This window comes from Subdoligranulum sp. APC924/74 (assembly GCF_003324125.1).
Classification (GTDB): domain Bacteria; phylum Bacillota; class Clostridia; order Oscillospirales; family Ruminococcaceae; genus Gemmiger; species Gemmiger qucibialis.
This window is the reverse complement of sequence record NZ_PSQF01000014.1, coordinates 1-46526: the sequence shown is the minus strand read 5'-3', so window position 1 is coordinate 46526 and position 46526 is coordinate 1. Positions and strand designations below refer to the sequence as shown.

Below are 46526 nucleotides of genomic sequence, written 5' to 3'. Positions count from 1 at the left end.
CCCTGCTTCGGTTCGCTGTTTCCGCCACTGGCGGCGCTCACCTTTGCAGCATCCAGTATTATCTGCGCTTTTGGCTTGACATCTGCCGCACCTCGCTCGCCGTATCGGCACTTAGAATTATGCGGTATTGCCTTAGTTCCCCTGTCTTGCAGTTTTTTCAAAATCCCCCAAACTTTTTTGTCAAAATCTATTGACAACTGCTGTTTTGGTTGCTATAATACAATACGTTGTCAGGCGACAGCAGCACATCTGGGGGTTTAGCTCAGCTGGGAGAGCGCTTGCATGGCATGCAAGAGGTCACCGGTTCGATCCCGGTAATCTCCACCAAAAAGCACCGTATCTGGTTCAGGTACGGTGCTTTTCTTTTTGTCGCTTATGGGGGTAATGATGACCATTATGGCCTATGGGAAAGGTTATTTGCCGTATGGTGGGTAGAATGTTGGGTGCAGCCCGTTTGCAGAACGATGCAAACATCGTTCCCTACAAATTGGTTGCAATGTTCATAGCAGATTTCAAAGTTTCTCCGCGGCGGGATGAGGGCAGATATTGATAAATATAAAATAACTCCCCCGGCAGCGTTCCACGCGGTAATGCGGGACTGCTTGTCGAGGGAGTTTTCTTGCTTATCGCTTATTGATTTATCAGGTTTCTTCTTCCGGTTCCGGCTGTTCTGCCGGGGCGGGGGCTACCATGCGCAGGAACTCGGCTTCGTCAATCACGGGGATGCCGAGCGTTTGGGCTTTGGTCAGCTTGGAGCCTGCCGCGGCACCGGCCAGAACATAGGCTGTTTTTTTGGAAACAGAGCCGCTGGCCTTGCCGCCGTTCTGCACGATCATGGCCTCGGCTTCCTGGCGGGAAAGGGTGGGCAGTGTGCCGGTCACAACGATCGTCATTCCGGCAAGGGCCGTTCCCTTCTTTTCGCCGTGCCACTGCATATTTACACCCGCATCGGCCAGGCGGTGCAGCAAATCCGCAGTACCGGCTTTGGCAAAGAACTCCACCACGCTCTGCGCCATCACGCCGCCGAAGCCATCAATGCTGCTGATGTCCTCCGCTGCGGCGTTTCTCAGGGCGTCCATACTGCCAAAATGCTCAGCCAGCAGGGCGGCGGCTTTATCGCCAATATTGCGGATACCAAGACCGAACACCAGTTTATCCAGGTTGTTCTGCTTAGAGGAAGCAATGGCTTTGAGCAGGTTCTCAGCGCTCTTGGCTTTGAATTTATCCAGCGTCAGCAGCTGATCTTTGGTCAGGTCGTACAGGTCTGCTACTGAGTGCACCAGCTGGCGGTCAATCAGCTGCTGGGCGATTGCTTCGCCCAGGCCATCAATGGCCATGGCAGTGCGGGAGGCAAAATGGATGAGGTTGCGCAGGCTCTGGGCCGGGCATTCCGGGTTGACGCACCGCAGGGCGGCTTCATCCTGCAGGTGTACCACCGGTGCCCCGCAGGACGGGCAGACCCGCGGCATATGGTACGGCACTGAGTTTTCGCCGTGGCGTGCCACACCGATGACTTCCGGGATGATATCCCCCGCTTTGCGCACCTGGATGGTATCGCCAATACGGACGTCCATCGCTTCGATGATATCCTCATTGTGCAGGTTGGCGCGGGAAACGCTGGTACCCGCCAGAAAAATGGGGTCAAACACCGCGGTGGGAGTCAGCACGCCGGTGCGGCCAACAGTGACTTCGATATCACGGACAGTGCTTTCCTTGACTTCCGGCGGATACTTGAAGGCAATAGCCCAGCGCGGAAACTTGTTGGTGCTGCCAAGGGCCTGACGCGCAGTAAGATCGTTGACCTTGATAACAGCGCCGTCCATATCAAAATCAAGGGTGCCGCGGGCTTCGCCAATGCGCTGGATCTCAGCAATGGCATCCTCAATGTTGGTATATACGTTATAGCGCGGGGATACCGGGAAGCCGAGAGACTTGATATAATCCAGCGTTTCGCTGTGGGTGGTAAAGGTTTTGCCCTCCACCTGCTGCAGGTTGAACACAAAGATAGAAAGCCCGCGGGCTGCCGTGATCTTGGCATCTTTCTGCCGCAGAGAGCCAGCCGCCGCGTTGCGGGGGTTCTTGAACGGAGTTTTATCCTCCAGCTCCTGCTGCTCCTTCAGGGCAAAAAACGCTTCATGCGGCATATAGACTTCGCCGCGCACTTCCAGAAATTCGGGGGCATTGGGGATTTCTTTGGGGATAGACTTGATGGTGGCAAGGTTTTCGGTCACGTCCTCCCCCACCAGGCCATCGCCGCGGGTGGAGCCGCGGGTCAGGCGGCCGTTGCGGTATTCCAGGCTGACAGAAAGGCCGTCGATTTTGATTTCTACCACATATTCCGGCGTAACGCCTGCTTCCCGCACGCGCTGGTCAAACTCGCGCAGTTCATCCAGCGAGAAAGCATCCTGCAGGCTTTCCATTTTAACAGCGTGGGCCACCTTGCTGAACTTGCCGCTGGGGGTGCCGCCCACATGCTGGGTAGGGCTGTCCGGCGTGACAAGCTGCGGGAATTGGGCTTCGATGGTTTTCAGCTCGCGGGTCAGCTGGTCATACTCGTAATCTTCCAGTTCCGGGGCGTCCTGGTCATAATACAGACGGTTATTCTTTTCAATCACAGCGCGCAGTTCTGCTGCACGTTTGCGGGCCTGCTCCAGTTCCATGGTAGTATTTCCTCCGTTTGCGCGGTTATTCGGCTTGCTCTTCCGAGTTTGGTTTACTTTTTCAATGCACTTTAGTATGCCCGGCTGCGGGCAGATATAGAAAAGGCCGCCCTGCCTGTGGGCGGCTTGGACGCGATATAAAACAAAAAGCGCCCGGCAAAATTGCCAAGCGCTTTTGTTCTGGTGGAGATTACCGGGATCGAACCGGTGACCTCTTGCATGCCATGCAAGCGCTCTCCCAGCTGAGCTAAACCCCCAGATGCTTTGCCGTGGTTGGCTTTTCAACCGGCGACAGGTGTTATTATAACAGGGTGTTGGGTATTTGTCAACTAATTTTTTGAAAGTTTTGGGAGTTTGGCTCACTTTTTTGCTTTGCCGGGCATAGCATGGGCTGCGCGGAAAATAAAGCGGCGGGAGGTGATGCCCCATGCGCAAGTGCCGCAGTGCCGGGCACCGCAGCCGCCATGCCGCGCTTTGGCGGCGGCTGGCATTGGCAGCGGCAGTTTTCTGCCTTTGCTGGCACCTGGCCGACTGCATTGAAGATGCCATGTGGCCCGCCATGCGGGAAGTTGCCCAGCATGAATGCCGCAGCCTTGTGGTGCAGTGCCTGAACACAGCGGTCTATGGCGAGCTTTCCGCCAACCCGCAGCGGTATGCCGGGCTGTACACGCTGAACGGTGGCTGCCTGCTGGGGGACAGCGAACGGATCAACACCGCGCGGGCAGCCCTGGTGCAAACCGCCCAGCAGGCATTGAATACCATGCCGAAAAATGACATCAGCATTTCCTTAGGCAGCTTATCCGGCAGCATTTTCCTGTTGGAAATGGGGCCGGGCTGGGCGGTGCACCTGAACCCGGACGGGTATGTGGAGGGGCGCATGGAAGAAACCATGGAGCCCGCCGCCATCAACCGCACCCGATTTACGGCGGACCTTGTGCTGGAAACCACAGTGAATATTATCCTGAACGGCCGCGCCGCGCTGACCCAGGTGGAAGTACGGGTGCCGTTGGCCAGCTTTTTGTTGGATGGCGATGTGCCCGCTTATTATGGCAGTTGAATGATAAAAGCCGCAGCCCGCGGCAGGCTCCCCCCCTGCTGCGGGCTGCGGTTATACGGTTTTAATGATGGTTGTGGCCACGAATGATGCGGTATTCCGGTTCCAGCTTATCCGTCAGGAACAGCTGGCTGTGGTAAAGCCCGGCATAGCCGGAAAGCGCATAGGTAATGCCGCATACGATGGCAAAGTACCAAAGTCCCTGCGCACCGAACAGCTCGATTGCCAGCACCAGTGATGCCACCACGCAGTTGCTGGCACCGCAGAACACGCCAGCCAACCCAAGGGCTGCGCCAAAGCCCGCCGGGATGCCCAGCAGCGGCGCGGCCACACAGCCAAAGGTTGCCCCCACAAAAAAGCTGGGCACGACCTCACCCCCCTTAAAGCCAGAGCTGAGGGTAAGGGCGGTGAGCAGGATCTTGACGATCCAGTCCCACGGCAGGGCCTGGCCCTGTTCCACCGCAGCGGCGATGATGTTCACGCCCGCGCCGTTATAGCGCATGCTGCCATGCAGCAGGGTGAACACCACCACCACACAGCCGCCCAAAAAGGCCCGCACCCACGGGTTGGGCAGCAGCTTGGGCAGGCCGTGCGCAGCGCTGTGCAGCACAAAGCAGAACAGGTGCACCACCACCGCGCAGGCCAGCGCCAGCAGCACGACCCGCACGACCATGGCAGGTTCAAACGCCGGGGCTTCCACCGCAAAGCGCGTAGGGGTAACGCCGATAAGCTGAGCAACGCCATAGGCAATGATTGCCGCCGTAAAGCACGGGATATACGCCGCATAGAACACAACGCCCACGTTGACAATCGTCATGGCAAAAAAGGTTGCGGCAAGCGGGGTGCTGAACAAAGCGGAAAAGAACGCCGCCATACCGCACTGCACGGCCATGCGGCGCTCGTGCTCATTCAGGTGCAGCACGCCGCCGGCCCACCAGCCGATGGTGCCACCCATCTGCAAAGCAGCGCCCTCGCGCCCGGCACTGCCGCCGCCCAAGTGGGTGAGCACCGTGCTGATAAACATGACCGGCAGCAGCCAGAACCGGATGGGCTTGCCATCCTTGACGCAGTCGATCATATCATCGGTCGAAACGCCCTCCAGCTTTGCCGCTTTATAAAATGCCACGATGACAAGGCCGATGACCGGCAGTAAAAACAGGATGGCGGTGTGTTCGGTCCGCAGTTCGGTTACATGCTCCACAGCCAGATCAAACGCCGCACCAATGATACCGCAGGGCACGCCGGTAATCATGGCCAGTGCCAGCCATTTCAACAGCTCTTTTGCGCAGAACCATACGCGGCCCGCGCAGGATACGATCCTTTCCCTAATGTTTTCCATCCGATAGGTTTCCCCCTTCTACTTTGCAATAATTCCGTTACTTCATCGCCTCCAGCTGCGCCTGCAATGCGTCGCGGGTATACAGCGTATTGAGTACCTGAATGATCTCTTTTTTGCTCAGCCGCGGCGGCAGGCCCAGAATGCGCAGGAACGTGCGCCGCCGCTCGCTGGCGTTGGCGCTGCCGCTTAAGCCCCACTCATACAAATCGGTATAGGTAATGGGGTCCGTGTTCTGCTGCTGAGCCTGCAGGGGGGCCGCGGCCAGGGCGGTATGCAGCCCCTGCAGAATCAGGGCATCGTCCACACCTTCCACGCCAAGCAGGCCCTCCTTGCCGGGTTCCGGTTTGCGGGGTTCCTTACCGGGCACGGCGGGGATATAGGCCTGCAGCACGTTTTGCGGCCCCACAAGGCCGGTGATGTAGTGGCGTATCTTAAAGCCTGCGGCGTCGGAGTCCGTCAGCAAAATCATGCCCTGGGCGGCGGCAATGCGTTTGAAGAGCGCCTGCATGGTTTTATCCTTAAAGATAGCAAAACCGTCTGTTGTCAGGATGGTGGCATCCACAAGGTTGGCCAGGCGGGCGGCATCGTATTTGCCTTCCACCACAAGGGCCTGGGTCAGGTTCAATTTATTCTGGTTCATGCACGGCTCCTTGCCAGCGAAAGTTCGCAGATGGCTTTTTGCATCAGCAGCGGGGCATCCAGGCGGCTGCCTTTCAAATCCAGGTCCAGCTTTTGCAGGATGCGCAGGCTTTCTTCGATCTGGCTGCGCTGAAAGCGGGCGGCAGTCTGATCCGCGTTACCAAGGCGGTAGTTCCATTTGCCGGTATACTTAAAATCCTTGGCCAGGTCCGCCAGCGGGCGGCGGCTCTTTTTAGCCAAAAAAGCCCGGTAAATATCCAGATAGTTGCCGATCAGCGCGCCGGTAATAAGGATCGGCTCGTTTTGCAGTTCCAGCAGGGTTTGCAGTTTGGCCAGAGCCTGGCGGGTGTTGCCCGCCGCCACCAGCTTGACCATATCAAAGGTATCAGCGTCCAGCGTGACGGTGCCAAGCTGCTGAATCATTTGGGTAGTGATGGTGGTATAGCCACTGAGCGCTGCCAGCTTGGCGATCTCATTTTGCAGCAAAAACTGGTCGTCGCCGCAGCGGTCCAGCAGGGCGGCTTCGGCACCGGGAGCAAAGGTGGTGTGATACTCCCCTGCCCAAGTGCGGGCCATCTCCTGCAAGGCGGCGCGGCCGGGTTTAGTGATCTGTACACAGTAGCCCAGTTTTTCGCATGCGGCGATGAGCTTTTGCTCCCGCTTGCCAGGCTTGATTTTGCCGTATTTTTCTTCCAGCAGGCTGGTCAGCACAAAGACGGCGTTCTCGGTATCGGAAAGGGTATCGCAGAGCTCCTGCAAATCTTTATCCGAATAGGCAGACGGACGAATGAGCGGCAGCATAACCAGCCGGCGGCCGCCAAAGAACGAGATGGTGCCCGCCGCCAGCACAATATCCTCCACACTGGGGGTGGGGCCGTCCAGCGTGGTGGTATCGGGGGCTTCTTCGCTCAAAAACTTTTCGGCTTTGGCGGCGGCGCTGCGCACCAGAGCTTCATCACTGGCATAAAAGTAAAACACCGGGCAGCCGGACTTGAGACGTTTTTTCAGTTCGGTTTCACTGTACAGCAAGGGGCTGCACCTCCTCATACACAACACTTTTGCCGGGGCGCACCACGGCAGTCGGGGTTTCGGCATCGTAATAAACAGGGGTATCCCCCGCTTTGGACAGCCATTTGGGTGTTTGCTGGTTGCACAAAATTGCCTTTGCCTGAATGGCTTCCGGGCAGCTGCCACCCGCGCAGTACAGATCCACTGCCACCGGCTCGGCCAGGATCAGCTTGCCCGCACTGGCCGCGGCGTGCCAGCCGCCGACATCCAGTACCGCAAGGGCTGCGGCGTTGGTGTGCAGCAAATCAACTTCCACGGTATCCAGCAGCTGCAGATGGGTCAGGCCCTGCGGCAGGTCGGCAATGGTCAGCAGCTGCGCGGCCTGCAGGGGCATTTCGCCGGGTTCGGTGCGCAGGTCGATCACTGCGGCAAGTTCCGGCGCGCCGTTCTGGGTCAGGTACTGCTGCACCGCACGGCCATTGGCGGCGCTACCGCGGTAGAGCACCACGGCGCGGTTATTCTGCACCGCCACCACGCAGCCATTGCCCGCGGTGCCCACCATGGCCAGGCGTACCACATCGCGCTGCATGGTGCCGCCCAACATAACGGCTGCCACTGCGCACACAAAGCCAACGGGCACAAAGCGGCGCAGCTGCCGGGTGCGCCAGAAAAGCGCCGCCAGCACAGCAAAAACAGCCAGCACCCACAAAGTATACCGCACCGGCAGGGCAATGTGGGCCGCCGGCAGAGCCGCGCACCAGGCGGCCAGGGTGGTCATCAGGCGCAGCACAATGCCAAGCAGCAGGCTTGCCCCGTGGAACAGCGGGTCCAGCACCGGCACAAAGGAAAGCACCAGCGCCAGAATCCCCAGCCGCAGCGCCGGGCCAAGCAGCCACACCACCAACAGGTTGGCGGGCACTGCGGCATCACTGGCTGCCATGCCGTGCAGCAGCAAGACCGGTAAGGTTGCCAAAGTAGCCAGTACCGCAGTCTGCACGGCATCCACCGCGCGGAGCACGATGGCAAGGGGCAGCGGCAGGGCGGTTTGCCGCCTTTGGTTATGGCGGGCCGCATAGCGCACCTGCACAAACTGTGTTTGCCGTTTGGCCAGCGCCGAAGCTGCCAGCACGCCCAATACCCCGCAGACGGAAAGCTGGAAGCCGATATCACACGGGGCAAAAGGCTGCTGCACCCCAATGATGATGGCGGCCAACGCCAGCGCGGTAAGGGAATCCGACGGCTGGAGCAAAAGGCCGCCCACCAGCATGATGAGGAACATAACGCCCGCACGGAACACCGAGAACGGCAGCCCTGTCAGCCCCATATAGAGCAGCAGAACCGTGATTTGCAGCAGGACCCGCGGAACCGAGAACCGGCTGCGCCGCCCCTGCCCCATGGCAAACAGGCCGCACAGCAGCGCCACATGCAGGCCGGAAACCGCCAGCAGGTGGGCAATGCCCGCCGTGCGGAAGGTATCACGCCATTCGTCCGTCAGTTCGCTTTTCTCGCCCAGCAGCATGGCAGCTTCCACCCCGGCAAGATTTTGTGGCAAGTAGGTGGTTAACCGTTTGGCAACCGCCTGCCGCAGGTGGTACAGCCGGTACGGCAGCGCATCCGAGGTTCCCTGCCAGATATAATCCGCCTGATAGGATGCCCCAAGCCAAGTACCCTTGGCATAGCGGGACATGCGGTAAGAGTCCGCCCGCAGGGGCTGCAGTTGAAACTGCCCGGTAATGATATCCCCTGCTTCGGAATACGGCAGGTCTGTGCAGTATACTTTAAGCGAGGTTTTGCGGTCATCCAGCCGGGTGATAAGCAGCGTTGCCCGCACATTGCCCGGCTGCCAGGAGGTTTCGGCGTCCGGCTGCACAATGGCGGTACAGGCATAGGTTTGCCCTGCCAGGCTTTGGGCCGGTTTTACCACGGCCAGCTGGTAAGCAGCGCTCCACACCAGGCCAGCCAGCAGCCCTGCCACGGCGGGCAGCGCAAAGCGGGCCGCCCGGCGCTGGGTAAAGGCAGCAAAGAGGAACAGCGATATAAAAAGTGCCGCCGTCAGCAGCGAGGCCAACGGCGGCAGGTACGCCGCGGCCAGCTCTGCCAATGCGAAGGCAAGACCAAAGCCAGCCAGCTTACGAGTCATGAGTTTTTAGTGGGCAAACAGGGGCAGCGGCTCAAGGAAGATGATATCCTTGCGCTCAGCTGCATCGCCTTCCGCCAGAACAGCTGCCTGGGCCACAATGGTGCCGGAGCTGCGGGCTGCCAGTGCATCCAGCGCATGCAGGCTGCCGCCGGTGGAAATTACGTCATCCACAACCAGGATGCGCTTGCCGTTCATATAGTCAAGGTCTTTTTTATCAATGACCAGGGTCTGCTTGCCGGCGGTGGTGATGGACTGATCCTCCACGATGACCGGATCCGCCATGTACCCCTTGACACCCTTGCGGGCGGGGATCCACTGCTTGCCGCTCTGGCGGGACATTTCGTATGCCAGGGGGATGCCCTTGGCCTCGGCAGTCAGGATGACATCAAAATCCGGGCACTTTTCCAGCAGGGCCTTGGCGCAGGCAATGGTCAGCTCAACATCGCTGAACATGATAAATGCGGCAATGTCCAGGTGGTCATTGATTTTGCAGATGGGCAATTCACGGGTCAGGCCTGCCACATGCAAGGTATAGGTTTTTGCCATAGTAAACAACCTCTTTTCACATTTCGGTGCAAAGGAGCCTGCATCAGCCCGGAGGCCATGCAAGGCTGCGCTTTGCCAGCACATGGAAGTGCAGGTGCTTCACGCTTTGGCCGCCATCGGCGCCAACGTTGGTCACAACGCGGTAGCCGCTTTCGTCCACGCCAAGCTGCTTGCACAGGTTGGCGATGGTGGCGTAAATGTGGCCCAGCAGCGCAGCGTCCGCTTCGGTAAGCTTTGCCGCAGATTCAATATGCTGCTTGGGGATCACCAGAAAATGCACCGGTGCCTGCGGGTCAATATCATAAAATGCCAGCAGAGTGTCATCCTCATACAGCTTATTGGACGGGATCTGGCCCGCTGCGATTTTGCAAAACAGGCAGTCATCCATCGGTTTTGCCCCCTTTCCCAGGGTGCGGGGCGGTTGGCCCGGCACCCCAAAATTGTACAGTTGTATTATAGCACGCTCAGTTTGCTTTTTCCAGATTTTCTTTCACAATGCCTTCCACAGCGTTCAGTGCATCGTCGATCTTGGAAGTATCGCGGATACCGGCCATGGCGAAGTCCGGCTTGCCGCCGCCGTTGCCGCCTGCAATGGCAGCGATCTGCTTAACCAGGGCACCAGCCTTCAGACCGCGGGCCAGGGCGTTTTTGCCAACGCCGACAGCCAGGGTGGTCTTGCTGCCATCGGTGCCGATCAAAGCGCCGACTGCGTTGGGCTCTTTATCACGCAGTTTATCCATCATGCTGCGCAGGGTATCAGGGGTGGTGCCGTTCAGATAAACGGTAACAATGCGCACGCCGTCAACCTCGACAGCATTCTGGAACAGGCCGTCGATCTGGCTGGATGCCAGCTTTGCCTTGGCGATCTCCAGCTGCTTGTTGGCCTCTTTCAGCTCAGCGGTCACAGCCTGGGCACGGGCGGCAACATCCTTCATGTTGTTGGCCTTCAGGGCAACAGCGGTGTTGGCCAGTTCAGCGGTACGGTCGTCCAGCAGGTTCAACACGCCGTAACCGGTGGTGGCCTCAATGCGGCGGATACCGGCGGCAACGCTGGCTTCGGACAGGATCTTGAAGCAGCCGATCTGGGCAGTGTTCTTGACATGGGTGCCACCGCAGAACTCAACGCTCCAGCCGCCTGCATCCACAACGCGGACAACCTTGCCGTACTTTTCGCCAAACAGAGCCATAGCGCCCATCTTTTTGGCTTCCTCAATGGGCAGGTTCTGGATGGTAACAGGCAGAGCGGCAAAGATTTTTTCGTTCACGCGCTTTTCCACTTCCACCAGTTCTTCGGGGGTAACGGCGTTGAAATGGGTAAAGTCAAAGCGGGTGATCTTGTCGTCCTGGTAGCTGCCGGCCTGGTGGACATGCTCGCCCAGCACTTCGCGCAGGGCTTTCTGCATCAGGTGGGTGGCGGTGTGGTTGCGGCAGATGGAAGCGCGGCGCTGTTCATCCACAGCAGCGGTTACGGTATCGCCTACGCGGATGGTGCCGTCCAGCAGGGTGCAGGTGTGAACATAGAAGCCTTTGGGGGTCTTTTTGACCTGGTTAACTTTCAGGTTTGCAGTGCCGCTGGTCAGGTAGCCGTGGTCAGCAACCTGGCCGCCCATCTCGGCATAGAACGGGGTACGGTCCAGAACGACCAGCACATTCTCGCGCTCTTCATAGTCGGTGGAAACCGCATCGTTCAGTTCTTCGCCGTCAGACAGGGCCAGAACCTTGGCGGTTTCTTTCAGCACATCATAGCCGTCAAACGCGGTCGGCTCAGCGTTCAGTTCACCGAACAGGTCCTCGCTCCAGCCGGAGATATCCTTGGCCAGGCGCTCGGCACGGGCGCGCTCACGCTGGCGGGTCATCTCGACATGGAAAGCAGCTTCGTCAATGCCAAGGCCGGCTTCGGCAGCGATCTCCTTGGTCAGATCAAGCGGGAAGCCGAAGGTATCGTTCAGCTTGAAAACATCCAAGCCGGACAGGATCTTCTTGTTGGTCTCGTGCAGGTGCTGGATCATGCCGTTCAGGATGTTCATGCCGGAGTCAATGGTCTTATAGAAGCGCTCCTCCTCGGTGCCAATAACTTTCTTGATATAGGATTCATGCTCGCGCAGTTCGGGGTAACCAACCTCGCTGGAGACGATAACGGTATCCACCAGATCAGTCAGGAACGGATGGTCGATGCCCAGCATACGGCCATGGCGGGCAGCGCGGCGCAGCAAGCGGCGCATAACATAGCCGCGGCCTTCGTTGGAGGGCAGGATGCCGTCAGAAGCCATGAACACGGTAGCGCGGATATGGTCGGTGATGACGCGGATGGAGATATCGTCCTTCTCGTTTGCACCGTACTGTTTGCCGGAGATGCGCTCCACATGGTGCAGAACAGCGGCAACGGTATCGACCTCGAACAGGTTATCCACATCCTGCATGACAACGGCCAGACGCTCCAGGCCCATGCCGGTATCAATGTTCGGTTTGGGCAGCAGCGCATAGGTGCCCTTGCCATCGGAATCATACTGGCTGAACACCAGGTTCCAGATTTCCATGAAGCGGTCGCAGTCACAGCCAACGCCGCAGGTCGGCTTGCCGCAGCCATACTTCAGGCCGCGGTCAAAGTAGATCTCACTGCAGGGGCCGCACGGACCGGAGCCATGCTCCCAGAAGTTATCCTCTTTGCCCAGGCGGACCATGTGGTCTTCGGGGATGCCGACAGACTTGGTCCAGATATCATAGGCCTCGTCATCGTCCTGATAGACAGAGATATACAGGCGGTCAGCGGGGATTTCCAGCTCTTTGGTCAGGAACTCCCAAGCCCAGGGAATGACCTCTTTCTTGAAATAATCCTGGAAGCTGAAGTTGCCCAGCATTTCAAAGAAGCAGCCATGGCGTGCGGTAATGCCGACGCGCTCAATATCCGGGGTACGGATGCACTTCTGGCAGGTGGTAACACGGTGGCGGGGCGGTTCTTCCTGGCCAAGGAACCACTTTTTCATAGGTGCCATACCGCTGTTGATAAGCAGCAGGCTGGGGTCGTCTTTGGGCACCAGCGGGAAGCTGCCAAGGCGCAGATGGCCTTTGCCTTCAAAATAGTGCAGGTATTTTTCGCGTAATTCGTTAAGTCCTGTCCACTGCATGATCCTGATTCTCCATTTCGTATGCTGAAATAATTGGGATACTGTTTTGCCCCGGGTTTTACCACAGCCGCAAAAAAAGGAAAAGAAAAACGGCCTTTGCCCCGCCAGACAGCTACAATGCCGTCCAGCACAGGGGCGAAAGCCGTATAACTTCCGTGGTACCACCCAGATTGCAGGCTGTACAGCCTGCCGCTTTGGTGCGCCTTAACGCGACGCATACGTCCGATTTTTTCGGAAGCTCCGGGGCGGCACTGCCCTGCCCGCACCGGGTGCCTTGCAGCTTAGCGGCACCCTCTCTGAATGGCTGCGGATAATGGGGCATTGACCCTTTCAACGCTATTTTTCCTTTTACCCTATGATTATATGCCAGCGTTCGGTGCTTGTCAACCGTTTTCTGCCGGTTTTTCTGTTATAGCTGCATCCAGAACGGCAAGGGCATCCGCTACCTGGGCAAACAGGGCGGCGCTGCTGGTTTGGGGCTTTTGCTGGGAATCCTGCAAAACGGTGATGGTATAGCGCGGAGCATCCGCCGGGTAAAAACCGGCAAACCAGTAATGCAGCAGCTCTCTGCCGTCTGCATCAAACTGGCCGGTCTGAGCCGTGCCGGTTTTACCGGCGGCGGTACCGGTATGGGGCTGGGCATCGCCGCCAATGCCGCTGCGGACAACGGTTGCCAGCATACTTTGCAGCACCCGTGCAACCGCCGGGCTGCAGGCCGCTGCGGGCTGCGGCTGCTGCGGAACTTGCGTCCCGCCGGTGATGCTGCTGACAATACAGGGGCTGTGATATACCCCGCCGGAGGCTATGGCATTGAACATGGCCGTTACCTGCAATGGGGTAACGGTCAGCCCGCCCTGCCCGAACGAAAGGCTTGCCAAACTGCCCGCATTTTGCAGGTCTGCCGCGCTGGGCAGTTCCCCCGCCGCGCTCTTCAGCCCCGGCGCCAGCAGGGCCGGGGTGCCAAGGCCAAAGCTCTGCGCGGCATTCAGAATTGCCTGCCCGCCCAGCAGTTGGCCCAGCGCAATAAAGTAACAGTTACAGCTTTGTTCCAGCGCGCCGCGCAGGTTGACGGTGCCGTGCGCCCGCCCCAGCGCACAGCGGAAGGTTTCCCCCGCCGTCTGGATGCTGCCGGTGCAGTCATAGGTGAACCAGTCCAGCCCCTGGGCATAGGCTGCCGCAGCCAGCACCACCTTGAACACAGAACCCGCGCTGAAAGCGGACAGACTGCGGTTAATGAGGGAGGTATCATCGGCGCGGATGCTGGCGGCGATATCATCGGGGTCAAATTCCGGCATACTGGTGCTGGCCAAAATTTGCCCGCTGCCCACCTGCATGACGATGATGCAGCCTTTGCTCATATTTTGGGCGGCAATCGCTTCGCAGGCACGCTGGATGTTAGCATCCAGCGTGAGGGTAATGGCTGTGTTGGTACCGCGGGCGGTGGTTTGCACCTGCGGCGTGGTGCCCGCCAACAGATCCCCACGGGCAGTGGTGGTGCAAAGCACGGCCTGAGCATCCCCCGCCGCAGCCAAAAGATCATCATAGGCCTTTTCCAGCCCGGTCATACCGTGGCCGTCCCCATCCAGGTAGCCGATCAGGTGACGGGCGATGGGGGTTGGCAGATAGCGCCGGGCATCCGCCACCATGAACACGCCGTTTGCGGACAGATCATCTTCCACTTCAATCAAAAACGGGGTGATGCTGTTGCGGCGGGCATACAGCTGGGCCTGCTGGGCAAACGGCACAAAGGGAAACAGTGTGGCATAGCTGGAATCCCCCGGTATGCAGAGCGCGTACCACCGCGGAGTAACGCCGGTTAGGGGGCGGCCTATCCTATCATAAAAATTGCCGCGCCGGATGGGGAGCACGGTTTCGCTGACGGTCTGTGCCGCCGCGCTGGCGGCATAGCTTTGGTCCGCCGCGATCCAGAACACACGGCAGAGCACCAGCATCCCTGCACAGAGCATGGCGGTGCAGAGGACAGCAAGGCGGCGGATGCTCATGGGCGTGGTTTCTCCTTTCCTAAGGCAATACCGCATAATTCTAAGTGCCGATACGGCGAGCGAGATGCGGCAGATGCTAAGCCAAAAGCGCAGATAATACTGGATGCTGCAAAGGTGAGCGCCGCCAGTGGCGGAAACAGCGAACCGAAGCAGGGGCAGCGGTCGCAGAGTGCGAGGGGCTTTTGCCCCCGAAGCACGATGCGGGTACCGCAACCCGACATTATCGAGCATTTTGGCAACGCAGATGCCGTGCCGCAGCCGCCGAAGCGGTGCTTAAGCCGCTAGGCGGGAATTGTGCGGTGTTACCCTAATATGCTGCACCAAGTGCATGGTATCAGCCACTTGTTGAAGTATCGCCCGCTGCCGCTGGTTTTATGCTTTCTTTTCTGTCTTTTCGGGTGCAGCAAAGCATTGCAAAAGATTTTGCAGTGGAATTATTGACAAACGATAATTCATGTGGTACGCTGATGATAGTAAAATTATTGTTTTATTATAATTTTACTTTTGATTTTTGGTTTGCAGAATGATAAATTAAATCAAGGGCAATACCGCATAATTCTAAGTGCCGATACGGCGAGCGAGGTGCGGCAGATGCCAAGCCAAAAGCGCAGATAATACTGGATGCTGCAAAGGTGAGCGCCGCCAGTGGCGGAAACAGCGAACCAAAGCAGGGGCAGCGGTCGCAGAGTGCGAGGGGCCTTTGCCCCCGAAGCACGATGCGGGTACTGCAACCCGACATTATCGAGCATTTTGGCAACGCAGATGCCGTGCCGCAGCTGCCGGAACGGTGCTTAAGCCGCAAGGCGGGAATTGTGCGGTGTTGCCTTAGCAAAATCAGAAAGGATGTGGAAGCGATGAAGCGTTTCCGTGTATTTTATGGCGGGCTGGCGGGGCTTGCCGCGGCCTGTGCGCTGGGGGCATGGTTCGCACCGGTCGAGGCCGGGTGGCTGGCGTTCCCCTGGGTCAGCATCGGGGCCGGGCTGCGGGTGCTTTCGTTAAGCGGCAGTGTGGGCAATGTGGCGGCCTGCGGGCTGTATGCCCTGCTCTGCCTGCTGCCTGCCGGGATTGCGCTGCGGGATATCCGGCACCACTGGCCGCTGGTTGGGTTCAGCGCGGTGCTGGGGCCTGCGCTCTATTTCCTCATCAATCCGGGGCTGCTGGCCCAGCGGATGGGCGGCCTGCCGCAAGAAGTTGTCGTGGCCATGCTGGGGCAGCTGATTTGGGCCGTTGCGCTGGCCTGTGCCGTCTGGCTGCTGTTGGGGGCGCTGCATCGGCGCAGCCTGAACACCAGCAGCCTGCTGCACGGGATGCAGATAGGGCTTTGCCTGCTGGACGGCGCGTTTGTTGTTTCCGTGTTTGGCGTGGGGTTGCTGGATCTGCGCGGGCAGATTGCCGCCGTGCGGCAGGCAAACACCATGCTGGACAATACAGCTTTCGGCACGCTGAACCCCACCGCTTTATTTCTGGTCTGCGGCTGGCTGGTGCAAAGCCTGCCTGCCCTGCTGAACCTTGGCATTGTACATGGGCTGCTGCAGCTGGTTAAGCTCGCCCAGGCGGATCGTTTTGCCCCCGGCATGGCACAGGCCGCCGCGCACTGCGGCACACTGGCCGGCGGAGCTGCGGCGGTGGATGTTACAGTACAAGCAGTGTTTTTGGCAGTACAGCTTTGCGCCGCCGGGCAGCTGCACCAGCTGAACAGCGGGCTGCACATTGCCCTGCTGCCCATTCTGTTTGCGGTAGCGGCGCTGCTGTTCAGCCGCTGGCTGGCCGAAGGCTGCGCCCTGCGGGAAGAAAACGAGGGGTTCATCTGATGGCGATCAAAGTGTATCTGGATGAACAGCTGCGGGCACGCGGCATAACGGCCAAAGAACTTTGCGCCAGGGTGGGCATTACCGAAGCAAATCTTTCCATCCTGCGCAGCGGAAAAGCCAAAGGTGTGCGGTTCCACACCATCAACCGCATCTGTTACTATCTGCAATGTGATGTTGGCGATATTTTGAAATTTGACGGCGAACTGGACGAAGGTGATTGTGATGAAACGTAATATGTTATTCGGTGCGGGTGCCGCTGCCCTGGCCTGCCTGTTGGGCGGCTGCCGGCTGGCGGTACCGCAGGGCGCGGCAGGGCAGGATACTTTGATCGGCGGGTACGCCACATGGGAGAGCATCCCCTATTTTTCCGAGCATTTTCTTTCCGGTGATTGTTCCCCTGCCCATCTGTACGCGGACTGGAGCAGCGCCGACCGGCCGGAGGGTGCGCAGTGGCGGAATATTTTCCCCAATGTGACCGGTTATGCGCTGTGCCAGAACACGGCGGAGGAGGACGGCGATACTGTTTATCTTGGCAGTGGGGCCGACCCGTATTTCAGCGGCCTTGCCTACAACAGCGCATACAACGGCAGTGAAACCACCGAGAGCATGACCGGCACGCTGTATGCCGATATCGGCCAGATTCGTGGAGATATTACCGGCTTTACATTCAGCCCGGTATACCAGACAGCGGACGGGCAGATCTACCTGGCGGAGGGCCAGCGCGTAACCTGCAGCACGCAAAATCTGGAAGGTTCCAGCCTGTCCCTCTCGGTCAGCGCGGCACAGACCGAAAGCAGCAGCTGGGACGGCACCAGCAAAACCGAGCAGAGTTTTACCGCCAAACTTTCCTTTTTGTATGCTGCCCAAGCGGTGCGGGTGCTGCAGATGGATGCGGATTATGGGGTATTGGGACAGGCCGACTACCCCGCCGCTGCGGTGCCGGAAGAGCTGAAATTTTTGCCGGGCGCTGAATTTATCCTGCTGGAAAGCCGCAGCACGGATACCGCCGGAGCTGAGCACACGGCGCGGCAGATCATTGGGCGCGATGAGCTGGAAGATTACGGGGCGGACGGGCAGATGAAATATGTGACCCTCTACCTGCGCGGAGACGGCCCGCTGGCCGAAGTACACGCCATTGCCCTGAAAGGTTAAGGTGTATCTGAAGCCAAAGAAGCGGTGCTTGTAGAAATAGACTAAATTTTCAGATAAACCCTAAAACAGACCACAAACAACACCACCCGCCGGGCGTGTGGGAAAGCAGCGCAATGCTGCTTTCCCTGCCCCGGCAGGTGGTGTTGTTATTTTTATTGTTGTGTTTTGGCCGCTTTGTGCCGCAGCCAGGCAGTAACCAGAAAAGTGATGGCAATGCAGGGCAAAAAACCGAGCGCATCCACGCCGACATCCTGAATCATTCCGGCGCGGCCCGGGATAAAGAGCTGGTGGAATTCATCAGTGCCCGCATAGGCGGTACAGGTCACAGCGCTGATCAGTGCTTCTTGCACAAGCTGTTTGGCCCCGCCCGCTTTGCCTGCGCTGCCAAACAGATGGACGGTGACGGCGGTGCTGACACCGAGAGTACAGTAAATATAAACATGTGCCCACTTGCGAATGTTGGCATTGTCGTTCTGGCTGCTGAACCACTTGGGGGTCAGGCGGTGAGCCGCGGTGGATTCCACTTTTTCCGTTATCTGCTGGCTGAGGGCAGAGGAGCTCTCCCCCGGCTGGGCGGAAAACAGAAAGATTGCCGCCATGATGGCCAATGTAATGCACAGCATCACCGCGCGCACAAGTTTCAGTTTATTGTTCTGCTCCGGCATTCCCGTACCTCCGCGTTCCATCGTGCCATCATGTACAATACACATGGCATACTTGAAAAGCATACCAGTTTTGCGGTGCAGAATCAAGCGAAAAAAAGACACATCCGCATGGATTGTACGATGTTATATTTATTTTATCTTTCACTTTATTATTTCTGCCCTTATTGGCTGCAAAACCGCAAAAAGGGCCGCAGCCTTTACGGGCTGCGGCCCTACATATTACTTTATGCGGTGCGGCTATTAAATCAGTACATGCCGCCCATGTCACCGCCGGCGGGGGCTGCCGGTGCCGGGGGCTCCGGCAGGTCAGCGACCAGGCTTTCGGTGGTCAGAACCATAGCGGCAACGCTGGAAGCATTCTCCAGAGCGGAGCGGGTGACCTTGGTCGGGTCAACAATGCCGGCTTCGATCATATCGTCAACATATTCTTCCTTCTGGGCGTCATAGCCGTAGTTGGGCTTGCCGGCCTGCAGAATGTTGTTGATGATAACGCTGCCTTCCAGGCCAGCGTTTGCGGCGATCTGGCGCAGAGGAGCTTCCAGAGCCTTGCGGACGATCTTAGCGCCAGTGCGCTCATCGCCTTCCAGCTCGCTGACCAGCTTATCAACAGCGGGGATAGCGTTGATGGTAGCGGTGCCGCCGCCAGCAACGATACCCTCTTCAACAGCAGCCTTGGTTGCGTTCAGGGCGTCCTCGATGCGGAGCTTCTTATCCTTCATCTCAACTTCGGTAGCAGCGCCGACCTTGATGACAGCTACGCCGCCAGCCAGCTTGGCCAGGCGTTCCTGCAGCTTTTCACGGTCAAAGTCAGAGGTAGCGGAAGCGATCTGGGAACGAATCTGGGCAACGCGGTCAGCAATGGCCTGCTTATCGCCAGCGCCACCGACGATGGTGGTGTTCTCCTTGCCAACCTTGACCTGGCGGGCGCTGCCCAGCAGCTGGATGGTAGCGTCCTTGAGCTCATAGCCCAGGTCGCTGCTGATGACGGTGCCGCCGGTCAGGATGGCGATATCCTGCAGCATTTCCTTGCGGCGGTCGCCAAAGCCGGGAGCCTTGACAGCAACCACATTCAGGCCGCCGCGCAGACGGTTGATGATGAGGTTGGACAGTGCGTCGCCCTCAACATCCTCAGCGATGATGAGCAGCTTGCGGCCGGACTGGATCACGGACTCCAGCAGAGGAACGATATCCTGGAACACGCTGATCTTTTTATCGGTGATCAGCACGCTGCAGTCCTCGTAAACGGTTTCCATCTTCTCGGTATCGGTGACCATGTACGGGGTAACGTAGCCACGGTCAAACTGCATGCCTTCCACTACCTCGGTGTAGGTTTCAGCAGTGGTCTTGTTCTCCTCAATGGTGATCACGCCGTCAGCAGTAACCTTTTCCATAGCGTCAGCGATCAGCTGGCCGATCTGTGCATCACCGGCAGAAACGGTGCCGACACGGGCGATATCCTTGCTGCCGTTGACTTTCTGGCTGTGTGCCTTGACGGCCTCAACAGCGGTGTTGACAGCCTTCTGGATGCCGCGCTTGATGTCCATCGGGTTTGCACCGGCGGTAACGTTCTTCATGCCCTCGGTAACAAGAGCCTGTGCCAGAACGGTAGCGGTGGTGGTGCCGTCGCCGGCAGCATCATTGGTCTTGGTGGCAACTTCACGCACGAGCTGTGCACCCATGTTCTCGAAAGCGTCTTTCAGCTCAATTTCCTTTGCGATGGTAACGCCATCGTTGGTGATGACCGGGCTGCCGAACTTCTTGCCCAGAACAACGTTGCGGCCTTTGGGGCCCAGGGTAATCTTAACGGTATCAGCCAGCTGGTCAATGCCGGCGCAAAGAGCCTTGCGGGCGTCTTCGCCCTGCTTAATCTGTTTTGCCATAAATCAGCATCTCCTTTTATCAGTAAGAACAGTTAAAGTTTACTCAACGATTGCCAGGATATCGCTCTGGCGGACAATGGTGCATTCCTCGCCGTCAACCTTGACTTCGGTGCCGGAGTACTTGCTGGTGAGGACCTTATCGCCAACCTTGACGATCATCTCAACGTCTTTGCCATCGACATTGCCGCCGGGGCCGACTGCGATAACTTCAGCAACCTGCGGCTTTTCCTTGGCGGAACCGGTCAGGATCAGGCCGCCCTTGGAGGTTTCTTCTTCTTCAACGAGTTTGATCACAACGCGATCAGCAAGAGGTTTGATTTTCATGATGAAATATCCTCCTATAATTAAAGTTTCTTTGAAACATTTTGTTTAGCACTCTTTTCTCCTGAGTGCTAAATCTATTATAGCGTTCCTTTGCCAAAAATCAACCCCTTGAAGTATAAAATTTTTGTGAACAGTGTTTTTTGCCGTTTATTCGTTGTAATTTATTAGCGCTCCGGGCTGTTTTCTATCTGTTTTTTGGTCTTGGCTGGCAGACTGCCCGGCTGGATGGCACACTGGCACTGCAAATAAAGGCGTGCTTTGGTGGGGATCAGCCTTCACCGGGGTGGTGCCAGTGCAGGGTAAGCTCCGCCCGCAGCGCCCCCTGCGTGCTGCCATAACGGTTTTGCAGCCAGAAACACAGGTCGAGCGGGTCGGCATCCGGGCCGTTTATTCCGTACAGCGCCGTTATCAAACCGTCAAATTCCCGGTTGGCGGCTGCGGCAAATGCCACCTGCAGTTCGGCATCCGGGCGGGCGGCGGGAGTCAGGTCTTTCAGTTCCACATCCCGCAGGGTCAGGTTTACCCGCACGCTGCCGGGGGCCAGCACCTGCACATCGGCGGCGGCTTTGGCGGCAAGGTGCAGGTCATCCGGCAACGTGCAGTCCAACCGATGGGCCTGGCCGCACAGAATAGCCGCCAGCTGGGCAGCCAACGGGCTTTGCGTCTGGCGGGCTGTATTGGCAGCGGTATCATAAAACAGCATGGCGTATTCCCCGCCCGCACTGACGGGCACAGCGGCGGTTTTGGCGTTATCAAACAGGGTTTGCAGGCCGCAGTGCAGCTGCTGCTTTTCTTCCAGCGCTTTCAAGTTTTCGTACAGGGTCGGCGTTTGGTCCTGGATGGGCATCTGCACGGCAGGATCCAGCACAAACACGGCGATTTCCGGCGCGGGGCGGGCGGTGCTTTGCAACAGCTGAGCGATTTCTTCTGCCAGCGGCCAGCTGCACCCGGCAGGCAGAACGGCAAGGTCCATCAGGCCGTAAAACGGCTGGCCGTTCATGGTTTGGGCGGCGGCATTCCAGGCGGCAGCACAGGTAGCGCCGCTGCCGGTAAAGGTTTTGCAGGCGGCGGAATCCTCGCTTTGCTGGTCACTGGTCAAAAGCGTGACCGTGTAGCCGGCATCCTGCGCGGTAAAAAACACCGCCCGCACAATTTCCCTGTGGGAAAGCAGCTGCCCGCCGCAGCCCGCCAACAGGCAGCCCAGCAGCACCGCCGCCATCAGGCGGGATGTTTTATGCATGATACCAACCATTGGCAGCCTCCTGTTACCATCACAACCGCAGCGAAGCCCCAGCAGACGGCACTGCGCCAATAAAATGCCTGTTCCAGCGGCACGGTGCGCAGCACAGCACACAACAGAGCCATGCCGCCAAAGTACAGCGGGTAACGGTCCAGCCCGGCGGCAGCGCTGCCCGCCCCGGCGCGGCCACCCCACAGTTCCACCATGGCATACAGGTACAGTGCCAGCCGCACCGTGACTGCCATGCACCACAGCAAAATTTGCAGCCATTCCAACCGGTTAAAAATTGAAAGCGCCCCGCACTGTGCAGCCCCCTGCACCGGGGTTTGGCGGGTGGGCATGGCCGCGCCAAAAAACAGCTCCAGCAGCAGGTGGACCGCGGCATCAAAGCCCAGTGCTGACGCGGCAAATGTTACTGCCTTGCGGCAGCGCTGGCCGGGCTGCGGAGGCCAAAGGGCAAACAGCAGATATTCCGGCGGGAGCGCCAGCTGAGAAACAAACGCCGCCTGCCAGTCCTGCCCTGTCAGCGGTGCCGCATGCAGGTTGGGTACACGCAGGCGCGGCGCGACCGAGAGTACCATGATTGCCATACACGCGGCACCGAACACCAACAAGGCGTTGGCCGTCTGGCGCAGGGCGGGCTCCCGCCGGAGGTAGATGACCGGTGCCAGCACGACAAAACAGGTGCCCGCCAGCCCCAGTGTACCGGGGTACACGCTGCCAAACAGGGCGTGCAGGCGCAGAATTTCCAATGCTGAACTGATTGCCAGCAAAACACAGAGAACTTTTTGCAGCAGGGCGTTTCCCTGCCAGCTGGTCGACACTAACAGAAGCACAGCGGCCAGCACCGCCGCGCTGGCGGGCAGAGCCAGCAGCCCTGCCCGCGCCCAATAACCGGTGTGCAGCCGCAGCAGCGTATCGGCCAGAATGCTGAGGAGCAGCACGGGGTAAAAATCCACATTACTCTTTTGCATGGCGCGGCAGCACCTCCCCTTTTTGTGCCAGGCGGGACCAGATGGCCCGCACAAAACCATCCCGCAAGGCTGCCTTGCCCGGCGGCATGAGCGGGTAAAGATAATCATAACCGAACGGGTCGCTGCCGCAGGCCATGGCCAGAATCAGCAACGCCCCACAGGCCAGCCCCGGCACACCGAACAGTCCCGCCAGCAGTATGACCGCAAAGCGGAACAGAATCGACTGTTCATACAGCGCCGGGACTGCCAGGGTGGCGATGGTGGCCGCCGCGGCCATGGTGAGCACCGGCACGCTGATGATGCCCGCCGAGACAGCGGTTTCGCCAATGATGAGCGCCCCCACAAGGCTGACGGTGTGGCTGATGGATTTGGGGGCGCGCAGCCCGGCTTCACGCACAATTTCCAGCAGCAGGGTCACGGCCAGCATTTCCGGCATGGGCGGTAGCGGCGTGGAGGCTTCGCCCTGGGCCAGTTTGGCCAGCAGGTGCACGGGGATCAGCTCCGGCGCAAAGCTGACCGCCATGACATACAGCCCCGGTCCAAACACCGCCAGCAAGAACGCCAGATATTTGAGCAGGCGGATGAGACCGGCAAACACTGCGCCGGAAGAATAATCGTCCAGGCATTCAAAATGCTCGGCAAAAAAGCTGGGCACCACCATGGCAAGCGGGCTGCCGGATACAAGGATAACGATTTTGCCCTCACAGATGCGGGCGCAGGCGGTGGCCGGGCGCTCGGTATAGGCTGCCGCGGGGAAAAGGTTGAGCTTGTCCTGCTTGAGGAACGAGGCAAAATAGGTGCTGTCCAGCAGGACGGGGATTTGTACCCCGGCCAGCCGCTGTTTGAGGGTTTGCACCACATCCGCCGGGGCCAGGGCGGTATCATAACAAATGGCATACTCGGTTTTGGCACGGGTGTTGGCGGTGCAGATCTCCGCCGTAAAGCTGCCGGTGCGGAACTGACGGCGCAGCTGGGAAATGTTATTGCGCAGGTGCTCGGTAAAGGCATCCTGCGGGCCGCGCATGTTGCCTTCCCCGCTGGGGTTGGTCACGCTGCGGCCCGGCATATCCTGGGTGGAAAACGCCAGCGCCTGGCCGCTGCCCTCCACCAGCAGCACGGCCATGCCGCCGGCGAGGGCTTCCACCAGCTGGGTACGGGTGGTGATGGGGGTTTGCTCTGTGGGTAGGCAGCTTTGCTCTGCCAGGTACTGCACCAGCTGCGGCCCGGCCTTGCAGCCCGGCACGCCTTGACCCAGTGCGTGCAGCACCATGATGCAGAGTTTTTCCGGCGAGGAAAGCCCCGCAAACATGGCGATGCAGCAGCGGCAGCCGCAAATCGTAAAGCTTTTGGTATAGAAATCCGATGAGCCGCCAAACATAGTTTGCAGAAACGCCTGATTTTCAGCAAGGGCCTGCCCCAGCGGCTGGTTATCCGCAGTTGTCATGTAATCACCTTCCCTTGCTGTTCAGTGTGACCCAAAAACGGCAGGGATAAACGCAGGAGGTGCTTTTATGCTTGCATCGGTTTTGCATACCGTAATTATTTATGCTGTGGTTATTTTTGCCATGCGGCTGATGGGCAAGCGGCAGCTGGGGGAATTGCAGCCATCCGAGCTGGTAACAACGTTCATGATTTCCAATGTTGCCTCCATCTGCATTGATGAGCCGGATCTGCCGCTGCTTTCCAGCCTGGTGCCGATTTTATTGATTGCGGCGCTGGAAATATTGAACTCAACCGCCGCCTATTACCTGCCCGGCTATGCGGCGCTGCTGTTTGGGAGACCGGTGACGGTAATCCAGGATGGGCAGATCCGGCAGGATGCACTGCGGCATCTGCGCATGACGCCGGGCGATCTGATGGAAGCGCTGCGCGGCAAGGATATTTTTGACCCGCGGCAGGTAGTATGGGGTGTGGTGGAGCCCAACGGGAGCATCAGCGCCGCGCAAAAAGTGGCGGACGACAGCCCGCTGCTGCCGCTGTTGGTAGACCAGGAAGTTTACCCCGAAAATCTGGCCCAGCTGGGGCGCAATGAAGCCTGGCTGGATACCGACCTTGCCAGGCGCGGGATGCGGCGGGCAGAGGTACTGGCTTACCTTGGCAATAAGGAAAGCTGCGTTGTGATACAAAAAAAGACCGCCCAGAACGGGCGGTCTGAAAAACCGGAAAGTACAGGTGGTTTTTGAATGAAGCGCAACTGGTATGCCATCGCCATTCTGGTCCTGCTGGCGGCGGTGCTGCTTGGCTGCAAACAGTATGTAAGCGCCACTGCGGGCAGCCTGCGCGCCCAGGTGCAAAGCGCTTATGCGCAGACACTGACGCAGCAGTACCCGCAGGCGCAGCAGGCTTTCCGGCAGGCCGCGCACAGTGCAAGGCAGGCCAGCAAAAAGCTGGGGCTGCTGGTGCGCCGCAACGCGCTGGATCGCATGAACGAAACCATGGCGGTTTTGCCGCAGTATGCCAACCCGGAAAACCAGGCCGACCTTGCGGTGGAAGCTGCACGGGTGCTGGCGCAGATCGACCAGCTGGAGCAGTGCTTTACGGGCACATTTTAGCCCTGCATGCCGCCGTTTTTGGCGCGGGAATCCAGCATGTCTTTCAGCTCATCCATAAAGGTGTTGACATCGCTGAACTGGCGGTAGACGGAAGCAAAGCGCACATAGGCAACGTCGTCCATCTTTTTCAGCTGCTCCATGGCAAGGTCCCCAATATAGACGGAGGTCACTTCCCTGTCGTAAGAGTTCAGCAGCACCTGTTCAATGCGGCTGACGGCGGCATCCAGCTGCTCATAGCTGACAGGGCGCTTTTCGCAGGCGCGCAGCATGCCGTTGAGCAGTTTCTGGCGGTCGAACACTTCACGCGAACGGTCTTTTTTGATGACCATCAGGGGCACAGTTTCCACGATCTCATAGGTGGTAAAGCGTTTTTTGCAGGAAAGGCACTCGCGGCGGCGGCGGATCTTTTCGCCGTCCTCCGTGGGGCGCGAATCAATTACCTTGGATTCATCGGCACCGCAGTACGGGCAACGCATAGCAAAGTTCCTCCTGGTTTACGCTTTCTTGGGGGCGGGGGCAGCCTTGCGGGTCTTGTAGCTGACCCACAGCTGGGTTGCAATACACATGGTGCTGTAAACACCGCTGACCATGCCAAACAGCAGCGGCACCGCAAAGGTGAAGATGCTGTCCAGCTTGAAGATGATGGACACCACGCAGACGATTGCCAGTGCAATGCAGGTGGTGATACTGGTCATCATGGAACGGCCAAAGCTCTGGTTGATGGACAGGTTGACCAGCTCCGGCAGGGACATCTTTTTGCCGTAAAGGCCGCTGTTCTCGCGGATACGGTCATAGATAACAACGGTATCGTTGATGGAGTAGCCCAGAATGGTAAGCATAGCTGCAATAAAGTTGCCGTTGAGGGGAATGCGCAGCAGAACAAAGACGCCGTACACAACAAACATATCGTGCAGCAAAGCAACGATTGCCATGGCACCGGCGGACCAGCCGCCAATGCGGCGGAAACGCACGGCAACGTACAGCAAAATCAGCACGCAGGCAGCCACAACAGCCACAACGCTCTTGGCCAGGAACTCGTTGCCGATGGTGGGGTTGACGTTGCTGACTTCCTGCTGGACAAACTGGTTGTCCGGGTAGGTGGTGTTCAGGGTTTCGATCATGCTGTCCAGCTGCTCGGTGGAAAGGGTCTCGCTGCCGGGCAGGTTGATGGTCAGGGTCTGTGCACCGGAAACATCCGTGCCGGTCTGTACGGTCAGGTTGCTCTGGCCCAGCTCGGCGGCTACCGTCTGCTTGACATTGTTCAGGTCAACATCGCCCTGGTAGCCAACGGTAACCATAGCGCCACCCTTGAACTCGATATCCATGGTAACGCCGAAGACAAAGCTGAACACCAGCACCACGGCAACCAGAACGCCGGAGAAGGTGTAGAACTTCTTGCGGTTGCCGACAAAGTTGATGTTGGGGCACTTGTAAGTCTTTTTGCCATCCTTGGAACCGCCATACAGAACGGGGTTGCGGAACGCCTTGCAGCGGGATGCACCACGGATCATAATGCGGGTTGCAAACACGCCAAAGACAAAGTTGAGCAGAACACTGGTGAGCAGCGTGAAGCCGAAAGAGTAGATGCTGCCAGCCGTGGAAGGACCAAACATGAAGAAGATGGGGTTGAACACCTTGCCCCAGAAGCCATCGGTGGGGCCAAAAGCACCCATCAGCAGGGCTGCAACGATGACGATGGTCACGTTGCCGTCAATGATGGGGGTCAGGCCCATCTTGAAGCCGCTGGCGATAGCGCCATCCAGCGTTTTGCCGTTGCCAAGCTCTTCTTTGATGCGCTCAGCGGTGATAACGTTGGCGTCAACGCCCATACCGATACCAAGGATGATACCGGCGATACCGGGCAGGGTCAGCGTGGAGCCATTGAACACGGTGAAGTAACCGGAAACAAATGCCAGCGTGGCGACAACCTGGCCAAACAGAGAGATGACCGCAATGGTACCGGGCAGACGGTAACGCACGATCATGAGCAGAGCCACAAAGGCAAAAGCAATGATGCCGGCCAGCACCATCACATCCAGGCTCTTAGCGCCCAGGGTGGGGCTGATGGTGGAGAAGCTTTCGGCCGAGAGGGCAAAAGGCAGAGAACCGGAGTTAATCTGGTTTGCCAGCGCGGTGACCTGGTCCTGGGTGAAAGAACCTTCGATCACAGCGTTGCCGTCCGTGATGGCAGTCTTGACGGTAGCGGTGGAGATGTTCTCGCCGTCCAGCCAGATGGAGATGGTGCCGTTGGACTGGGCTGCCAGCTCGGTGGTGGCCTCAGCAAACTTTTTGGCACCGTCAGCGCTGAACTGCAGCTGAACAACATAACCGTTCTCCTGGTTGTAGCCTGCGGTTGCGGACGTCACATCGTCACCGCTCAGGATCTCTTCGCCGTCGGCAGTAGAGCCCTTGCGGAACACCATCTCGGCGGTGGTGCCGATCTCGTCAATGGCGGTCTGGGGATTAAAGTCGGTTTCGCCGGTTTTCCAGGGGAAACGGACGATGATGCGGTCCTTGTTATAGTCCACATAATCCTCATAATCGGTAATGCCAAGGCCGACCAGACGGTCTTCGATGACGGTTTTGGCCGCGGTCATCTGGTCATCGGTGGCTTCCACACCGTCAGCCGGCATGAACGTCACGTCCACGCCGCCACGGATGTCGATACCGAAGCGGATATCCTCCGCGCCCTTGATGTAGACGTTCTTGGTATCGCCGTATGTGTAGCTCACGCCGAACAGGGCGGTAAATGAGAACACGACGATCAGCAGCGCCGTGACAATCAGATGCCACGACTTCCCTCTCTTATTCATATGTACCTCCAAACATTGCCCGCGCACCGGCACGGGCGGGGTTTTATTACCGGCGTATGCGCGTTGCCGCACACCGCCATGCAGGGAAGCAGCCGCCTGCCGGAAAGCAGGCGGCTTTTTCCCTTTTTACAGGCGCACCCGGCCGGGAAAACCGGGCGTACCTGTTTTAACTATGCAGGATGGCTGCTTATTTTATTCTGCCAGCAGCTTTTCGACCACAGCCAAGCGCACGCAGACGGTGAGCAGCATGGATGCGGTTTCTACCTCAGACAGGCTGGGGTAAGTGGGGGCAATGCGCAGGTGGGAATCCTGCGGGTCAATGCCATAAGGGAACGCTGCGCCGGCGCCGGTCAGGGTCAGGCCGCAGTCCTTGCAGAGCTGGGCTACACGCTTGGCACAGCCGGGCATGACATACAGACTGATGAAGTATCCGCCTTTGGGATTGGTCCAGTGGGCGATATTGCCGCAGGGGGTCAGCTCATGGGCAAAGGTGGTTTTGACTGCGTCAAAGCAGGGCACCAGGCGGCGGCGATGCTTGGCCATATGCTGCAGCACGCCGTCCTTGTTCTTCAGGAAGCGGACATGGCGCAGCTGGTTCATCTTGTCATAGCTGATGATCATGACAGAGAAGCGCCTGCAGATATAAGCCAAAGATTTTTCACTGCATGCCAGGGCAGAAACACCAGCGCCGGGGAAGGTGATCTTGCTGGTAGAGGTGAACATGAAAACGCGGTCCTCGGTGCCATACTGCTTGCTTTCATTCAGCAGCACCGGGGTCTCGATGATTTCATCGGTCAAGTGGTGAACAATGTAAGCTTCGTCCCAGAAAATCTTGAAATCCGGGGCAGCGGTCTTCATGGATGCAAAGCGGCGGATGGTTTCATCGCTGTAGACATAGCCATCGGGGTTGGAGTACTGCGGTACGCACCAGATGCCCTTGATGGTGTCGTCTTCGGCAACCAGCTTTTCCACCATATCCATATCGGGGCCGTCCGGCGTCATGGGGATCGTGATCAGCTCAAAGCCAAACTCCTCGGTGATTTTGAAATGGCGGTCATAGCCGGGGGCCGGGCAGAGGAACTTGCGGTGCTCCACCTGGGACCACGGGCAGGGGGATTCCGGGAAGCCAAAGGTATGACCTATGCTGATAAGGTTGTACATCAGCTGCAGGCTGGAGTTGCCGCCCACAAAAACCTCGCTGGACTTAACGCCCATCACATCGGCAAACAGGGCGCGGGCTTCTTCCAAACCTTCCAAGTTGCCATAATTGCGGGCATCATAGCCATTCTCGGTGGTATAGTCACTCATTTTCAGCAGATCCATGGCCAGGTCCATCTGATGAGGGCCTGGTTTACCGCGGGCCATGTTGAGCTTAAGGCCCTTGGCCTTGAACTCGGCATAGGATTGTTCCAGCGCAGCCTTTTCTGCACGGAGCTGGTCTTTGGACATTTCAAAATAATTTGCCATAATCATTTCCCCCTAGATCGTGGGCTGCCATGGTGCTACACGCGCACAGGGCAGGTCCAAGTACGTTTCCCTCTTGTGTCCGCTTGTATGCACAGAGCATACAGTTTTCAGACATACATATTAGTATAAACGAAACGGCCACAATATACAAGCAGTTTTGAAATTTTTCCCACAAAAAGCAGGCGGTTTTTGGCCCAAAAGCAGGTAAAGAAGAATGGATAACCAGCCATAGATTTCTATATTGACCTTTCAGCGTGGACATGTTACACTTTTGTTGTACTAAGGTGTACGCATATTTATTCATGAGCTCAACTTTTGTCCGGCCGGGCAGCACAACTGGAGTATGGTTATGGAACAGCATGTCACCTTCCGGCGCGTGGCCGGTATGCTGGTGGGCATTGTGATCATCAGCCTTGGTGTTGCCCTTTTCAAGTTTGCCCATCTGGGCAACGACCCTTTCAACGCGCTCAACATCCGCTCTGCGGAGCTTGCCGGGCTGACCCTTGGCGTACAGAACCTGATTTATAACGCGGTATTTTTCACGATGCAGATGATTTGGGGCCGCAGATATGTCGGCTTTGGCACCGTTGCAAATGCCGTTTGCTGTGGGTTTATCATCACGTTTTTCTATGATTTCCTCACTGCGCATTTTGCACAGGCCGCTACCCTGCCCTCACAGCTGCCGTGGGTGGCTGCGGCTGTGGTGTGCACCTCACTTGGCATTTCGCTGCACCAGACCTCCGATTTGGGGGTTGCCCCGTATGATTACCTGGCGCTGGGCCTGCGGGACCACACGCCACTCCCCTATTTCTGCTGCCGCCTTTTTACGGATACGCTGTGCGCATTGCTGGCTTTTTTGCTGGGCGGGCTGCTGGGGCTGGGCACCCTGATCTGTGCGTTCTGCCTGGGACCGCTGATCCAGTTTTTCAACACCCATGTTTCCGAAAACGTGTTGCAATATGTTCCAACCGGGCGGCAGGCATAATATTTACCAGCGGCGCAATCATAATTTTGCAGCGGTGGCAGCTTTGGCTTGCCGCTGCTTTTGGTTGTTTAATGGCATTTTATCTAAATTTGGTGTAAGATATAAGGCAATACCGCATAATTCTAAGTGCCGATACGGCGAGCGAGGTGCGGCAGCTGCTAAGCCAAAAGCGCAGATAATACTGGATGTCTTATCGAGCATTTTGGCAACGCAGATGCCGTGCCGCAGCCGCCGGAGCGGTGCTTAAGCCGCAAGGCGGGAATTGTGCGGTGTTGCCATAAGAAAACATAGATTTAGGAGCGTAACAAAACAAGATGGCACAACAAAACAAGAGCAATTCCCTGACCGAAGGCAGTGTAGCGCGCGGCATGCTGCTGTTTGCGATCCCTATTTTTATCAGCAATTTGTTCCAGCAGCTGTACAACGCGGCAGACTCGCTGATTGTGGGCAACTTTTTGGGCGGCGAGGCGCTGGCGGCAGTTGGTTCTTCCGGCAGCCTGATTTTCCTCTTGACCGGCTTTGTGAACGGCGTAGCGCTGGGTGCCGGTGTGCTGATTGCCCGCTACTTTGGCGCAAAGGACTGGGAGAGCCTGGAAAAAGCCATCCACACCACGGTGGCGCTGGGCCTGGCCGCCGGGGCGGTGCTGACGGTTGTGGGCGTGATTTTGACCCCACAGATCCTGCACTGGATGGGCACGCCGGAGGATGTTATCGGCAACTCGGTCGCCTACTTCCGCACCTACTTTTTGGGTTCCATTGCAGTGGTCATGTACAATGTGGGTGCCAGCATTCTGCAATCGGTCGGCAACAGCCGCAGCCCTATGAAGTACCTGATTGCAGCATCGCTCATTAACATTGTGCTGGACCTACTGTTTATCGGCGTACTGGGGTACGGCGTGGCTGCGGCCGCATTTGCCACGATTATCTCCCAGTCAGTCAGTGCCATTCTGGCATTCTCCAAGCTGATGCGCAGCAAGGAAGCCTGGGCTGTGAGCTGGCGCAAGGTTCGGTTTGACGGCCCCATGCTGCATGGCGTTATTTTGCAGGGCCTGCCCTCCGGCATCCAGAACTCGGTCATCTCGCTGGCAAATGTTATTGTGCAGGCAAACATCAACTCGTTTGGCGCACTGGCCATGGCCGGGTGCGGCTCTTACAGCAAGGTGGAAGGTTTTGCTTTCCTGCCGGTCACCTGCTTTTCGATGGCACTGGCCACTTTTGTCAGCCAGAATGTGGGTGCGGGCAAGCCTGACCGCGTGCACAAGGGTATGCGTTTTGGCGTGATTTGTTCGATTACGCTGGCCGAGTGCGTCGGCGTTGCGGTTTGCCTGCTGGCGCCTTGGCTGATTGGTGCGTTCAGCAGCGAGGCCGATGTGGTCGCCTTTGGCGTGCGGCAGGCACACACCATTGCGCTGTTTTACTTTTTGCTTGCGTTCAGCCACTGCTGCGCCGGCATCCTGCGCGGATTGGGCCGCCCCATTGTGCCCATGGCCGTTATGCTGGCGGTCTGGTGCGCATTGCGCATTACTTACATTACGGTAACGCTGCACTTTATCCATGATATCGGGGTCATCTTCTGGGCATACCCTCTGACCTGGAGCATCTCTTCTCTGATGTTCCTGCATTACCTGCGGCATTGCACGATTCCCCGTGTCGGCGGCGGCGCACCGCACGATATGAAAGATGTGTGATGTGGGCGGATACAAAAAACATATCACATATAAAATAGCGGGTACACTGCCACATGAAGTGAGCTGCTTTGCCGTTCGCCGCAAATAAACCATTCGCTTTTTTACACTCTGGGCGGCAGGGCTTTGCGGATTGACAATTTCCCCGTTTTGCGCTACAATACCATACAGTTAGCCGCCGTGGCGGAACTGGCAGACGCAAGGGACTTAAAATCCCTCGGTGGAAACATCGTACCGGTTCGATCCCGGTCGGCGGCACTGGCTGAGCCTTACCGGATTTTCCGGTAAGGCTCTTCTTTTTTTGTGGGGTTCCCCTTTGCATAACCGCTGCAGCCACGGCCAACACTGATTGGAAAGCGGTGGGCGGGGCCGGCTCGTATTTGTTATGCCTAACTGTCATTTCTGTGGTCACCGAACGCCAAAAATCGCCCGATTCGTCCATTTTTGGTGCAAAATTGCAGGGTTTGTACCAGTTTTTGCGGTTTGCCCTTGACGCAAAGAAATTGTTGGAATATAATAAGCACCGTTAATCCTAGAGTTTTTATAGGATATGAAAATAACAAAGGTGCCCGGCACACCACCGCCTGCCTGCTTTGCGCTGCAAACGGATGGCTGCACCGGACGCCGAACCAAGCTGCGGGTTTGCCTGCGGCTTTTTGAAATACAAACGCTCACCTTATTATAAAGCGAGCAGGAGGCAGTTTTTATGGCAGAGCAAGTTTTGAACGTAACCGGTCTGGCCGCACGCGTGGAAGACAAACAGCTGTTGCACGGCGTGGATCTTACCATCAACAAGGGCGAAACCCATGTGCTGATGGGCCCCAACGGCGCAGGCAAATCCACCCTGGGCTATGTTTTGATGGGTGCCCCCAAATATACCGTGACCGGCGGCCAGATCCTGTTCAAGGGCGAGGATATCACCCATGAATCCACCGATAAGCGCGCCAAGGCCGGCATGTTCCTTTCTTTCCAGGAGCCGCTGGAAGTTCCCGGCTTGACGCTGGAAGGCTTTATCCGCAGCGCATTGCAGCAGAAGGTCGGCCATGTGCGTTACTATGACTTTAAGAAAGAGCTGGCCCGCTGCATGGACATTTTGCAGATGGATGCTTCTTACGCAGAGCGCAGCCTGAACGTTGGTTTTTCCGGCGGCGAAAAGAAAAAGGCCGAGATTTTGCAGCTGATGATGCTCAAGCCCTCCCTCGCCATTCTGGACGAGACGGACTCCGGCCTGGACGTTGACGCCGTGCGCCTGGTTTCCAAAGGCGTGGAAGAATACCAGAAAGACCACAACGGCGCTTTGCTGATCATCACCCACAGCACCCGCATTCTGGATGCGCTGTCTGTTGATTACACCCACGTGCTGGTCAACGGCAAGATTGCTGCAAACGGCGATGGCAGCCTGGTGGAAGAGATCAATGTGAACGGCTACGAGCGCTTTGAAAAGATGGCGGAGGCCTGAGAAATATATGGCAGAAGTAAACGAAGCAAAACGCGAAAAATCGCAGGTTGAGGACATTAACCGCAGCCTGTATGATTTCCGCTATGAGGAAAAAGACGCCTACAAGGTAGACGCTGGCCTGACCCCCGCCATTGTAGAGCAGATTTCCCGTGAGAAGAACGACCCCGACTGGATGTTGGAGCTGCGCTTGAAATCGCTGGAGATCTATAATAAGACCGGTATCCCGGAGTGGGGCCCGCCGATTGATGAGCTGAACATGGATGATATCATCACCTATGTGCGCCCCAACACCAAAATGAGCGCCAAGTGGAGCGAAGTTCCCACCGACATCAAGGATACCTTTGAAAAACTGGGTATCCCCCAGGCCGAGCGCGACAGCCTGGCCGGTGTCGGCGCACAGTATGACTCCGAGCTGGTATATCATAACGTGAAAAAAGAGGTTGCGGAGCAGGGTGTTATTTACACCGACCTGGAAAGCGCCATGCACGGCCCTTATGCCGAGATGATCCGCACCCATTTCATGCACCTGGTTCCCCCCACGGATCACAAGTTTGCCGCCCTGCACGGCGCGGTATGGTCTGGCGGTTCTTTTGTGTATGTTCCGCCGCATGTGCATGTGGAGATTCCCCTGCAGTCCTATTTCCGCCTGAACGCCCCCGGCGCTGGCCAGTTTGAGCACACGCTGATTATTGTGGACGAGGGTGCTTCGCTGCATTTCATCGAGGGCTGCTCTGCCCCCAAGTACAATGTGGCCAACCTGCACGCCGGCTGCGTGGAGCTGTTTGTGGGCAAGAACGCCAAGCTGCGGTATTCCACCATTGAGAACTGGTCCAAGAACATGTACAACCTGAACACCAAGCGCGCCATTGTGGAAGAGGGCGGCGTGATGGAATGGGTTTCCGGTTCTTTTGGCTCCCACACCTCTTACCTGTACCCCATGACCATCCTGAAGGGCAAGGGCTCCCGCATGGAGTTCACCGGCATAACCTTCGCCGGTCATGGCCAGAACCTGGATACCGGCGCCAAGGTTGTTCATACCGGCGCGGATACTTCCAGCTATATCAACACCAAGTCCATCTCCAAGGACGGCGGCATCAGCACCTTCCGCAGCGCGGTGGTCATTAACAAGAATGCCAAGAACAGCAAGGCTGCGGTTTCCTGCCAGTCTTTGATGCTGGATACCATCTCCCGTTCGGACACGATTCCCGCAATGGACGTGCGCACCCCCGATGCTGACGTGGGCCACGAAGCCCGCATTGGCCGCATCAGTGATGACGCCGTGTTCTACCTGATGAGCCGCGGCATCCCCGAAGAGGAAGCCCGCGCCATGATCGTGAGCGGCTTTGCGGATAATGTTTCCAAGGAACTGCCGCTGGAATACGCAATGGAAATGAACAACCTGATCCGCCTTGAGATGAAGGGCAGCATTGGGTGAGCAAAGGAGTTGGGAGTATGGCAAATGAAACAATGACCGTCAACCGGCTTCCCGCTCTGACGTGGAACTGGCTGAAAATGAATGCAGCCCGGCTGGAAGCAAACGCCCCCGCCGTGGGTGCCGCCCCCAGCTTTGTGCAGACCGCACAGCTGGCCCGCAGCAGCGCTGCACAGGACTGGGCCATGGAGACCGGCATGGGCACTGACGTTGACCGTTTTCTGGCCAACAGCCCAGCAGAGTACCTGACCCTGGGCGAAAACGAAGTGATGGATGCCCCCGCGGTTATCACCTATACCTACCAGCCCGGCACCCCCGCCGGGGACCGGCTGTACCTGGAAGCCAAGGCTGGCAGCACCATGCAGGTGGCTGTGATCCTGCGCAATGAGATCGCTGGCGAGGGCTTGGCCGCTTTGCAGATCAAGATCAAGGCCGAGGCTGGCGCTGTGGTCAATCTTTCGATGGTGCAGGTACTGGATAATGGCTTTACCTGCCTGAGTGACATCGGCACCACCTGCGCAGACGGCGCAAGCTTTGAGCTGACCAAACTGGAACTGGGTTCCGGCAAGCTGTATGCCGGTGCTGCCGCCGATCTGATCGGCAAAGGCAGCAACTTTACCGCCAGGATCGGCTACCTGGGCCAGGGCGAACAGCGCCTGGACATGAACTATGTAGCCCGCCACCGCGGCAAAAAGACCACCTGCGAGATGGATTCCACCGGCGTACTGGCCGGTAAGGCATTCAAGCTGTTCCGCGGCAGCATTGACCTGCTGCCCGGCGGTTCCGGCGCCAAGGGCCAGGAGCAGGAGAACGTTCTGCTGCTGGGCGACGGCGTGGTCAACCAGACCATTCCGCTGATTTTGTGCGGCGAGGAGGATGTGGAAGGCAACCACGGCGCAACCATCGGCCGCCTGGACGAAAAGATGCTGTTCTACCTCGCCAGCCGCGGCATTCCTGAAGAGGCTGCCCGCAGCCTGCTGGCCCGCGCCCGCATTGAGGCCGTAGTTGACCTGCTGCCGGAGGCACTGGCGGAAGAAGCACACAAATTCATGGAGGCGCACACCGATGAGCTTTGATTTTGTGGATTATAAAAAGGACTTTCCCCTGCTGATGCAGCAGGACGTTGCCTATCTGGACAGCGCCGCCACCGCGCAGCGCCCGGCCAGCGTTTTGCAGGCAGAGAAAGAATTTTACGAGCAGGCCAACGCCAACCCCCTGCGCGGCCTGTATGAACTGGGCGTGGAGGCGACTGACCGTTACGAGGCCGCCCGCGAGCGGGTACGCAAGTTCCTGAATGCACGCAGTGATGCCGAGATCATCTTTACCCGCAACACCACCGAAAGCATCAATCTGGTTGCTTACAGCTATGCGCTGAACAACATCCATGCCGGGGATGAGATCGTCATCACCATCATGGAGCACCACAGCAACATGCTGCCGTGGCAGATGGTTGCCCGCCAGACCGGTGCCAAGCTGGTTTACCTGGAATGTGAAAAAGACGGCAGCCTGCCGGATGAAAAGCTGGAAGCCGTCATCGGCCCCAAGGTAAAGCTGGCCGCCATTGGCCATGTTTCCAACGTGCTGGGCTGCGTAAACCCGGTAGAGAAAGTGATCGAGCTGGTACACCGCAACGGCGGTGTTGTGCTGGTCGATGCCGCCCAGAGTGCCCCCCACATGAAAGTGGATGTGCAGGCTCTGGATGCTGATTTTGTTGCATTCTCCGGCCACAAGCTGATGGCCCCCATGGGTATTGGCGTTTTGTATGGCAAGGAGAAGCTGCTGGATGCCATGCCGCCGTTTTTGACCGGCGGCGAGATGATCGATTCCGTTACCCGCGATGGCGCTGTGTATGCCGAGCTGCCCCACAAATTTGAGGCCGGCACCGTGAATGCAGGCGGCGCGGTTGCGTTGGCTGCGGCCATTGATTATCTGGAATCCGTTGGGCTGGAAAATGTCCACGCCCAGGAGCAGGCCCTGACCCGCTATGCCTATGAAGGCATGAAGAAGATCCCCGATGTGAATATTCTGGGCAGCGATGACCCGGACAAGCACTGCGGCATTCTGAGCTTTACGGTGGACGGTGTGCACCCGCACGACATTGCCACTATTCTGGACAGCTGCCATGTGGACGTGCGTGCCGGGCACCACTGTGCACAGCCGCTGCTGGCTTATCTGGGTGTGCGTTCCTGCGCACGCGCCAGCCTTGCATTTTATAACACCACCGCTGACATTGACCGCTTTCTGGCGGCGCTGGGCGGCGTAAGAAAGGAAATGGGTTATGCCGAGTAGTACGTTTTATAATGAGGTGCTGACCGACCACAACCTCTACCCCGCCCATAAAAAGCCGCTGCCCGGCGCCAACATGACGCTGGAGGGTGTGAACCCCAGCTGCGGCGATGACATTATTTTGCAGCTGAAAGTAGAAAACGGCAAGATTGAGGACGGCAGCTTTGTTGGTGACGGCTGCGCGATCTCCCAGGCTTCGGCAGATATCATGCTGGACATGATCATTGGCCGCAGCGTGGATGAAGCCAAAGACCTGGCCGAGACCTTTTTGAAGATGATTAAGGGCGAAGCTACCGATGCCGACATTGAAAAGTTGGAAGAAGCCGGTGCGCTGCAGGATATCTCCCACATGCCGGCCCGCGTAAAGTGCGCAGTGCTGGGCTGGCACACCATGGAAAAGCTGCTGGATCACAAGGACGAGCAGTGATTCCTGGCGGAGGACTGATTCTTTCACGTTGGCCCTGAAAGTGATTTTATAAAATAAAGCCAGGCGTGTTTTGCAAAGTCGATTGCTTTGCAGGGCACGCCTGGTTTATTTTTTTGCTCTTTTATTTGTTTTATTGCGGTTGGATAAACGCATCTGCGAACGCTTTATCCACGGCGGGAAAAGAGAGCCGGGAGCGTTTTGTACCAGATGTTTGCAATGCCGTTCAGGATGGCACACACCGGGGCGCTGGCGCACAGGGCCACCACCGCGGGGATGATAAAGCACAGCCAGGTAATAACGGCAGGCAGACCGTGGGAAGCACAGGCTTCGTAACAGCCAAGTTGAACCAGAAGCGCGTACAGCGGCATGTGCAGGATGTAGATGGGCAGGGTTCGCTGGCCCAGGCTGGCAAGCGGCTTGATGAGCCCCAGAATGGGGGTGATGGCCAGCACGGTGCCAAAGCCCAGCAGGTAGAACACTGCGCGATCCTGCATCAGGTAGCCGCCCACCGCATAGGCGTCGGACTGGAAGATGCGGGCTCCCTCATACACCGGGGTTTCGGCGGTGACGATGCGCTGGACGGTTACGGTATAAAACACCACGATGGCCGCCGCCAGCGGGCCCCAGGCATACCAGCGCTTTTGCCAGCTGCGGAACGGCTCTGCAAACAGCACACCGAACGCAAAGAACGGGAAAAAGGAAAACACACGGCCCAGATCAAACGGCCAGTTGACACAGCCGCCCAACAGGCCTATGGCAATGGCCGCGGCCATCCCTACGGTACTGGCCAGCAGGCCGCGCCGCTGGATGGCGCGCAGCAAAGGCACGGTGAGCATCCAGAACATGAGGGCATACAGATACCACATGTGCCGCCATGGCAGCAGTACATTTTGCAGCCAGCCACCCTGATCCACAATGTTATCTTTCAGGGCAGCCGCACGGAACGCCGTGATGCCCGCCTGGCTGATAAGGTAGAGCCATAGCTGCTGCGTGACCAGCTTGCGCAGGCTGAACTTAGCCACCAGGCCGCTGGCTGTGCAAAAAATTGCCATATGGAACAGGTAAATGCAGGTAAACAGCGCGTTGATGCCCGGCGCGGTACCACGGTGATACTCGATAAAATGGCCAATGACAACGCACAGGATGCCAAAGCCTTTCATAGCGTCCACATAGAGTTGGCGCTGGGCGGCAGTTTTCTTGTTTGGCAAAGGTCGGCTCCTTTCTTGAAACGGCGCTGGCGTAGTTTATGGGTTCCAGTATTCATACACCAGCTGGCCAAGGGTCTGCATGGCCTGGGTGGGTTCTTCGGGGAAGTCTACATTTTCATCTCCCTGGTCTGTCATGCAAACAATCCAGTAGGGATGCTTGGCATACACAATGGCAACATCGTGATATGCGTAATCCCAGCTGCCATACTTTTTGGCGGCAGGCACGCCATCCGGCACATACAAAATATCATGGTCGGCGGCCAGCATACAGGTTTTCAGGTAGGCTGCGGAGGCGCTGCCTGAATCCAGATAATCATACACCGCGGACACAATGTTGGCAAACTCGCCAGTGGAAGCCATACCGATAATGCCGGTTTGCGGGGTAAGGTCGCAGGTTGCGGCATAGGCAAAGCCGTAATCCGCCAGGAACTGCTGGAAGCCGCTGGATTCATTGGCTGGCCAGTGGGTTGTCAACAGGGTGACGGCGTTGTTATCGCTGTGGGCGATCATAGCACGCATGGCGGCTTTGGCCGGGATGGTCTCGGCATCGTTATAGGCTTGCAGCGCCGTATCAGACAAACGGCCGCGGAACTGGTTGGGCAGTTCATCTTCCAAGTCCAGTGTTCCGGCATCGGCCTGGCCGCACAGCCAGAACGCATAGGGCAGCTTGAGCAGGCTGGCGGGGTAATACAGGGCATCCGTGTTATAAGTATAGCTTTCCCCCGTTGCCGGATTTTGCAGGTAAAGCGAAAAGCTGCCCGGCTGCGCGGCGCAGAATTCATCCAGCAGCTCGTTCAAGTCTACGCTGGGGGCTGTTTCCCGCGTGGTGGCAAGGGCGGATTCCAGCTTTTGGGCTGTGGACCAGTATTCCAGCTCTTCCGCCGCAGTAGCATAAACGCTGCCATTGGGCACCCATTGCACGGCCATGGCGGTTTCGGCTGTGGCCTGTTCATTCAAATCCACCGTTGCGCCGCAGCCCGCCAGCAAAAGCGCGGCCAGTGCCGGGGCGATGCACGGTACATACCAATGTTTTCTTTTCCCCATAGGATTGCTGTTATGTTTCCTTTCCCGATTGACTGCAGGCATGGGATTTTCCTTAATGCCACGGCCAAAATTCCGGTACTATTGTAACACATGTTCGGCAAATTGTGGCAAAAAATCCGAAATTTCTTCATTTCCGGATGGCTGGCTTTTTCGAAATTCCTGTGCTGCGTTCTGGAAGCATTCGGTTCGTCTCCCCTGTCACGCTGCTATGCTGCCGCACGGGCGTATCTATTCTTTCCGTTTTCCTTTTCACCGGACCAATCCCAATGAAACAAAAATCCCGCTGTATGCGGCTTTTCAGGCTGCACACAGCGGGATTTGATTTTAACTCATTAGGGAGCAGCTTCCCAAAGACTTACCAGAGGTTCACGACCTCATTGTACAGGCCCTCATAGCTCTTGGCGGAGTTGGACCAGCTGAAATCACATTCCATGGCGCGCTTGACCAGCACGGGCCAGCCTTCCTTGTTCCAGTAGCCTTCCTTGGCACGCCAGCAGGCTTCGTACAGCTCGTGGGCGTTGTAATTGGCAAAGGTAAAGCCATTGCCATAGCCATCGCCGGAGTCGTGGATGGAGTCGCGCAGGCCACCGGTCTCACGCACAACGGGGATGGTGCCATAACGGCAGGATACCATCTGGGCCAGGCCGCAGGGTTCGGAGCGGGACGGCATCAGGAAGATATCGGCACCGGCATAAATGCGCTGGGCCAGCTTGGCGTTAAAGCCAATGTACACGCCAACGCGGCCGGGGTTGCGGGCGCACAGCTCGTTGAAGAAATTCTCGTACTGGGCTTCGCCGGAGCCGAGGATCACCAGCTCAATGCCCTGCTGCAGCAGACCTTCGGCAATGCTGCGCACCAGGTCAACGCCCTTGTGACCGACCAGACGGGTGACCATGGCCATGACCGGGCTGCCATCCTTGTTCAGGCCGAACTCGTCCTGCAAAGCTGCTTTGCAGACGGGCTTGCCCTGCTGAACCGTGTTGGCATCATAGTTCTGCGGGATATCCGGGTCGGTGGCGGGGTTGAAAACATCCACGTCAATACCGTTCAGGATACCGCACAGCTTATACTGCTTCTGGCGCAGCAGGCCGTCCAGACCATGGCTGAACCACGGGTCCAGGATCTCCTGTGCATAGGTAGGGCTGACGGTGGTGACCTTATCAGCAGTCTCGATTGCGCCCTTCATAAAGTTGGCGCAGCCATCATACTCCACAATGTGGGCATCGCGTGCGCCAATGCCGCAGGTATCCTCCAGGATATCCATGCCATACTTGCCCTGGTAGGCAATGTTATGGATGGTGAATACCGTCTTGATGTGGTTGAACTTATCCAAGTGGCGGTAGTACAGGTTGAGGTAAACCGGGGTAAGGGCGGTCTGCCAGTCGTTGCAGTTGATGATATCCGGCTCAAAGTCGGTATAGAACAGGGTTTCCAGAATGGCGCGGGAGAAGAAAGCAAAACGCTCGCCGTCATCATAGAAGCCATACAGGCCGCTGCGCTTAAAGTAATATTCGTTGTCGATAAAGTAGAACGTCACGCCGTCATGCTCGGCCTTGAACAGGCCGCAGTACTGGCTGCGCCAGCCCACGGGCACGCTGAAATTGGTAACATAGGTCAGCGTATCCTTGAACTTGAGATCGCCGTACAGGGGCATGATAACGCGGCAGTCAATGCCGTCACGAACCAGAGCCTTGGGCAATGCACCGGCAACATCGGCCAGACCACCGGATTTTGCATACGGTGCAGCCTCGCTGGCTGCATAGAGAATTTTCATGGGTACCTCCTTGCAGAGCCGCTGGAGCGGCTGTTTGCAACGCCTGCCGGGCAGGCTGTTATGATAAAATAAGGAAAGAGCGGAGAAGCGTGTTCACTCCCCCGCCCTTTCCTGCAAACTACCCGCCGGGGAGAGTTGGCGGGAAAGTTCAGGGCGTAATCAGGTTACACCGTGTGCCTTTTGGCAACAAACACCGGGAAAGAATCCGTGCCGATCAGCTTTTTATCTGCCGTGATGTGGACATTCTTGTCGGTAACCACATACTCAACGGAGCTGTTCTCCTCCACAACGGTATCCTGCATCAGCACACAGTTGCGCACAACAGCACCCTTCTTGATCTGGCAGCCACGGAACAGCACGCTGTTTTCAACGGTGCCTTCCACCACACAGCCGTCAGCCAGCAGGCTGTTCTTGACCTTGCTGCCTTCCAGGTAACGGGTGGGGTTGTCGTCACGAATCTTGGTGTAGATGGGGTTGCCTTCGTTAAAGAGCTTATCGACATTGCCAGCCTGCAGCAGGCGCATGTTCTCGTCAAAGTAGCTCTTCATATCGCTGATGCGGGCCACATAGCCGTCAAACTCATAAGCCTGAACATTCAGCAGGCTCAGGTTGCGGGCCAGGATATCGCGCTCAAAATAGACCAGACCGCGCACAGATGCATCGCGGACAAGCTGGATCAGGCTTTCGCGCTCGATGATGTACAGGTTCATGGACAGATTCTGGACGCCGGGACGATAATCGTTGGAAAGCAGCTCAGCCACACGGCCATTATCAATGCGGATGGTGTAGTTATCGGTGCGGGCGCCATCGGGGATTTCGCCGCGGTTGTATACCATGGTAACGTCTGCGCCGGACTTGACATGAGCTTCGATCAGCTTGTTAAAGTCGAAGTTCATGGCAATGTTGCTGTCAGACAGGATCACATAGCGCTCTTTCTGGTCCCTCAGCCAGTTCAGAACGCTGGCCAGTGCATCCACACGGCCGCTGTACAGCTTGATGCTGCGTTCTGCAAAAGGCGGAACAATGTTCAGGCCTCCGCGCTTGCGGGTCAGGTCCCATTCACGGCCTGCGCCCAGGTGGTCCATCAGGGAATGATAGTTTTTACGGACGATGACCGAAACATTATCCACACCGGCGTTTGCCATGTTGGACAGAACAAAGTCGATCATGCGGTAACGCCCTGCGAACGGGATGGAGGCCATTGTGCGCTCCGCTACCAGTTCGGGGACAAGGTTATCATAAGAGTTTGCAAAAATGACGCCCAGTGCGTTTGCGTTGCTGCTTACCATTGTTCCTCACCATCCTTTACATCATTGGAAATCATTGCCTTGGGGCCAACCGTTGCGCCCTTGCCGATCTTGACACCGGAACCAACCGTTGCAACATCGCCGGGTTCGGCAATATTCAGGCCGCTTTCCGGCATTTTGCCCACGGTAGCACCCTCTTCGATGGTGACATTTTCGGCCACGATGCAGTGTTCGACCTTTGCGCCAGCCTTGATGACAGTGCCGCCCATAACAACGGCTGCTTCAACAGTGGCGCCCTTTTCGACCACAACGCCGGGGAACAGGATGGAGTTTTTAACGGTGCCGTCAACCTGGCAGCCTTCGGTGATCATCGAGTTCACGATGTCAGCGTCCGTACCAATGCGCTGGCAGGGGCGGCCGGAGTTGCGGGAGTAGATCTTCCAGTTTTCATCAAACAGGTTGATGCCGGAATGGGTCGGATCCAGAACCTCCATGTTGGCCTGCCACAGGCTGGAGATGGTTCCGACATCCTTCCAATAGCCGCTGAAACGGTAAGCGTACATGCGGCGGTTATCACGCAACAGTGCGGGAATGACATTCTTGCCGAAGTCGTTCTCACTGTTGGGATCGTTTTCGTCCTCGGTGAGGTACTTTTTCAGGATATCCCAGTTGAAGATATAAATGCCCATGGAAGCCAGGTTGCTCTTGGGGTTCTTCGGCTTTTCCTGGAATTCGCTGATGCGGTCATTCTCGTCCGTAACCATCAGACCAAAGCGCGGGGCTTCGCTCCAAGGCACTTCCATAACGGCAACCGAGAACTCGGCGTTCTTCTCTTTGTGGAAGCGCAGGAAATCAGCGTAATCCTGCTTGCAGATCTGGTCGCCGGACAGGATGATGACGTACTGCGGGTCATAACGGTCAATGAAGGAAATGTTCTGGTAAATTGCGTTGGCAGTGCCCTTGTACCAGTCAGAGCCGGTGGCCTGCTGGTAGGGCGGCAGCACATGGACGCCGCCATGCAGGCGGTCAAGGTCCCACGGCTGGCCGTTGCCGATGTATTCATTCAGGACCAGCGGCTGATACTGGGTCAGGATGCCAACGGTGTCAATATCAGAGTTGACACAGTTGGACAGCGGAAAGTCGATGATACGGTACTTACCGCCGAACGGAACCGCCGGCTTAGCCAGCTTCTGGGTCAGCGCGTAGAGGCGCGAACCCTGGCCGCCAGCCAGGATCATTGCGATCATTTCTTTTGCCATAATTGTTCTCCCCTTAAACTTGTTTATCTCCACGGGCCGCACCGGCTGCGGGTTGCCGCCGGTACCGCCCTTACACACCAGACGTTTACGATTCCGTTACCGGTGTTTTGGGCTTGGTTGTTTTTGCCGCTCTGGGCTTTTTAGCAGCCGGTTTTGTTGCCACGGGTTTGGCTGTGCGCTTTTTGGGGGCGGCAGTTTTGGTGGCCGCAGGCTTGGCTGCCTTTTCGGGTTTGGCTGCTTCGGCAGTTTCTGCCTTGGCGGGCTTTCCTGCCTTTTTGCGGGCAGCGGGAACGCTGAAATAGATGGTGGACAGCGGCGGCAGGGTTACCTCAATATGCTGGTCAAAGCCGTGCATCGGGCCCTTGACGCTCTTTACGCTGCCATTTTTGACACCGGTACCGCCATACTTGACGTCATCCGAGTTGATCAGCTCTTTGTATGTACCGGGGTTGGGCACGCCCATCGAGTAGCTTTCGCGCAGGACGGGGTTAAAGTTGCAGACAACCAGGAGCATCTTGCCCTTGGCGTCCCGGCGCAGAAACGCGATCACGCTCTGTTTGTTATCATCCGGCACGATCCACTGGAACCCTTCCCAGCTGTAATCGACCTGCCAGAGAGAGGCGGTCTCACGGTAGAAGTGGTTCAGATCCTTGACGTAGGTTTGCAGTTCATGGTGCTTATCATAGCCAAGAAGCATCCAATCCAGCTGCTTTTTCTCGTCCCATTCAATGAACTGGCCGAATTCCTGGCCCATGAACAGCAGTTTTTTGCCCGGATGAGCCATCATATAGCCATAGAAGGTGCGCAGGTTGGCGAACTTTGCTTCGTAATCACCGGGCATCTTATTGATCAGGCTGCACTTGCCGTGCACAACTTCATCGTGGCTGATGGGCAGGACAAAGTTTTCACTGAACGCATAGAAGAAGCTGAACGTAACTTTGTTATGGTTGCCGGCACGGAACAGCGGGTCAGTCTTCATGTAGCTGAGCATATCGTTCATCCAGCCCATGTTCCATTTGAAGTTGAAGCCAAGGCCACCATCGGCTGCCGGTTTGGTAACCAGCGGCCATGCGGTGGATTCTTCGGCAATCATCATTTTATGCGGGTGGCGGTCCAGGATAGCCGTATTGCACTTTTGCAGGAACGCAATGGCTTCCAGGTTTTCCTTGCCGCCCTTTACGTTTTGTTCCCACTCGCCATCGCGGCGGTTGTAATCGAGATACAGCATGCTGGCCACTGCGTCCACACGCAGACCGTCCACATGGTACTGCTCGATCCAGAACAGCGCACTGGATACCAGGAAGCTTTCCACTTCCGGCATACCAAAGTTGAACACCATGGTGCCCCACTCTTTATGCTCACCGCGGCGGGGGTTGGGGTCCTCATAGCAGGGGCCGCCGTCAAACATGTACAGGCCGTAAGCATCCTTGGGGAAGTGGGCGGGCACCCAGTCCAGGATTACGCCGATACCGGCCGCGTGCAGCTTATCCACAAACTCCATAAAGTCGTGCGGGGTACCGTAACGGCTGGTGGGGGCAAAGTAACCGCTGACCTGATAGCCCCAGCTGCCGTCAAACGGATATTCCGTAATGGGCAGCAGTTCCACATGGGTATAGCCCATATCTTTAATATAAGGCACAAGCTGATCCGCCAGTTCGGAATAATTATAGGGGACACCGTCCTCCTTCATTTTCCAGCTGCCGGCATGCAGCTCGTAGATGCTCATCGGGCCGTTGATCACATCATTTTTCTTCTGCGCATCTTCCCACGCGGCATCGTGCCAGTCAAAGCCGGAAATATCAAAAACTTTGCTGCCGTTGGACGGGCGGGTTTCGGCATGGAACGCATACGGGTCAGCCTTGTACACCAGCTCATCCGCCGGGGTGGTAATGCAGTATTTATAAACATCATAGGTTTTGATGCCGGGAATGAACAGCTCCCAAATGCCGTCTGACACCTTTTCCATCGGATGGCTGGTGGGCACCCAGCTGTTGAAATCGCCCACAACGGAAACTGCTTTGGCGTGCGGCGCCCACACGCGGAACACCGCGCCGGGCTGGCCGTCCTGCTCTTCCAGGTGGCTGCCAAAGTAGCGGTAGGCTTCAAAGTTATTGCCCTGATGGAACAGGTAAACTGGCAAATCGGAAGGCTTCGCCGCTGACTGTGTTTGTTTCACCTTATAATCTCCCCTTTTGGCATGCACCGCGCCGGTTTACCACCGACCGGGCTGCCCCTTTGATCATGTTCCCAGGGCAATACCGCATAATTCTAAGTGCCGATACGGCGAGCGAGGTGCGGCAGATGCTAAGCCAAAAGCGCAGATAATAC

At 57.5% G+C, this 46526-nt stretch carries 37 protein-coding genes and 3 tRNA genes; 15 read left to right on the top strand and 25 right to left on the bottom strand.

Going from position 1 to position 46526, the window contains the following annotated elements:
• Nucleotides 1-251: 251 nt before the first annotated feature.
• A tRNA-Ala gene (locus C4885_RS05985) sits at nt 252-327 on the top strand.
• Nucleotides 328-641: 314 nt separating this feature from the next.
• On the opposite strand, the gene ligA is transcribed toward C4885_RS05985, so the two are convergent.
• Both ligA and C4885_RS05975 read right to left on the bottom strand, forming a co-directional pair.
• Nucleotides 642-2660: an NAD-dependent DNA ligase LigA gene (gene ligA, locus C4885_RS05980; RefSeq protein WP_113999461.1), complete on the bottom strand. Its 2019-nt coding sequence runs from the start codon at nt 2658-2660 to the stop codon at nt 642-644.
• 181 nt (nt 2661-2841) lie between these two features.
• Nucleotides 2842-2917, bottom strand: a tRNA-Ala gene (locus tag C4885_RS05975).
• A gap of 170 nt (nt 2918-3087) precedes the next feature.
• Between C4885_RS05975 and C4885_RS05970 the strand changes: the two genes are divergently transcribed.
• Nucleotides 3088-3717, top strand: a complete 630-nt coding sequence (locus C4885_RS05970) for a sporulation protein YunB (RefSeq protein ID WP_113999460.1) — start codon at nt 3088-3090, stop codon at nt 3715-3717.
• A 61-nt stretch (nt 3718-3778) separates the two neighbouring features.
• On the opposite strand, the gene C4885_RS05965 is transcribed toward C4885_RS05970, so the two are convergent.
• The 8 genes from C4885_RS05965 to C4885_RS05930 form a co-directional block, all read right to left on the bottom strand.
• Nucleotides 3779-5053: a chloride channel protein gene (locus C4885_RS05965; protein WP_113999459.1), complete on the bottom strand. Its 1275-nt coding sequence runs from the start codon at nt 5051-5053 to the stop codon at nt 3779-3781.
• A 37-nt stretch (nt 5054-5090) separates the two neighbouring features.
• Entirely contained in the window at nt 5091-5693 is a 603-nt protein-coding gene (locus C4885_RS05960) for a toprim domain-containing protein (RefSeq protein WP_113999458.1), read from the bottom strand.
• A complete protein-coding gene (gene holA / locus C4885_RS05955) occupies nt 5690-6721 on the bottom strand; it encodes a DNA polymerase III subunit delta (protein ID WP_158538819.1) in 1032 nt (343 codons plus the stop codon). The genes C4885_RS05960 and holA overlap by 4 nt, the downstream gene beginning before the upstream one ends.
• Nucleotides 6708-8840: a ComEC/Rec2 family competence protein gene (locus C4885_RS05950; RefSeq protein ID WP_113999456.1), complete on the bottom strand. Its 2133-nt coding sequence runs from the start codon at nt 8838-8840 to the stop codon at nt 6708-6710. The genes holA and C4885_RS05950 overlap by 14 nt, the downstream gene beginning before the upstream one ends.
• Nucleotides 8841-8846: 6 nt before the next feature.
• A complete protein-coding gene (locus C4885_RS05945) occupies nt 8847-9386 on the bottom strand; it encodes a phosphoribosyltransferase family protein (protein ID WP_113999455.1) in 540 nt (179 codons plus the stop codon).
• A gap of 43 nt (nt 9387-9429) precedes the next feature.
• On the bottom strand, nt 9430-9774 hold the full coding sequence (locus C4885_RS05940; RefSeq protein ID WP_113999454.1) for a histidine triad nucleotide-binding protein: 345 nt from the start codon (nt 9772-9774) through the stop codon (nt 9430-9432).
• A 76-nt stretch (nt 9775-9850) separates the two neighbouring features.
• A complete protein-coding gene (alaS, locus tag C4885_RS05935; protein ID WP_113999453.1) occupies nt 9851-12511 on the bottom strand; it encodes an alanine--tRNA ligase in 2661 nt (886 codons plus the stop codon).
• A 383-nt stretch (nt 12512-12894) separates the two neighbouring features.
• The gene (locus tag C4885_RS05930) at nt 12895-14514 is read right to left on the bottom strand and encodes a penicillin-binding protein 2 (RefSeq protein ID WP_158538818.1); all 1620 of its coding nucleotides are present in this window, start codon (nt 14512-14514) and stop codon (nt 12895-12897) included.
• Nucleotides 14515-15368: 854 nt separating this feature from the next.
• Here C4885_RS05930 and C4885_RS05925 point away from each other — a divergent pair.
• From C4885_RS05925 to C4885_RS05915, 3 genes are read left to right on the top strand one after another with little or no spacing between them, the layout of a single operon-like run.
• Nucleotides 15369-16325, top strand: coding sequence for a hypothetical protein (locus C4885_RS05925; RefSeq protein ID WP_147237774.1), 957 nt, complete (start codon nt 15369-15371; stop codon nt 16323-16325).
• Nucleotides 16325-16558: a helix-turn-helix transcriptional regulator gene (locus C4885_RS05920; RefSeq protein ID WP_113999450.1), complete on the top strand. Its 234-nt coding sequence runs from the start codon at nt 16325-16327 to the stop codon at nt 16556-16558. Before C4885_RS05925 ends, C4885_RS05920 begins: the two co-directional genes overlap by 1 nt.
• Nucleotides 16548-17477 (top strand): hypothetical protein, encoded by a 930-nt coding sequence (locus tag C4885_RS05915; protein ID WP_147237772.1) that lies wholly within the window; start codon nt 16548-16550, stop codon nt 17475-17477. Before C4885_RS05920 ends, C4885_RS05915 begins: the two co-directional genes overlap by 11 nt.
• Before the next feature lie 152 nt (nt 17478-17629).
• Here C4885_RS05915 and C4885_RS05910 read toward each other — a convergent pair whose 3' ends face one another.
• From C4885_RS05910 to C4885_RS05885, 6 genes are all read right to left on the bottom strand, one after another.
• Nucleotides 17630-18142 carry a VanZ family protein gene (locus C4885_RS05910; RefSeq protein ID WP_158538817.1) on the bottom strand — a complete coding sequence of 171 codons (513 nt, stop codon included), beginning with the start codon at nt 18140-18142 and terminating at the stop codon, nt 17630-17632.
• Between the two features lie 245 nt (nt 18143-18387).
• Nucleotides 18388-20022 carry a chaperonin GroEL gene (gene groL / locus C4885_RS05905; protein WP_113999447.1) on the bottom strand — a complete coding sequence of 545 codons (1635 nt, stop codon included), beginning with the start codon at nt 20020-20022 and terminating at the stop codon, nt 18388-18390.
• Between the two features lie 39 nt (nt 20023-20061).
• A complete protein-coding gene (gene groES / locus C4885_RS05900) occupies nt 20062-20346 on the bottom strand; it encodes a co-chaperone GroES (protein ID WP_113999446.1) in 285 nt (94 codons plus the stop codon).
• A gap of 268 nt (nt 20347-20614) precedes the next feature.
• Nucleotides 20615-21598, bottom strand: coding sequence for a hypothetical protein (locus C4885_RS05895; RefSeq protein WP_113999445.1), 984 nt, complete (start codon nt 21596-21598; stop codon nt 20615-20617).
• Entirely contained in the window at nt 21565-22560 is a 996-nt protein-coding gene (locus C4885_RS05890; RefSeq protein ID WP_113999444.1) for a hypothetical protein, read from the bottom strand. Before C4885_RS05890 ends, C4885_RS05895 begins: the two co-directional genes overlap by 34 nt.
• Nucleotides 22547-24004: a spore germination protein gene (locus tag C4885_RS05885; protein WP_113999443.1), complete on the bottom strand. Its 1458-nt coding sequence runs from the start codon at nt 24002-24004 to the stop codon at nt 22547-22549. Before C4885_RS05885 ends, C4885_RS05890 begins: the two co-directional genes overlap by 14 nt.
• Nucleotides 24005-24071: 67 nt before the next feature.
• Between C4885_RS05885 and C4885_RS05880 the strand changes: the two genes are divergently transcribed.
• Together C4885_RS05880 and C4885_RS05875 are read left to right on the top strand one after the other, a co-directional pair.
• A complete protein-coding gene (locus C4885_RS05880) occupies nt 24072-24743 on the top strand; it encodes a DUF421 domain-containing protein (RefSeq protein ID WP_113999442.1) in 672 nt (223 codons plus the stop codon).
• Nucleotides 24744-25112, top strand: coding sequence for a DUF4363 family protein (locus C4885_RS05875; RefSeq protein ID WP_113999441.1), 369 nt, complete (start codon nt 24744-24746; stop codon nt 25110-25112).
• Here C4885_RS05875 and nrdR read toward each other — a convergent pair.
• The 3 genes from nrdR to C4885_RS05860 all read right to left on the bottom strand — a co-directional run bounded on the left by nrdR (nt 25109) and on the right by C4885_RS05860 (nt 29392).
• Nucleotides 25109-25588 (bottom strand): transcriptional regulator NrdR, encoded by a 480-nt coding sequence (nrdR, locus tag C4885_RS05870; protein WP_113999440.1) that lies wholly within the window; start codon nt 25586-25588, stop codon nt 25109-25111. The two genes, C4885_RS05875 and nrdR, sit on opposite strands and share 4 nt — an antisense overlap.
• Before the next feature lie 18 nt (nt 25589-25606).
• The gene (secF, locus tag C4885_RS05865) at nt 25607-27925 is read right to left on the bottom strand and encodes a protein translocase subunit SecF (protein ID WP_113999439.1); all 2319 of its coding nucleotides are present in this window, start codon (nt 27923-27925) and stop codon (nt 25607-25609) included.
• Nucleotides 27926-28117: 192 nt separating this feature from the next.
• Nucleotides 28118-29392 carry an aminotransferase class I/II-fold pyridoxal phosphate-dependent enzyme gene (locus tag C4885_RS05860; protein WP_113999438.1) on the bottom strand — a complete coding sequence of 425 codons (1275 nt, stop codon included), beginning with the start codon at nt 29390-29392 and terminating at the stop codon, nt 28118-28120.
• Between the two features lie 349 nt (nt 29393-29741).
• Between C4885_RS05860 and C4885_RS05855 the strand changes: the two genes are divergently transcribed.
• From C4885_RS05855 to sufU, 8 genes are all read left to right on the top strand, one after another.
• The gene (locus C4885_RS05855) at nt 29742-30377 is read left to right on the top strand and encodes a YitT family protein (RefSeq protein WP_242979495.1); all 636 of its coding nucleotides are present in this window, start codon (nt 29742-29744) and stop codon (nt 30375-30377) included.
• A gap of 314 nt (nt 30378-30691) precedes the next feature.
• A complete protein-coding gene (locus C4885_RS05850; protein ID WP_113999436.1) occupies nt 30692-32065 on the top strand; it encodes an MATE family efflux transporter in 1374 nt (457 codons plus the stop codon).
• Between the two features lie 171 nt (nt 32066-32236).
• A tRNA-Leu gene (locus C4885_RS05845) sits at nt 32237-32320 on the top strand.
• A 448-nt stretch (nt 32321-32768) separates the two neighbouring features.
• Nucleotides 32769-33521: a Fe-S cluster assembly ATPase SufC gene (gene sufC / locus C4885_RS05840; protein WP_113999435.1), complete on the top strand. Its 753-nt coding sequence runs from the start codon at nt 32769-32771 to the stop codon at nt 33519-33521.
• 7 nt (nt 33522-33528) lie between these two features.
• Nucleotides 33529-34956 carry a Fe-S cluster assembly protein SufB gene (gene sufB, locus C4885_RS05835; protein ID WP_113999434.1) on the top strand — a complete coding sequence of 476 codons (1428 nt, stop codon included), beginning with the start codon at nt 33529-33531 and terminating at the stop codon, nt 34954-34956.
• Nucleotides 34957-34973: 17 nt separating this feature from the next.
• Complete coding sequence (locus tag C4885_RS05830; protein WP_113999433.1) at nt 34974-36029, top strand: SufD family Fe-S cluster assembly protein; 1056 nt, start codon at nt 34974-34976, stop codon at nt 36027-36029.
• Nucleotides 36019-37242: an aminotransferase class V-fold PLP-dependent enzyme gene (locus C4885_RS05825; protein WP_113999432.1), complete on the top strand. Its 1224-nt coding sequence runs from the start codon at nt 36019-36021 to the stop codon at nt 37240-37242. Before C4885_RS05830 ends, C4885_RS05825 begins: the two co-directional genes overlap by 11 nt.
• The gene (sufU, locus tag C4885_RS05820) at nt 37232-37666 is read left to right on the top strand and encodes a Fe-S cluster assembly sulfur transfer protein SufU (RefSeq protein WP_113999431.1); all 435 of its coding nucleotides are present in this window, start codon (nt 37232-37234) and stop codon (nt 37664-37666) included. The genes C4885_RS05825 and sufU overlap by 11 nt, the downstream gene beginning before the upstream one ends.
• Before the next feature lie 164 nt (nt 37667-37830).
• Here sufU and C4885_RS05815 read toward each other — a convergent pair whose 3' ends face one another.
• The 6 genes from C4885_RS05815 to glgB all read right to left on the bottom strand — a co-directional run bounded on the left by C4885_RS05815 (nt 37831) and on the right by glgB (nt 46374).
• Complete coding sequence (locus C4885_RS05815) at nt 37831-38874, bottom strand: acyltransferase family protein (protein ID WP_113999430.1); 1044 nt, start codon at nt 38872-38874, stop codon at nt 37831-37833.
• Between the two features lie 36 nt (nt 38875-38910).
• Nucleotides 38911-39918, bottom strand: coding sequence for a serine hydrolase (locus tag C4885_RS05810; protein ID WP_158538816.1), 1008 nt, complete (start codon nt 39916-39918; stop codon nt 38911-38913).
• A 355-nt stretch (nt 39919-40273) separates the two neighbouring features.
• Nucleotides 40274-41692 (bottom strand): glycogen synthase GlgA, encoded by a 1419-nt coding sequence (gene glgA, locus C4885_RS05805; protein ID WP_113999428.1) that lies wholly within the window; start codon nt 41690-41692, stop codon nt 40274-40276.
• Nucleotides 41693-41856: 164 nt separating this feature from the next.
• Nucleotides 41857-42981, bottom strand: a complete 1125-nt coding sequence (gene glgD / locus C4885_RS05800) for a glucose-1-phosphate adenylyltransferase subunit GlgD (RefSeq protein WP_113999427.1) — start codon at nt 42979-42981, stop codon at nt 41857-41859.
• Nucleotides 42975-44198: a glucose-1-phosphate adenylyltransferase gene (locus C4885_RS05795; RefSeq protein WP_113999426.1), complete on the bottom strand. Its 1224-nt coding sequence runs from the start codon at nt 44196-44198 to the stop codon at nt 42975-42977. Before C4885_RS05795 ends, glgD begins: the two co-directional genes overlap by 7 nt.
• Nucleotides 44199-44283: 85 nt before the next feature.
• Nucleotides 44284-46374, bottom strand: coding sequence for a 1,4-alpha-glucan branching protein GlgB (glgB, locus tag C4885_RS05790; RefSeq protein ID WP_113999425.1), 2091 nt, complete (start codon nt 46372-46374; stop codon nt 44284-44286).
• Nucleotides 46375-46526 lie beyond the last annotated feature (152 nt).

Bases quoted from the DNA above. Each gene is read 5' to 3' on its own strand.
- ligA (WP_113999461.1), bottom strand. From the start codon at position 2,660: ATGGAACTGGAGCAGGCCCGCAAACGTGCAGCAGAACTGCGCGCTGTG.
- C4885_RS05970 (WP_113999460.1), top strand. From the start codon at position 3,088: ATGCGCAAGTGCCGCAGTGCCGGGCACCGCAGCCGCCATGCCGCGCTT.
- C4885_RS05965 (WP_113999459.1), bottom strand. From the start codon at position 5,053: ATGGAAAACATTAGGGAAAGGATCGTATCCTGCGCGGGCCGCGTATGG.
- C4885_RS05960 (WP_113999458.1), bottom strand. From the start codon at position 5,693: ATGAACCAGAATAAATTGAACCTGACCCAGGCCCTTGTGGTGGAAGGC.
- C4885_RS05950 (WP_113999456.1), bottom strand. From the start codon at position 8,840: ATGACTCGTAAGCTGGCTGGCTTTGGTCTTGCCTTCGCATTGGCAGAG.
- C4885_RS05945 (WP_113999455.1), bottom strand. From the start codon at position 9,386: ATGGCAAAAACCTATACCTTGCATGTGGCAGGCCTGACCCGTGAATTG.
- C4885_RS05940 (WP_113999454.1), bottom strand. From the start codon at position 9,774: ATGGATGACTGCCTGTTTTGCAAAATCGCAGCGGGCCAGATCCCGTCC.
- alaS (WP_113999453.1), bottom strand. From the start codon at position 12,511: ATGCAGTGGACAGGACTTAACGAATTACGCGAAAAATACCTGCACTAT.
- C4885_RS05930 (WP_158538818.1), bottom strand. From the start codon at position 14,514: ATGAGCATCCGCCGCCTTGCTGTCCTCTGCACCGCCATGCTCTGTGCA.
- C4885_RS05925 (WP_147237774.1), top strand. From the start codon at position 15,369: ATGAAGCGTTTCCGTGTATTTTATGGCGGGCTGGCGGGGCTTGCCGCG.
- C4885_RS05920 (WP_113999450.1), top strand. From the start codon at position 16,325: ATGGCGATCAAAGTGTATCTGGATGAACAGCTGCGGGCACGCGGCATA.
- C4885_RS05915 (WP_147237772.1), top strand. From the start codon at position 16,548: ATGAAACGTAATATGTTATTCGGTGCGGGTGCCGCTGCCCTGGCCTGC.
- C4885_RS05910 (WP_158538817.1), bottom strand. From the start codon at position 18,142: ATGCCGGAGCAGAACAATAAACTGAAACTTGTGCGCGCGGTGATGCTG.
- groL (WP_113999447.1), bottom strand. From the start codon at position 20,022: ATGGCAAAACAGATTAAGCAGGGCGAAGACGCCCGCAAGGCTCTTTGC.
- groES (WP_113999446.1), bottom strand. From the start codon at position 20,346: ATGAAAATCAAACCTCTTGCTGATCGCGTTGTGATCAAACTCGTTGAA.
- C4885_RS05895 (WP_113999445.1), bottom strand. From the start codon at position 21,598: ATGGTTGGTATCATGCATAAAACATCCCGCCTGATGGCGGCGGTGCTG.
- C4885_RS05890 (WP_113999444.1), bottom strand. From the start codon at position 22,560: ATGCAAAAGAGTAATGTGGATTTTTACCCCGTGCTGCTCCTCAGCATT.
- C4885_RS05885 (WP_113999443.1), bottom strand. From the start codon at position 24,004: ATGACAACTGCGGATAACCAGCCGCTGGGGCAGGCCCTTGCTGAAAAT.
- C4885_RS05880 (WP_113999442.1), top strand. From the start codon at position 24,072: ATGCTTGCATCGGTTTTGCATACCGTAATTATTTATGCTGTGGTTATT.
- C4885_RS05875 (WP_113999441.1), top strand. From the start codon at position 24,744: ATGAAGCGCAACTGGTATGCCATCGCCATTCTGGTCCTGCTGGCGGCG.
- nrdR (WP_113999440.1), bottom strand. From the start codon at position 25,588: ATGCGTTGCCCGTACTGCGGTGCCGATGAATCCAAGGTAATTGATTCG.
- secF (WP_113999439.1), bottom strand. From the start codon at position 27,925: ATGAATAAGAGAGGGAAGTCGTGGCATCTGATTGTCACGGCGCTGCTG.
- C4885_RS05860 (WP_113999438.1), bottom strand. From the start codon at position 29,392: ATGGCAAATTATTTTGAAATGTCCAAAGACCAGCTCCGTGCAGAAAAG.
- C4885_RS05855 (WP_242979495.1), top strand. From the start codon at position 29,742: ATGGAACAGCATGTCACCTTCCGGCGCGTGGCCGGTATGCTGGTGGGC.
- C4885_RS05850 (WP_113999436.1), top strand. From the start codon at position 30,692: ATGGCACAACAAAACAAGAGCAATTCCCTGACCGAAGGCAGTGTAGCG.
- sufC (WP_113999435.1), top strand. From the start codon at position 32,769: ATGGCAGAGCAAGTTTTGAACGTAACCGGTCTGGCCGCACGCGTGGAA.
- sufB (WP_113999434.1), top strand. From the start codon at position 33,529: ATGGCAGAAGTAAACGAAGCAAAACGCGAAAAATCGCAGGTTGAGGAC.
- C4885_RS05830 (WP_113999433.1), top strand. From the start codon at position 34,974: ATGGCAAATGAAACAATGACCGTCAACCGGCTTCCCGCTCTGACGTGG.
- C4885_RS05825 (WP_113999432.1), top strand. From the start codon at position 36,019: ATGAGCTTTGATTTTGTGGATTATAAAAAGGACTTTCCCCTGCTGATG.
- sufU (WP_113999431.1), top strand. From the start codon at position 37,232: ATGCCGAGTAGTACGTTTTATAATGAGGTGCTGACCGACCACAACCTC.
- C4885_RS05810 (WP_158538816.1), bottom strand. From the start codon at position 39,918: ATGGGGAAAAGAAAACATTGGTATGTACCGTGCATCGCCCCGGCACTG.
- glgA (WP_113999428.1), bottom strand. From the start codon at position 41,692: ATGAAAATTCTCTATGCAGCCAGCGAGGCTGCACCGTATGCAAAATCC.
- glgD (WP_113999427.1), bottom strand. From the start codon at position 42,981: ATGGTAAGCAGCAACGCAAACGCACTGGGCGTCATTTTTGCAAACTCT.
- C4885_RS05795 (WP_113999426.1), bottom strand. From the start codon at position 44,198: ATGGCAAAAGAAATGATCGCAATGATCCTGGCTGGCGGCCAGGGTTCG.